This window comes from Phaeobacter sp. JH20_29, from assembly GCF_048056175.1.
GTDB lineage: Bacteria > Pseudomonadota > Alphaproteobacteria > Rhodobacterales > Rhodobacteraceae > Phaeobacter > Phaeobacter bryozoorum.
On the sequence record NZ_JAYMWO010000011.1, the window covers coordinates 167690 to 224978 of the forward strand.

At 60.0% G+C, this 57289-nt stretch carries 52 protein-coding genes and 1 riboswitch (2 of these 53 cut by a window edge); of the genes, 27 read left to right on the forward strand and 25 right to left on the reverse strand.

The window, feature by feature from the left end; all coding sequences use genetic code 11:
- The 4 genes in view from VWZ85_RS08350 to VWZ85_RS08365 are tightly spaced (each overlapping or abutting the next) and all read right to left on the reverse strand, a layout consistent with a single transcriptional unit that may run on beyond the window.
- Window positions 1–132: the 5' portion of a histidine phosphatase family protein gene (locus VWZ85_RS08350; protein WP_416587795.1), read on the reverse strand. 456 nt of this gene lie to the left of the window's left edge; 132 of the gene's 588 nt are visible here — the first part of the coding sequence; the start codon lies at window positions 130–132; the stop codon falls past the left edge of the window.
- The gene (locus VWZ85_RS08355) at window positions 129–1241 is read right to left on the reverse strand and encodes a glycosyltransferase family 4 protein (protein WP_416543324.1); all 1113 of its coding nucleotides are present in this window, start codon (window positions 1239–1241) and stop codon (window positions 129–131) included. Before VWZ85_RS08355 ends, VWZ85_RS08350 begins: the two co-directional genes overlap by 4 nt.
- Entirely contained in the window at window positions 1238–2497 is a 1260-nt protein-coding gene (locus tag VWZ85_RS08360; RefSeq protein WP_416587798.1) for a glycosyltransferase family 4 protein, read from the reverse strand. The genes VWZ85_RS08355 and VWZ85_RS08360 overlap by 4 nt, the downstream gene beginning before the upstream one ends.
- The gene (locus VWZ85_RS08365; protein WP_340544386.1) at window positions 2494–3705 is read right to left on the reverse strand and encodes a glycosyltransferase family protein; all 1212 of its coding nucleotides are present in this window, start codon (window positions 3703–3705) and stop codon (window positions 2494–2496) included. The genes VWZ85_RS08360 and VWZ85_RS08365 overlap by 4 nt, the downstream gene beginning before the upstream one ends.
- A 441-nt stretch (window positions 3706–4146) precedes the next feature.
- Here VWZ85_RS08365 and VWZ85_RS08370 point away from each other — a divergent pair, with 441 nt between their 5' ends.
- On the forward strand, window positions 4147–6492 hold the full coding sequence (locus VWZ85_RS08370; protein ID WP_416536498.1) for a mechanosensitive ion channel domain-containing protein: 2346 nt from the start codon (window positions 4147–4149) through the stop codon (window positions 6490–6492).
- A 4-nt stretch (window positions 6493–6496) separates the two neighbouring features.
- Here VWZ85_RS08370 and VWZ85_RS08375 read toward each other — a convergent pair whose 3' ends face one another.
- From VWZ85_RS08375 to VWZ85_RS08395, 5 genes are read right to left on the reverse strand one after another with little or no spacing between them, the layout of a single operon-like run.
- The gene (locus tag VWZ85_RS08375) at window positions 6497–7873 is read right to left on the reverse strand and encodes a CoA transferase (RefSeq protein ID WP_416587801.1); all 1377 of its coding nucleotides are present in this window, start codon (window positions 7871–7873) and stop codon (window positions 6497–6499) included.
- A gap of 38 nt (window positions 7874–7911) precedes the next feature.
- The gene (locus VWZ85_RS08380; RefSeq protein ID WP_416545498.1) at window positions 7912–9066 is read right to left on the reverse strand and encodes an ABC transporter permease; all 1155 of its coding nucleotides are present in this window, start codon (window positions 9064–9066) and stop codon (window positions 7912–7914) included.
- The gene (locus tag VWZ85_RS08385) at window positions 9063–10091 is read right to left on the reverse strand and encodes an ABC transporter permease (RefSeq protein WP_340544391.1); all 1029 of its coding nucleotides are present in this window, start codon (window positions 10089–10091) and stop codon (window positions 9063–9065) included. Before VWZ85_RS08385 ends, VWZ85_RS08380 begins: the two co-directional genes overlap by 4 nt.
- A 14-nt stretch (window positions 10092–10105) precedes the next feature.
- On the reverse strand, window positions 10106–12049 hold the full coding sequence (locus VWZ85_RS08390; RefSeq protein ID WP_416537230.1) for an ABC transporter substrate-binding protein: 1944 nt from the start codon (window positions 12047–12049) through the stop codon (window positions 10106–10108).
- A complete protein-coding gene (locus VWZ85_RS08395) occupies window positions 12042–13820 on the reverse strand; it encodes an ABC transporter ATP-binding protein (protein ID WP_340544393.1) in 1779 nt (592 codons plus the stop codon). Before VWZ85_RS08395 ends, VWZ85_RS08390 begins: the two co-directional genes overlap by 8 nt.
- Window positions 13821–14096: 276 nt before the next feature.
- Here VWZ85_RS08395 and VWZ85_RS08400 point away from each other — a divergent pair, with 276 nt between their 5' ends.
- The 3 genes from VWZ85_RS08400 to VWZ85_RS08410 all read left to right on the forward strand — a co-directional run bounded on the left by VWZ85_RS08400 (window position 14097) and on the right by VWZ85_RS08410 (window position 16129).
- Window positions 14097–14606 carry a class I SAM-dependent methyltransferase gene (locus VWZ85_RS08400; RefSeq protein ID WP_416537232.1) on the forward strand — a complete coding sequence of 170 codons (510 nt, stop codon included), beginning with the start codon at window positions 14097–14099 and terminating at the stop codon, window positions 14604–14606.
- 107 nt (window positions 14607–14713) lie between these two features.
- Complete coding sequence (locus VWZ85_RS08405; protein WP_416587802.1) at window positions 14714–15343, forward strand: glutathione S-transferase family protein; 630 nt, start codon at window positions 14714–14716, stop codon at window positions 15341–15343.
- 120 nt (window positions 15344–15463) lie between these two features.
- Complete coding sequence (locus tag VWZ85_RS08410; RefSeq protein ID WP_340544397.1) at window positions 15464–16129, forward strand: TetR/AcrR family transcriptional regulator; 666 nt, start codon at window positions 15464–15466, stop codon at window positions 16127–16129.
- 9 nt (window positions 16130–16138) lie between these two features.
- On the opposite strand, the gene VWZ85_RS08415 is transcribed toward VWZ85_RS08410, so the two are convergent.
- A complete protein-coding gene (locus VWZ85_RS08415; protein WP_416587804.1) occupies window positions 16139–19561 on the reverse strand; it encodes an indolepyruvate ferredoxin oxidoreductase family protein in 3423 nt (1140 codons plus the stop codon).
- Between the two features lie 140 nt (window positions 19562–19701).
- On the opposite strand from VWZ85_RS08415, the gene VWZ85_RS08420 reads away from it, so the two are divergent.
- On the forward strand, window positions 19702–20172 hold the full coding sequence (locus VWZ85_RS08420; protein WP_340544400.1) for an Lrp/AsnC family transcriptional regulator: 471 nt from the start codon (window positions 19702–19704) through the stop codon (window positions 20170–20172).
- 45 nt (window positions 20173–20217) lie between these two features.
- On the opposite strand, the gene VWZ85_RS08425 is transcribed toward VWZ85_RS08420, so the two are convergent.
- Window positions 20218–20610: a DUF3307 domain-containing protein gene (locus tag VWZ85_RS08425; protein ID WP_340544401.1), complete on the reverse strand. Its 393-nt coding sequence runs from the start codon at window positions 20608–20610 to the stop codon at window positions 20218–20220.
- 292 nt (window positions 20611–20902) lie between these two features.
- On the opposite strand from VWZ85_RS08425, the gene VWZ85_RS08430 reads away from it, so the two are divergent.
- Window positions 20903–23860: an ABC transporter transmembrane domain-containing protein gene (locus tag VWZ85_RS08430; RefSeq protein ID WP_416587872.1), complete on the forward strand. Its 2958-nt coding sequence runs from the start codon at window positions 20903–20905 to the stop codon at window positions 23858–23860.
- A gap of 100 nt (window positions 23861–23960) precedes the next feature.
- Here the strand turns inward: VWZ85_RS08430 and VWZ85_RS08435 are convergent, their stop codons facing one another.
- The 9 genes from VWZ85_RS08435 to VWZ85_RS08475 form a co-directional block, all read right to left on the reverse strand.
- On the reverse strand, window positions 23961–25193 hold the full coding sequence (locus tag VWZ85_RS08435; protein ID WP_416587805.1) for a mandelate racemase/muconate lactonizing enzyme family protein: 1233 nt from the start codon (window positions 25191–25193) through the stop codon (window positions 23961–23963).
- A gap of 27 nt (window positions 25194–25220) precedes the next feature.
- Window positions 25221–26312 (reverse strand): zinc-binding dehydrogenase, encoded by a 1092-nt coding sequence (locus VWZ85_RS08440; protein WP_416587806.1) that lies wholly within the window; start codon window positions 26310–26312, stop codon window positions 25221–25223.
- A gap of 139 nt (window positions 26313–26451) precedes the next feature.
- Window positions 26452–27801: a class-II fumarase/aspartase family protein gene (locus VWZ85_RS08445; protein WP_416587808.1), complete on the reverse strand. Its 1350-nt coding sequence runs from the start codon at window positions 27799–27801 to the stop codon at window positions 26452–26454.
- Complete coding sequence (locus VWZ85_RS08450; protein WP_416587811.1) at window positions 27801–28523, reverse strand: alpha/beta fold hydrolase; 723 nt, start codon at window positions 28521–28523, stop codon at window positions 27801–27803. The genes VWZ85_RS08445 and VWZ85_RS08450 overlap by 1 nt, the downstream gene beginning before the upstream one ends.
- A complete protein-coding gene (gene pcaD / locus VWZ85_RS08455) occupies window positions 28516–29307 on the reverse strand; it encodes a 3-oxoadipate enol-lactonase (RefSeq protein ID WP_416587813.1) in 792 nt (263 codons plus the stop codon). The genes VWZ85_RS08450 and pcaD overlap by 8 nt, the downstream gene beginning before the upstream one ends.
- A 96-nt stretch (window positions 29308–29403) precedes the next feature.
- Entirely contained in the window at window positions 29404–30606 is a 1203-nt protein-coding gene (locus tag VWZ85_RS08460; protein ID WP_416545481.1) for an endonuclease/exonuclease/phosphatase family protein, read from the reverse strand.
- Window positions 30607–30658: 52 nt separating this feature from the next.
- Complete coding sequence (locus tag VWZ85_RS08465; protein ID WP_416587816.1) at window positions 30659–31633, reverse strand: threonine ammonia-lyase; 975 nt, start codon at window positions 31631–31633, stop codon at window positions 30659–30661.
- Window positions 31630–32502, reverse strand: a complete 873-nt coding sequence (locus VWZ85_RS08470) for an alpha/beta fold hydrolase (RefSeq protein WP_416587876.1) — start codon at window positions 32500–32502, stop codon at window positions 31630–31632. Before VWZ85_RS08470 ends, VWZ85_RS08465 begins: the two co-directional genes overlap by 4 nt.
- 7 nt (window positions 32503–32509) lie before the next feature.
- Entirely contained in the window at window positions 32510–33196 is a 687-nt protein-coding gene (locus tag VWZ85_RS08475; protein WP_416536512.1) for a haloacid dehalogenase type II, read from the reverse strand.
- 198 nt (window positions 33197–33394) lie between these two features.
- Between VWZ85_RS08475 and VWZ85_RS08480 the strand changes: the two genes are divergently transcribed.
- Both VWZ85_RS08480 and VWZ85_RS08485 read left to right on the forward strand, forming a co-directional pair.
- On the forward strand, window positions 33395–33823 hold the full coding sequence (locus tag VWZ85_RS08480; RefSeq protein WP_340544413.1) for an FKBP-type peptidyl-prolyl cis-trans isomerase: 429 nt from the start codon (window positions 33395–33397) through the stop codon (window positions 33821–33823).
- An 83-nt stretch (window positions 33824–33906) separates the two neighbouring features.
- Complete coding sequence (locus VWZ85_RS08485) at window positions 33907–34980, forward strand: NAD(P)H-dependent flavin oxidoreductase (protein ID WP_416536513.1); 1074 nt, start codon at window positions 33907–33909, stop codon at window positions 34978–34980.
- A gap of 75 nt (window positions 34981–35055) precedes the next feature.
- Here VWZ85_RS08485 and VWZ85_RS08490 read toward each other — a convergent pair whose 3' ends face one another.
- Genes VWZ85_RS08490 through fabA form a run of 3 tightly spaced genes read right to left on the reverse strand, consistent with a single transcriptional unit; the run spans window position 35056 to window position 37639 of the window.
- Window positions 35056–35847, reverse strand: a complete 792-nt coding sequence (locus VWZ85_RS08490; protein WP_340544415.1) for an enoyl-ACP reductase FabI — start codon at window positions 35845–35847, stop codon at window positions 35056–35058.
- 6 nt (window positions 35848–35853) lie between these two features.
- Window positions 35854–37083, reverse strand: coding sequence for a beta-ketoacyl-ACP synthase I (gene fabB, locus VWZ85_RS08495; RefSeq protein WP_416536514.1), 1230 nt, complete (start codon window positions 37081–37083; stop codon window positions 35854–35856).
- A gap of 46 nt (window positions 37084–37129) precedes the next feature.
- Window positions 37130–37639: a bifunctional 3-hydroxydecanoyl-ACP dehydratase/trans-2-decenoyl-ACP isomerase gene (gene fabA / locus VWZ85_RS08500; protein ID WP_340544418.1), complete on the reverse strand. Its 510-nt coding sequence runs from the start codon at window positions 37637–37639 to the stop codon at window positions 37130–37132.
- 234 nt (window positions 37640–37873) lie between these two features.
- On the opposite strand from fabA, the gene irrA reads away from it, so the two are divergent.
- The gene (gene irrA, locus VWZ85_RS08505) at window positions 37874–38290 is read left to right on the forward strand and encodes an iron response transcriptional regulator IrrA (protein WP_260099685.1); all 417 of its coding nucleotides are present in this window, start codon (window positions 37874–37876) and stop codon (window positions 38288–38290) included.
- Window positions 38291–38325: 35 nt separating this feature from the next.
- Here irrA and VWZ85_RS08510 read toward each other — a convergent pair whose 3' ends face one another.
- The gene (locus tag VWZ85_RS08510; protein ID WP_416587818.1) at window positions 38326–39225 is read right to left on the reverse strand and encodes a LysR family transcriptional regulator; all 900 of its coding nucleotides are present in this window, start codon (window positions 39223–39225) and stop codon (window positions 38326–38328) included.
- A gap of 125 nt (window positions 39226–39350) precedes the next feature.
- Between VWZ85_RS08510 and VWZ85_RS08515 the strand changes: the two genes are divergently transcribed.
- The gene (locus tag VWZ85_RS08515; RefSeq protein ID WP_340544421.1) at window positions 39351–40148 is read left to right on the forward strand and encodes a phytanoyl-CoA dioxygenase family protein; all 798 of its coding nucleotides are present in this window, start codon (window positions 39351–39353) and stop codon (window positions 40146–40148) included.
- Between the two features lie 36 nt (window positions 40149–40184).
- Here the strand turns inward: VWZ85_RS08515 and VWZ85_RS08520 are convergent, their stop codons facing one another.
- Entirely contained in the window at window positions 40185–41054 is an 870-nt protein-coding gene (locus tag VWZ85_RS08520; RefSeq protein WP_416587819.1) for a glycosyltransferase family 2 protein, read from the reverse strand.
- Between the two features lie 142 nt (window positions 41055–41196).
- Between VWZ85_RS08520 and miaB the strand changes: the two genes are divergently transcribed.
- From miaB to trpB, 17 genes are all read left to right on the forward strand, one after another.
- Window positions 41197–42519, forward strand: coding sequence for a tRNA (N6-isopentenyl adenosine(37)-C2)-methylthiotransferase MiaB (gene miaB / locus VWZ85_RS08525; RefSeq protein ID WP_416587821.1), 1323 nt, complete (start codon window positions 41197–41199; stop codon window positions 42517–42519).
- 205 nt (window positions 42520–42724) lie between these two features.
- The gene (locus tag VWZ85_RS08530; protein WP_340544425.1) at window positions 42725–43276 is read left to right on the forward strand and encodes an OmpA family protein; all 552 of its coding nucleotides are present in this window, start codon (window positions 42725–42727) and stop codon (window positions 43274–43276) included.
- An 11-nt stretch (window positions 43277–43287) separates the two neighbouring features.
- The gene (locus VWZ85_RS08535; protein ID WP_340544426.1) at window positions 43288–43584 is read left to right on the forward strand and encodes a hypothetical protein; all 297 of its coding nucleotides are present in this window, start codon (window positions 43288–43290) and stop codon (window positions 43582–43584) included.
- A 153-nt stretch (window positions 43585–43737) separates the two neighbouring features.
- Entirely contained in the window at window positions 43738–44745 is a 1008-nt protein-coding gene (locus VWZ85_RS08540; protein WP_416587822.1) for a PhoH family protein, read from the forward strand.
- Between the two features lie 127 nt (window positions 44746–44872).
- Window positions 44873–45403: an rRNA maturation RNase YbeY gene (ybeY, locus tag VWZ85_RS08545; protein WP_416537249.1), complete on the forward strand. Its 531-nt coding sequence runs from the start codon at window positions 44873–44875 to the stop codon at window positions 45401–45403.
- A 5-nt stretch (window positions 45404–45408) separates the two neighbouring features.
- Window positions 45409–46308 carry a hemolysin family protein gene (locus tag VWZ85_RS08550; protein ID WP_416536523.1) on the forward strand — a complete coding sequence of 300 codons (900 nt, stop codon included), beginning with the start codon at window positions 45409–45411 and terminating at the stop codon, window positions 46306–46308.
- Window positions 46305–47816: an apolipoprotein N-acyltransferase gene (lnt, locus tag VWZ85_RS08555; protein WP_416587825.1), complete on the forward strand. Its 1512-nt coding sequence runs from the start codon at window positions 46305–46307 to the stop codon at window positions 47814–47816. Before VWZ85_RS08550 ends, lnt begins: the two co-directional genes overlap by 4 nt.
- A 61-nt stretch (window positions 47817–47877) precedes the next feature.
- Window positions 47878–47926, forward strand: a riboswitch (SAM-SAH riboswitch).
- 6 nt (window positions 47927–47932) lie between these two features.
- Window positions 47933–49114 carry a methionine adenosyltransferase gene (gene metK / locus VWZ85_RS08560; RefSeq protein WP_340544431.1) on the forward strand — a complete coding sequence of 394 codons (1182 nt, stop codon included), beginning with the start codon at window positions 47933–47935 and terminating at the stop codon, window positions 49112–49114.
- A gap of 245 nt (window positions 49115–49359) precedes the next feature.
- The gene (locus VWZ85_RS08565) at window positions 49360–50007 is read left to right on the forward strand and encodes an ATP-dependent Clp protease proteolytic subunit (RefSeq protein WP_416587827.1); all 648 of its coding nucleotides are present in this window, start codon (window positions 49360–49362) and stop codon (window positions 50005–50007) included.
- A gap of 105 nt (window positions 50008–50112) precedes the next feature.
- Window positions 50113–50877: a tRNA (guanine(46)-N(7))-methyltransferase TrmB gene (trmB, locus tag VWZ85_RS08570; RefSeq protein ID WP_340544433.1), complete on the forward strand. Its 765-nt coding sequence runs from the start codon at window positions 50113–50115 to the stop codon at window positions 50875–50877.
- Between the two features lie 127 nt (window positions 50878–51004).
- Window positions 51005–52354: a 3-phosphoshikimate 1-carboxyvinyltransferase gene (gene aroA, locus VWZ85_RS08575; protein ID WP_416554332.1), complete on the forward strand. Its 1350-nt coding sequence runs from the start codon at window positions 51005–51007 to the stop codon at window positions 52352–52354.
- The gene (cmk, locus tag VWZ85_RS08580; RefSeq protein WP_340544436.1) at window positions 52351–52956 is read left to right on the forward strand and encodes a (d)CMP kinase; all 606 of its coding nucleotides are present in this window, start codon (window positions 52351–52353) and stop codon (window positions 52954–52956) included. Before aroA ends, cmk begins: the two co-directional genes overlap by 4 nt.
- 392 nt (window positions 52957–53348) lie before the next feature.
- Complete coding sequence (gene rpsA, locus VWZ85_RS08585) at window positions 53349–55028, forward strand: 30S ribosomal protein S1 (RefSeq protein WP_340544437.1); 1680 nt, start codon at window positions 53349–53351, stop codon at window positions 55026–55028.
- 341 nt (window positions 55029–55369) lie between these two features.
- Complete coding sequence (ihfB, locus tag VWZ85_RS08590; protein ID WP_008560927.1) at window positions 55370–55654, forward strand: integration host factor subunit beta; 285 nt, start codon at window positions 55370–55372, stop codon at window positions 55652–55654.
- Window positions 55654–56004, forward strand: coding sequence for a LapA family protein (locus VWZ85_RS08595; RefSeq protein WP_340544448.1), 351 nt, complete (start codon window positions 55654–55656; stop codon window positions 56002–56004). The genes ihfB and VWZ85_RS08595 overlap by 1 nt, the downstream gene beginning before the upstream one ends.
- Window positions 56005–56010: 6 nt before the next feature.
- Window positions 56011–56661, forward strand: coding sequence for a phosphoribosylanthranilate isomerase (locus VWZ85_RS08600; RefSeq protein ID WP_416536528.1), 651 nt, complete (start codon window positions 56011–56013; stop codon window positions 56659–56661).
- Between the two features lie 135 nt (window positions 56662–56796).
- Window positions 56797–57289: the beginning of a tryptophan synthase subunit beta gene (gene trpB / locus VWZ85_RS08605; protein ID WP_416587828.1), read on the forward strand. 761 nt of this gene lie beyond the right edge of the window; only the first 493 of its 1254 coding nucleotides appear in the window; it begins with the start codon at window positions 56797–56799; the stop codon falls past the right edge of the window.

Consider the following 57289-nt stretch of genomic DNA (forward strand, 5'->3'; position numbering starts at 1 on the left):
AGGGGCAGGCAGGGCCTGCACGGCGAGTTCGGCACGTGCCGTGTCGTCCAACGGGATATCGCTGCGACCTTGAATTCGGCCGGCACGGTTCCAGTCGGTGTGGCCGTGGCGCAGGAGGGCAAGCCTGATCATGATGAAATCTCCAGCAAGGGTGAGAGCGTGGCCCACAATTTTTGTGCCGCCACCGGTGCGAGGTGTCGCGTGGCAATCCGGTCGCGGGCGCGTTTGGCCTGCCGGTTCCGCAAGGCTCCATCATCCAGCGCCCGTTCGAGCGCCCGGGCGTAGCCCGCAGCGCCGCTGTCTGTCGTTGGATTAAGGTCTGGTTCCTCCCATTGGGTGACGACATCGCACAGGCCAGGGCGATCCTGCGCCACGACAGGCACACCATGGGCCTGGGCTTCAAGATAGACCATTCCAAACGCTTCGTTGACACCGGGCCAGAGAAAAAGGGAGGCCTGTTGATAGAGCGCCTCCAATGCCTCCCGGTTCAACTCACCAAGAAATCGGACATGCTCGCCGAAGGGGCGCATCAGGGTTTCGACCTCGGGGCGGGCCGGGCCGTCGCCGACGATGTCCAACCGCCAGGGCTGGGATACCCTGGCGAGCGCATCCGCGAGCAGACGATATGAGGCGAGCTTGTCGCCCGGTCGCATCATACCGACGCTCAACAGCGGGCCGGAGTGATCGCTGGCGGTTGGCAGCGTCTTCGCTGTCAAGAACGGGGGCAGGTGGACCAGCCTCTGGTCCGCGTATCTGTCGCGCAGCAAGGTCTCGTGGTCCTGTTCGGTCAGATAGAAGATGACCGCAGCCGCATCGGCCGCCTCATGGGCTGCCCTGGCGAAATCCGACCATGGACCTTCGAGCCTTTTGTTGGCGCGTGTCGATTCTACCTGAACATAGGGGATGCCGAGACGCTCCGCGACGGCAGGGCCGATCAGATCGGGGGCCTTGTAATAGTTGTGGTAGGTAAGCCAGAGCGCAGGCCGGTCGGCCTCGGGAGTGGCGCGAATCTCGGTACAGATGCGGTCGATCTCATGTGCTGCCTTGCCGCGCAGTGTGGCTTGGTGTTCGGTGTCACCGGATCTGTCATACACCCGAAGCTCGCTGGCCAGAGTGACGGTTGCCCCAGTCCCGGCGAGTAATCCCATCAGATTGCGGGCCATCTCTCGATCACCTGAAGGCACCGGGTGGCGCGGTGACTTCATCGGCGCATAAAAGGCAATCTTGTGGCCCCGGCTCATGTCTCGCGTATCATCGTCTTCAGCCGCTCCGACAGGCGGGCGATGCCGGGGTCCATGCCAAAATCATGACGCAGTCGAACGAGTGCCGCTTCTGCCATTCGGGCGGCTTGCTCGGGATTCCGGCTCAGGGTCAGGATGGCCTCTGCCAAGGCTTCGGGGGTATCTTGGCTGAGCACGCCGTGGGTGCCATTTTCGATGAACTCCGGGATCGCAGAGACCGCGGTGGACAGGATCGGCAGGCGCTGCGACGCGGCTTCCATCAGCACGTTAGGTAGCCCGTCCCGATCACCATCGCTGGCGATGCGGCTGGGCAGGACGAATATGTCACATGCGCGCATGGCCGAGATAACCTCTGGCTGATCGCAGGCGCCGCGCCAGGTGATCCGATCGACCACGCCTAGATCCTCTGCCATGCCTCGTAGCAGGTCTTTCAGGTCGCCGCCGCCGATGTGGGTCCAGTGCCAGTCCAGCGACCTGGGCAGGAGGGCGAGCGCGGCGATCAACCGGTCGAAGCCCTTCTTCTCGACCAATCGGCCGACCGACATCAGATGCAGCGGGTCGCCCGGAGCACGCCATCTGCGCTGGGGCGGAGAGGGGAAACGCGAGAGATCCAGACCGTGATAGATCAGGTCAACCCGGTCAGTTCTGTCCGAAAGCGCTTGCAGGTGTTTCGCCCCAAACCCGGTGCAAGTGGCACCAAAGGCAGCGCCATGTGTCGCGGCTGCAAGTTTCTCTTTCAGTTCCCACTCGGGGGATGTCCAGATGTCCTTGGCATGGGCGGAAAAACTCCAGGGCAGACCGCGCATGATGGCGGCATAGCGCGCCACTGAAGACGGCGTGTGCAGGAAATGAGCATAAAGCCCGAGGACCTGCTCCGGCATTTCCGCAGCCAGGACGCAAGCCTGACCAAATCGGCGGATCCGGTTGCGGGAGGGATCGCGGCGCAGGTCCTGCCGCCAGATCCGATAGGCGGTCTGATAGCCGGGCATGGCCTGTGCCTGTTGCCGCGCGCTCCAGACACGATCAGGTTCCTGATAAAGATACTCCGGCAGGTAGTGGACCGCGGCGCTCAGCTTCTCATGTAAGGGGTGACGTTTGATATCCGTGGGATGACGAAGGGACCAGATTTCAAAACTATGGCCTGCGGCCTCCAGCGCGACCAGTTCCTGCGCGATGAACGTTTCGGACAGGCGCGGCCAACCTTTGACGATCACGGCAAGAGGCGGGCGCGACGGCGTGGTCTTGCGAGAGTTCATTCGGCGGCCTTCCCGCTGGTCTTATGCAGAAGTGCATCGACCCGGTCGGTTACATAATCGAGACCGTCCAACAACCCGTCGGGGATCGCCGCCGAGGGCGGTGGTTGGTCGGCGAGCGCACGGATCGCACGGATCATCGCCTCTGGTGTCCAGCCGTCTCGACGCTCATCCAGCATGGCCGTCAGCCCAAGTTCTTCGGCGCGGCTGGCGCGGATCCACTGCTCAAGCCTCGGGGTGGTGCGCGGTACAATGACGGCGGGTTTGTCAAAGGACAAAACCTCGCAGAACGTGTTGTAGCCGCCCATGCAGACAACGCCCTGCGCCCCGGCGAAGAGGGTTTCGATCTCGGATTCGAACCCCACTGCTGTGACGCGGCCGTTCAGAGCGGCAACACGAGTCTCGAACTCGGTTCGGGTTTCGCCCGACAGGAAGGGGCCGTAGACGAGCATGGCACGGGGTGCCAGGTTCGGGTCGCGTTCATAGGCGGTCAGGACAAGGTCGACCATCATCGCGCCATCGCCGCCGCCGCCGGGGGTGATCAGGACATATGGCTGCTCGGGAGGGGTTCCCAGCTCGCCAAGATCGCGGCGCAGATACCCGGTCCAATGCATCCGCGCCTGTGCGTCCGCGCTGAGGGGAAGCCCGGCGGTGGGATCATAGACGGAGCGGATGCCATAGACCCAGATCTCGTCATAGAATTGTTCAGTGGCGGCAACGGCATCCTTGCGGGCCCACTCGGTGGCCAGCACCTCCGGCTCATCCAGAACATCGCGCAACCCGAGGATCAGGCGTGTTTTGCCCTTGCGCTGCAGCTCTTCCAGGGTGGGCAGCAATTCGCCGCGAAACCCGGTTGGTTCCTTGTCGACGATCAGCACATCGGGGGCGTATTCCATCGCGGTAGATCGGATAAGACCTGCCCGCAGCGTGGTGGTCTCTTCAATCGACATTCCCATTGTCCGTGACGCATAGGAGCCGTCCGACCGCTTGATTACACCGGGTAGCCGCACATGGTCGACGCGTGAGGGAAAGGCGAAACGCCCGGCCACGGGAGAGCCGGTCAGGATCAGGGCCGAGGCCGACGGGTCCGCATCGGTAATCGCACCGGCCAGGGCCCTCGACCGTCGCAGATGACCCAGCCCGAAGGTATCGTGGCTGTAGAGCATGACACGGGGGCCGCGAGGGGTGCTGGAGGGTGCGTTGACTGTCATCGCTGGGCCTGCGTCTGGTACAAGGATAGGAGAGATGAAACACCGGGAAACCCAAGTCGGGAGGACGTGCAGAGATGTTCTGGACACGGGTGCCCATCCTCCGCATCAGCGGCTGTGCGTAACAGCTCGGCCAGGGTCCGCCTCAGCATAGTATCGCCTCAGGTTGCTCAGCCTGACACGCTACGGGCCAAGGCACAGATCATCGTTGCGTCAGATCCAGAACGTCGAAGGTGGCATCCTGCGCCCGTCCGCGTGGTCTGCCCTCTTGCGCTCTGTGTGATACGCTGAATTTTCTATAACGTGCAGAGGTATAAGTTGCAATCAAGCGCTTGCGAACCGCACTTTCACCACTGAAACGCCGTGCCAAGGTGCAAAGACTTGATATTTTCACCGTTTTGCGGCCTTGGTGAAGGGATGGTTCCAAAAAATCGGGTTGTTCTCATGTGGCGAATGGTATCGCAGTATCTTGTCTGTTTGACGCTGGCGCTGGTTGTGGCTGCCTTTGGTCCGGCAGCAACATGGGCGCAATCGACGTCACCTCAGGGTGGGGATGATCTAGCCAAGGCGATTGAGCAGGCAGCTGAGAGCGGCGTCGGCGTCATCATCGTTGATGGTCGCGGCCAGCTGGTTTCGCCCTCGGATGCGCAGGGTGGAACGATACCTGTTCCCGCCACGGATCAGATGGAAGGGGCCTCGGCGCTGATGAAAGCGCAATCGGAGGTGGAGCAATTCGGGGATGCCCTGAAAAGTCGTCTGGAGGCGATGCCCTATTCGATCTTTGAGGTGCAGTACATCCTGCGACAGACGAGCCCGGATGGCCGCATTATCACCTACGTGAAGGTGCTCGGCTGGAGCTTGTTTCTGCTGTTCATCGGTCGCTGGGTCTCGGTCGAGATTTACGGCAAGCGTATCGCCAAGAAACATGTGGTGTCGCGGATCAAGGAACAGCCCGAAGGCTATCAGGATAAAATGCCGTTCCTGGTCTTCCGTTTCATTATGGGGGTCGGCGGTACAATTGTAGCCATGGCGTTTGCGTTGCTGACGTCCTATCTCATCTTCGGAACTTCCGGCAATTCATCGGTGAAATTCACCGTCACCGCGATCTACACGGCGTTTTTCTTGTCGCGGACAGTTTCGGACCTGTGGCGCATGGTGCTGTCGCCTTACCTCAGCCAATACCGCATTCCTGTGTTCTCAGACCGGGACGCTCGGCGTCTGTATTTCTGGGCCTCCGGGCTGGCGACCTACGATATCTGTTCGGTGCTTTTTGCGACTTGGGTTGGCGATTTCGGGCTCAATTACAATGTATATGCGCTTGTCTATGGCGTGTTGGCATTGGTTGGCACGTTCGGCAATCTGTTGATGGTTGTGATCAATGCGCGACCCATTTCCAACGCCATACGTGCAGGCCGCGCCCCGGAAACCTGCTCCTGGCTCGTCCGGCTTCTGTCTGTTGCCTGGGCACCTGTTCTGGTGGTCTACATCATATTTGGATGGCTGGAGCTCGCGTTCGATCTGGTGTTGGAGCGCGATATGTCGCTGCCGCTCATGGCGGGCAGCTATTCGGTGCTGACCTCTATTCTGGTTGTCTACGGCCTCATCAACTATGTGATCGAACGCTTCTTCAATCGGTCGCAGCGACGGGTGCTGGTCAACGCTGCCGATGGAAGCGACGAAGACAGTGACGCAGAGACCAACGACGATGCCGAGATGCTTCCGCAACAGCAGCGGCACCCGATAGCCACTTTCGAAGATCTCGCGCGCCGCATCGCCGGTATACTGGCCTTTACCGTCGGCTTTCTCGCCATGGTCACGATCTGGAACCCCGAAGCAGCCTGGATGGAAAACTCCCGTCTGGACCGGATGAGCGATATAATCGTGATCCTGTTCATCGGTTATATTGTCTACCACATCGCCCGGATCTGGATCGACAGCAAGATCGACGAAGAGGTTGGCGACATGCCGGTTGGCGAATTAGGGGACGAGGGCGGCGCGGGCGGTGCCAGCCGGTTGGCAACCCTGTTGCCGCTGTTCCGAGGCGCGATCTTGGCGGTTGTCGTGGTCTCCATCATCCTGATCGTTCTGCTGGAACTGGGGATCAACGTCAGCCCGTTGTTCGCCGGTGCCGGTGTAGTCGGTCTGGCGGTGGGTTTTGGGTCGCAGACCCTGGTCCGGGATATCTTTTCGGGTGCCTTCTTCCTCGTGGACGACGCCTTCCGCAAAGGCGAATACATAGATATCGGCGATGTCAAAGGCACGGTCGAACGTATTTCGGTGCGATCCTTTCAGTTGCGCCATCACCTGGGAGCGTTGCACACCATTCCCTTTGGTGAGATCCGCGTGCTGACCAATTATTCCCGCGACTGGGTCATGATGAAGCTGCCGCTACGGGTGACCTATGACACCGATGTGGAAAAGGTTCGCAAACTCATCAAGAAACTGGGGCAAGAGCTGCTGGATGATCCGGTGATCGGAGACACCTTCATACAGCCGCTGAAGTCGCAGGGTGTGATTGAGATGCAGGATTCTGCAATGATCATTCGGGTCAAATTCATGACCAAGCCTGGCGACCAATGGCTGGTGCGCAAGAAGGTGTTTCAGGAAATCCGCGATCTCTTTGCGCGCGAAGGTATCAAATTTGCCCATCGCGAGGTTACCGTGCGTTTGGCTGGGGATCAGGTCGAGCAAACCCCCAAAGAGAAGCGCGATCTGGCTGTCGGGGCTGTTCAGGCGGCCATCGATGAGGATCTGATGGATGTGAACGATGGCGACGGTGACGATCGCTAGGAGATCAGCGAGGCCAGTCCGGCGCTGCTGTTCCTGATGCCGTCGCAGGCTGGACCCACTGCATCTGCGTCTTACCAACCGCCAGCGGCGCAAGCAGCCGCTGTCCGGGTCCCCAGCTTGTCTGCTCCAGTTCCGGTGAGAAGTCGCGATCGACTGCGCCCGCCAGTTCCTGGCCGGGTGCGCCGTCATCGCCATGACAGTCGGTTAGGGATGTGAGCTCATGCGCGGTGCGGGCCAGCGACAGGCGCGCATCGGCAACAGGCTCGCCTCTGCTTGCCTTGCTCAATGCCTGTAGAACTGCTGCGGCCATCAGATAACCGGTCGCGTGGTCCAGTGCCTGTACAGGGAGCGGAACCGGTTTTGCCGCTGGGTCAGATGTCGATGGAAATCCGGCGACCCATTGGCGCCCACGTTCGGCGATCCCGCTGCTCATCTGCACAAGGCTGTCAAATCCCCTGCGCTGCGCCCACGGGCCGGTCCAGCCATAGGCATTCAGGCGCACATCAATGAGGTTCGGCGCGAGTTCCTGCAGCTTTGCGGTATCATATCCCAGCCCGTCCAGCGCGCCGGGACGAAAGCCATGCACCAGAACATCGGCGTCGGCTAACAAAGTTTCAAAGCGATCACGCCCGCTGGCGGAGCGCAGATCCAATGACGCCATATGTTTGCCCAGCGAGATATCCTGAAGCACGCCGGGTTCGTCCCAGCCCGGCGGATCAATCCTGAGGACAGTAGCGCCGAAGGCGGCCAAGGTCCGGGTCGCTACGGGGCCTGCCAGCACCCGCGTGAGGTCCAGCACCCGCAGTCCCGCCAAAGGCCGAGCCCCTGTTGCCAATGGTTGCTTCCGAAGGTTGATGTGACGGGGCCGCCCCCAGGCGATCAAGGGCTCGGAACCGACTGCCTGCCCCTGTTGATGGGCCTGCCAGTCGGCATGGCTGCGCATCGCTGCCGCGACACCGCCCGCACCAACGATGGCCTGCTCCAACGTATCCGCGGATCTGCTAGCAACAGCGTCGCGTACCGCCTCCGGGGTAGGTTGGCAGCCGAGGGTCGTCAGCGCCGCGTCGCGATGATGGGGAAGGTTGGTATGAAGCCGGATCCATCCGTCGGCTGTGCGATAATCGCCGGCCAAGGGGTCCCAGAGATTGGGCATCTCCCAGCCCATGGGACGGAAGCTGTAGCGAAACCAGAGCGCAGCCCGGCGCTGATCGACGGTAACGGCCAGATCTTCGGTGTCGAGGTTCATCGCGGTCATCAGTTCGGCTAGGGCGACCCCGACCGCAGCCAGCGAGCGGTTGGCCAGTTCCGAAACAGCATAGCAGCTGGGCCAGCGAGCACCTGCGATCACGGAGTAGGTTTCAGGGTCTGGCAGCGCCTGCATTGGGCTCTCCTTTCGCGGGTCAGTTGATCACCGGGGGGCTATTGCTGGTAGGGATCCAGGCTGTCGCGCAATCCGTCCCCGAGGAAATTGAATGCAAGCACAACAATGATGATCGGAAGCATGGGAATGGCGGTCCATGGGTAAATCTCGATCGAAGCAAGATTTTGCGCGTCGTTCAGCATGACGCCCCAACTAACGGCCGGGGCGCGCAAACCGAGGCCAAGGAACGAGAGCGCCGTTTCACCAAGGATCATCGCCGGGATCGACAGGGCAGCAGAGGCGATAAGATGTGACATGAAATTCGGCAGCAGGTGTTTGCGTATCACCCGCCCCGAGGACGCTCCCATCATTTCTGCAGCGCGGACGTATTCTTCTTCGCGCAGGGATAGGAACTTCGCTCTGACGGAGCGCGCCAGTCCGGGCCAGTCAAGAATGCCCAGAATGATTGAGATGACAAAGAACACCGCGACTGGCGACCAGTTGGATGGCACAGCGGCGGAGAGCGCCAGCCACAGCGGCAGTTCAGGCAGCGAGCGCAGGATTTCGATCATCCGGTTGATCATCCAGTCCAGCTTGCCGCCGAAGTATCCCGCGAGGGAGCCAAAGAATATCCCCAGCACAAAGGAGACGGTGATGCCAATCAGACCCACGGTGAGTGACAGCTGGGCGCCATAAAGAATACGGCTGAAGACATCCCGGCCCAGCCGGTCGGATCCCCAGATAAACAGAGTTGCGCCTTCGGGGGGGCAGAACAGATGGGTGTCGGAGGGGAACAGCCCGGCAATCTTGTAGGTTGCACCCTCGCAGAAGTATCGCAGCGGTTGCGGGTTTTCCAGATCTGGCTTGAAGACCCATTGAAAGGTTTCGAGATCCGCCTCCGAGGTCATCGGATAGATAAACGGCGCGCGCAGCTTGCCCTCATGGAACAGGTTTATGGATTGAGGCGGCGAGTAGATATGCTCGCTGTCGCGCTCATTCGGGCCGTAGGGCGCTATGAAGCCGATGACAGGAAGCAGCAGGTAGCAGACCAGCAGGAAGATACCCGAGGTGAGGCCCAGTTTGTGCGTTTTGAACTTGCGCCAGATCAACACCCAATTGGGGGCGTCGAGATCCTTGCGCTCCAGCTCTTGCAGGGCCGTATTGGGATCATAGGGCGCGGTATCGACGTAGCGATTGTCGGGTTGGGTGCTCATCGCTTGCGCTCCTCATAGCGGATGCGGGGATCGAGCATCACCAGCAAGACATCGGAAATCATGGTCCCGATCAGGGTGAGCAGTGCGACGAACATCAAGACGAATCCGCTCAGGAACATATCTTGTGTTTTGAGTGCGGTGAGTAGGGTAGGCCCAATGGTCTGCAGGCCCAGAACAACGGAGACCAGAACCGAGCCGGAGATCATGGCTGGCAGCAGGTTGCCAATGTCCGCAACAAAGGGGTTGAAGGCCACACGCAGCGGATATTTTGTCAACATCCGGGCCGGTGCCATCCCCTTTGCTATCGCGGTTTCCACATAGGGTTTGCCGAGTTCATCCAGCATATTGGCCCGCAGCCGCTGCATCATGGCCGAGGCGCCGGAGGTTCCGATCACGAAGGTTGGCACAATCAGGTGGATCAGAATGGATTTCACCTTTTCCCATGTCATCGGCTCTCCCTCATAGGCGGGATCCATCAGGCCACCGATTGGCAGATCGAAATATTTATGCCCATAATAGAACAGGATAAGCGCCAGCAGAAAGTTCGGCGTTGCGAGCCCGAGGTATCCAACAAAGGCAGAGGTATAGTCGACCCAGGTGCGAGAGCGCGCTGCCGCCAGGACCCCCAGCGGAAGTGCAACGAGGTAGACGAACAGCACTGCTGCTACATTGACCAGAACGGTGAGCCAGAGGCTCTCACCGACGATCTCGGCAACCGGGCGGTCAAATTCGAAAGACCAGCCAAAATTGCCCTGTATCATCCCGGAGAACCCATGCGGGCCCGGCATGAACCCCATCCAGATCATGTACTGCTGCCACAGCGGGCGATCCAGCGCATATTCCTTGCGAAGGAATTCCGCCTTGTCCACGCCGGACGACTGGCCGGAGGCTCGCAGCTCCGCGATCTGGTTGGACAGGTAGTCACCGGGGGGCAGGTTGATGATGACGAAGATCAGCACTGATACCACAAGCAGCGTCAGCAACATGGTTCCAAAGCGATAGATGGCGTAGCGCAGGATCTCCATCTGGTCGTGGTCCCTTAGCCTTTGCCGTCTTCGAAGAAGAACTCATCCGGGCGGTAGATGCCAAAATGGGCGCCCGGATCCCAGGCCCAGGTGCCTTTTTTCGGCACATTGCGCAGACGATTGCTGACAACAACAGGTTGCGGGGCCGCAGCGACCAGACCGATTGCATAGACTTCATCAGCGTGGATCTTCAGCATTTCCTGCCAGACCTTGGTGCGGGTTTCGTCCGTTGTTGCGGCTTCCCAGGCGTGCCAGAGTTCCATCAGTCGCTGGGCGGGTTCGAGGTCCGGTGCCTCCCCAACGTCACCTCCGGTCTGATGGTATTGGCCCCATTTCGGCCAAGACAGAAACACCTGATCGGTCGGTGCCAGATAAGCAGGCGAGGTATAGGTTTGCGGCAGCCCGTTGTCCCAGCCATACCAGACCGAGGCCATTGTGGTGCCGGAAAACACCCGGTTGCGCAGGATGTCTCGATCAAGGGGCCGCATCACCAGTTTGACGCCAACATCGCGCCAGTCATCGGAGATGATCTGTAGCGCGTTTTCTACCTCCTGACGTTCGCCGGCGGTCTCCACGACAAGTTCCATGGGGCGGCCATCGGGCAGTTTACGGATGCCATAGCTGTCACGCTCGCTCAGCCCGGCTTGGTCCAGAAGCTGGTTTGCCAGCTCGGGGTCATATTGAGCCCAGGCCTCGCGCAGGGCGGGATCAAAGAAGGGGCTGGCCTCAAGCACCGTCATCGCCCCCGGCTTTGCCAGTTTGAAATAGAGCGCCTTGTTGATGCCGGCCCGGTTGATCGCGACAGAGAGGGCCCGGCGTACACGCGTGTCGCGCAGCACCTGGCGCCATTGGTCGTCGTTTACGTTGAGATTTGGATAGATGGCGATCTGAGAAGCAGTTCCATTGCCCCAGAGATAGGTCTTGTAGGCGGCGCCATCGCTCTCTCCCTTGCGCAGGATCGGAATATCGCGAAAGCCAAGTCCACGGGCTTGCAGGTCCGCTTCGCCAGCATTGGTCTTGGCGGCGACCAGGCCGCCTGCCACGATTTCCATCTCGACCGTGTCGATATAGGGCAGCTGCACGCCCTTGCTGTCGACACGATGGTAATAAGGATTGCGCACGAAGAGATGCCGGATCTTCTTGCCCGAGGTTGCATTGATCCAAGGCTGCAAAGTCGGCAATTCGTGGTTGTCGAACTTATACATATTGTCGAGCTTGTTGTGCAGGGCGGCCCAGCTCTTGACCCGGGCATAGTCCACTTCCTCAGCGAGTTTTTCGGGGTCGGCGTAATCGGCATGAAACTGTTTCAGATAGGCCGATGGGCGATAGATGAAGGGTGGGCTGGCCTGCGCAAGACTGTGCAGGAAACTGGGATTGGGGGCAGCCCATTCGTAGATGATGGTTGTTTCATCAGGAAAACTGACGGTTGGCAGCGCCCCATCCACCCGCAGATAATCCGGGGCGCCAGTAGGGTTGAGCAGCAGGTTATTGGCGACGTCTTTCCACCAGTATTCAAAATCGGCAGAGGTGAAGGGATCACCATTTGACCAGCGGTGACCCGGACGCAGTTTCAAGGTGAAGCGGCGATTATCCTCAACCTCGAAATCCAGCAGGATGTCTGGCTGTAGCTGATAGGTCTCGTCATAGCCCGCCAGTCGGGCGTAGCCGTACACCACCATCTGCCGGATGTCCTTGGACCGCGTCACCATGGTGTTGAGCGTGCCGCCCTGGACCCCGAACTGACGGCCCTTGGCTTCCAGATCGACGATCAACGGGACCTCGGGCACTCGTTCGGCGACAGGCGGCAGGTCGCCGGACTGCACCTCCTGTTCCCAAAATCCGCTTTCGATCAGTTGTGCGGGCGTGGCGAGGGCCGTCGAGGCCATTGCCAGACTGAGGGCATGGGCCAGAACCGCTCCAGTTGCGAGGGTCTTCAGGGATGAGCGCAGATTAAACATGACAACGTACCTTATGTCCGGGCTCCACTTGTACCAAAGGCGGTGCCGTGATGCCGGAGAATTTGAAACGGTCTGGCCAGCTGTCGGGCGATCCGGCGCCCTGTGCTACCAATTTGAGATTGATCGGGCGCTTGATGCTCGGTTCCGGCTGCGCAGCAATCAGTGCCTTGGTGTATGGATGCTGAGGATTGTAAAACAGCGTTTCAGGCGGCGCCTGTTCTACCACCATACCACGGCGCATTACAGCGACCTCATCGGCGATGCGTGCCACCACAGCCAGGTCGTGGCTGATAAAGAGATAGGACAGTTGCTGCTGATCGCGGATGTCCTCCAGCAGTCGCAGGATCTGTTCCTGGACCGAGACGTCCAGGGCCGATGTCGGCTCATCGCAGACGATCAGCGATGGATCGAGCATCAGCGCGCGGGCGATCGACAGGCGTTGGCGCTGACCGCCCGAGAACGCATGTGGATAGCGAAGCAGCATTTCAGGTTGCAGGCCCACCAGCCGCAACATCTCTTCGGCGCGATCCCGGCGGCTGCTGCGATTGCCCAAACCGTGGATCTCCAGAGGTTCCGTCATGGCATCCTGAACACGCATCCGCGGCGACAGCGATGAATAGGGGTCCTGAAACACCATCTGGGCGGCTCGTTGAAACGCCGTCCGGCTGCTGCGGTCCATGTCATGAACAGAAATCGGTGCGGCATCTGCTGCGGGTCTGAACAAGACTTCCCCGCCGGGGTCGGGGGCTTCGGCGCCAAGCGCAATACGTGCGGCTGTTGTCTTTCCCGAACCGCTTTCGCCGACGATTGCCAGCGTCTTGCCGCGCGGGAGCGCTAGATTCAGCTCTTTGCAGGCATGAATAAGGGTGGGCGCAGACCAGCCTTTGCCAGCCCGCAACGCGTATGTCTTGGAAATGTTGCGCAGTTCAAGGATCAGATCGTCCTGCGGCACAGGGGAGACGGGTTCTGGTGTCTCGGGGATCTGCGGGGCCGCCCTGAACAAAGCCTGAGTGTAGGGATGCGCGGGCGCGCCAAGGACAGCTTCGGCACTGCCGGATTCCATGACGCGGCCTTTGTGCATGACGACGACCTGCTCTGCCATATTGGCGACAACACCCAGATCGTGGGTCACCAGGATCATCGCCATGCCGGTATCGCGCTGGAGGTCTTTCATCAGGCCCAGTACCTGTGCCTGGGTGGTTACGTCCAGCGCCGTCGTCGGTTCGTCCGCGATCAAAAGATCAGGCTTGGCGACCATCGCCATCGCAATCATCGCGCGCTGACGCATCCCGCCGGACAGCTCAAAAGGATAGGATTTATAGGTGCGCTCAGGATCCGGGAAGCCCACCCGTTCAAAACAGGTCAAGACCTCGCGCTTGGCGGCGCTTTCGCTCTTGCCACCATGCAGCCAGAGTACTTCGGCAACCTGATTGCCGATCCTGTGCAGTGGCGAAAGAGAGCGCATCGGCTCCTGAAAGATCATTGCGATTTCATTGCCGCGAACGTCTCGCATCTGCCGCTCGCCCAGCGTGCGCAGATCCCGTTCGCCACCGCCGTTGGCGCCACGCCACAAGATCCGGCCCTGCCTGATCTGCGCGGCCTTCGGCAGGATCCGCAGGACAGCACGACAGGTCACGGTTTTGCCCGAGCCGCTTTCTCCGACAAGCGCAACGGTTTCACCTGCGGAGACGGAAAAATTCACGTCTCTCACAACCGGGTCACCCTGGCCAAATCCGATACTGAGGTTCTCGACAGACAGCAGAGGCGTCATTTAGCCTAAGCCGCCAAGCCGTTGCGGCGCTTGCATAGCGGTTCCATATCCCCTGTTTTTTTCGCCCACTGTCGCGCGCCACTGGGGCAATAGTCAAATCCCATTTCCATACCCTAAAGATTGATGCCAAAAAATTGAGTGCGCGCGAGCAGCCCAGGCTCGTGCAAAAGCGCAGAGACGCATAGCTTCCGGATGCTACACATTCGCGACAATCTCTGTCACAGCTGTCGCAACTTGCGGCCTTAGTGCTGCCACGGTCATCTAAGGGAGAATGTCATGAACGCGCAGAATACCACCACACGGCTTGATCTGTTTATCGACCGGATGGTGTCGCAGCGGGCCTGTCTGGATGCGGCTATTGCGCAGACCGCGGGCCGGACAGAGCCGGTGTTTGAACTGGGGTTAGGCAATGGCCGTACCTTTCACCACATGCGCGAACGCATTCGTGATCGTGACGTCTATGTATTCGAGCGCGCCGTCGCCTCGCATCCCGACAGCACGCCAGCGGAACATCTGACCATCCTTGGTGACGTTCGTGAAACACTGCCCGCAGCCGCAGACCGGTTTTCGGGAGGCGCCAGCCTGATCCACGCCGACCTGGGCGGGCATGACCGCGAAAAGAACGACGCCTTCGCGAGGATGATCTCGCCTCTGGTCGAGCCGCTTCTGGCGGTGGGCGGCCTTATGGTGTCCTCAGACCGGATGTATTTCGACTCGCTGGTGGAACAGCCTTTGCCAGCGGGGGCGGTTCCGGGGCGGTGTTTCATCTATTGCCGTGTGAGCTGATCCGCGCGTGTCAGCTGCGGTTGCGACGTCGGGTTTGACTGGCGCCGTGGCCTTCCGGCGACCTAGGCTGCTTGAGACGTTCCGAAACGCAGATGAGAGGCCGCACTATGATATTTTACGATTGCAGCACCGCCCCCAACCCCAGACGAGCGCGGATGTTCATCGCAGAAAAGAGGCTGGAGATCGAGACGCGCGACATTTCGATTGCAAAGGGCGAACAATTGTCTGAGGCGTTTCGGGCGGTCAATCCGCAGGCGACGCTGCCGGTTCTGGTGACGGATGACGGGCTGACCTTGACTGAGAACCTGGGGATTGCGGCCTATCTGGAGGCGCTCCACCCGGAACCGCCATTGATGGGGCGCACTCCGGCGGAAAAAGGGCAAGTCCTGATGTGGCATGCGATAGTAGAGGCGCAGGGCGGACTGCCGATCGCCGAAGCGCTGCGAAACAGCCACCCGGCCTTTGCCCACCGGGCCATTCCTGGCCCCGAAGATCATGCTCAGATTCCAGAGTTGGCAGAACGAGGTCTTGCCCGAACTGCGCGGTTTTTCGATCTGCTGGAGGCGCGCTTGCAGCAAAGCGTCTTTGTCGCTTTGGACGATCTGACCCTGGCCGACATTGCCGCCTTTGTTTTTGTCGACTTCGCCCGGGTCATTAAGATGCGTATCCCGGCAGACAATACTGCGACCCGCGCGTGGTACGATAGGATCGCCGAGCGCCCAAGCGCCCGATTGTGAGAACACTTGTAGGACCGGATGGACAGCCTGTACAAACAGCGGCAAGTTGTGCGGGCAGATCATTCGTGTCGTCTGCGGCCCGCCCGCCGAGGTTTCAATCCAAGTATTCAGAGGTCAGCCATGGCTGAAAAACCGATCCTGCACCGCGATGATCCCGAAGCCATCCCATTGGTTGGCAACGTCAAGGTCACGCGTGCAGATTGGCTGAATGTGGCGATGGATGTGCTGATTACCGACGGGGTCGAGCAGGTCAAGGTGCTTGCGCTCGCGGAACGCATGGGGGTTTCTCGGTCTTCGTTCTATTGGTATTTCAAGTCACGGCAGGATCTGTTGGACGCGCTGCTGACCAATTGGGAACAGACCAATACGGTTGGCCTGATGGGGCAGGCTGAAGCTGCGGCAGAGACCATTACCGCCGCTGTCCTGAATGTGTTTCGCTGTACGGCGAACCCGCAGTTGTTCAACACGGCTCTTGATTTCGCGATACGGGACTGGGCGCGCAGATCCGGCCATGTGCGCAATATTCTGGACATGTCGGATGCCCGCAGGATCGATGCGTTGACCTCGATGTTTCGGCGCTATGATTACCCTGAACGCGATGCAGAAACGCGGGCCAAAGTGCTCTATTACATGCAGCTGGGCTACGACATGGCGGGCCTTAATGAGCCGTACGAGCAGCGGCTCAGCATGACGGGGGCTTATCTGGAGGTCTTTACCGGCCAGTCAGCCAGCCCCGCAGAGCTGGCCGAATTTGCGGAATACGCCAAACAGTACTGGCGCCCCTGAGACGCGGTCTCACATCGCAGTGAGCAGCTTGTCGACGTCGGCCCTGGTCTTTTCGGCGGCGGCCATGCGCACCGGTCCGTATCCACGGATATCCATCGGTGCAGTCAGCACGGACAGCCATTTGTCGTGATCCTCTGCTGTATAGTGTACGGCGGCCTGCTGGAGGATGCCCTGATACCAGCTGAGCAGATCACGGTGCAGACGTGCCTCTTCGTGATGACCGAAGGGGTTCCAGCGATGGGCTCTCAGGCGGCGTCCCTTCGCCAGAAGGCGGAGTGCCGGACGCATCCAGCCGCCGAACTGGATTTTGCGGGGGCGGCCCCGCGCATCGGTTTTGCGGCTGAGGAGAGGCGGGGCAAGGTGATAGTTCACCTGAAAGTCGCCCTCAAATTCGGTTTCGAGCTGATGCGTAAAACGATCGTCGCTCAGAAGGCGGGCCACTTCGAATTCGTCCTTGTAGGCCATCAGTTTGAACAGCGATCTTGCGGCCGCCTTGACCAGCTCTTCAGACCGATCCGCAGGAAGGGCATCGCGCAGGGTTTCCAGCTGGGCAGTATAAGATTGTGCATAGGCAACATCCTGATAGCCGGTCAGAAACGTGGCACGGCGGTCAATCAGCTCGGCCAGGGTTTCTGTGCGCGCCTCCTCTTCGGAGTAGAGATCTGACAGGCGCGCCGGATCATGGGCGAAGGCCCGCCCGATGGCCAGGGCCAGGCGGTTCTTCTCGATCGCAACACCGTTCAAGACAATAGCCTGATCAAGGGCGACGAGGCTGACCGGAACCAGTCCCTTTTGCCAGGCAAAGCCCAGCATCATGACATTGGCCAGAACGGCATCGCCAAGCAGGGTTTCTGCCGCTTCATTCGCGTTGAAGCCCGACAGGTTGTCGGCACCGATGACGTCGGCGATGGATTTTTCGCGCAGAGCGGCCATCAAGTCGGCATCACGGCGCAGGACCAGATCGCCTGTGGGCATTTCGGCGCGGTTCAGCACCATTTTCGTGCCCTCGCGATAGTGCGCTGACGCTTTCGGAGCGGAACTGACCACCACGTCGCAACCGATTACCGCATCTGCCGCACTTTGGTCGATACGCACCTGATGCAGCGCGTCCGGTGCATTTGAAAGGCGGATGTAGCCGAGTACGGTGCCGAACTTCTGTGCGAAGCCGGTAAAGTCCAGGACGCTGGCGCCTTTCCCTTCCAGATGCGCGGCCATAGTGATCAGAGCACCTACCGTGACGACGCCCGTACCGCCGACGCCGGTCACCAGAAGATCGAACGGATCCTCCAGCGATGGCAAAGCAGGCATAGGTAGGCCAGCGGTCAGCGTACCAATGTCCAAAGCGGCAATTTCTTTCTTGCGCCGCGTTGCACCTTCCACGGTTACGAAGCTTGGGCAGAAACCATTCAGGCAGGAGAAATCCTTGTTGCAGCTTGAAAGGTTGATCTTGCGTTTTCGGCCAAAGGGGGTCTCTTTCGGCTCGACACTCAGGCAGTTGGATTCCACCGAACAATCGCCGCAGCCCTCACAAACCAGATCATTGATAAAGGCAAACCGCTTTGGATCCTCCATTGTGCCACGCTTGCGGCGGCGGCGTTTTTCGGTGGCGCAGGTCTGTTCGTAAATCAAGGCGGTAACGCCGGGGATCTCCCGCAGCTCGCGTTGGACGGTGTCCATTTCGGCACGGTCGTGAAAACTGGTGCCCGCAGGGAAATCGGAGGAGGAGAACTTGCCGATCTCATCGGACACCAGCGCAATCCGGTCGACGCCTTCTGCGCGGCAGGTCTGGGCGATGCCTGAGACACTGACCGGTCCATCCACCGGCTGGCCGCCGGTCATCGCGACCGCATCATTATAGAGGATTTTATAAGTGATATTTGTGCCCGCAGCGACCGCCTGACGGATCGCCAGAGAGCCGGAGTGATACCAGGTGCCCTCGCCAAGGTTCTGGAACACATGCTTGCCGCCGTTGAATTTCGAGGCAACTGTCCAGGGCACCCCTTCGCCTCCCATCTGGGCATAACCGGCGGTGTCGCGGTCCATCCAGCTGGCCATGACATGGCAGCCAATTCCCGAGTTGGCATTGCTGCCTTCAGGCAGTTTAGTGGAGGTGTTATGAGGGCAGCCCGAGCAGAAATAGGGGGTGCGGGTGGCACCGGGGATATTCAGCAGCTGAGGGGGCTTGGCGGTCAGAATATCTGCCCGCTCCAACAGGTTTTCCTCTGGGAAGAACCGGTTCAGGCGTTCCGCCACGATCGGCACCAGCTGCAAAGGCGACAGCTCACCTGTCCAGGGGATCAGCGGGTTGCCCTGACTGTCATGTTTGCCGACCATCCGTTCCGGTTTGTCGCCTGGCCAGTCGTAGAAATATTCCTTGAACTGGCTCTCGATGATGCCGCGTTTTTCCTCGACTACCAGAACTTCCTGTTTGCCTTTTACAAAACGCAGCGCCTCGGTGCGGGCTAGGGGCCAAACCATCCCAACCTTGTAGATATCAATACCGAGACGTTTGCAGGCGGCCGCATCAAGTCCGAGCAGGCGCAGCGCCTCCATCAGGTCCAGATGTCCCTTGCCCGTGGTGACAAAGCCGAATTTTGCCTCCGGCAGATCGTAGATCCGCGTATCAATCGGATTTGCCTCGGCGAAGGCACGCACCGCACGCAGCTTGGCGTGGATCCGGGTCTCAATCTCCGGCGAGGGCAGGTCTGATCTGCGGATGTGCAGCCCGCCTGGATAATCGGGCAGTTCGGGGTAGGAGAAAGCGCGGTCCGGGCGCAGGTCCACGGAGCGTGCGCTTTCCACGGTTTCCGAGACGGCTTTGAACCCTACCCAAGTGCCCGAATAGCGCGATAGCGCAAAGCCGTATTCGCCAAACTGCAGGAATTCCCCGACATCGGCCGGGTTCAGGACCGGCATGAACCAGGACATGAAGGCCACGTCGGACTGATGTGGCATTGAGGAGCTGACGCAACCATGGTCATCGCCTGCAACGACCAGAACGCCGCCCTTCTCGGATGAGCCATAGGCGTTGCCGTGCTTCAGCGCATCGCCGGACCTGTCGACCCCCGGTCCCTTGCCATACCACATGGAGAACACGCCCTCGACCTCGCAGTGGGGGTCAAGAATGGCCTGCTGCGCGCCCAAGACGGCGGTTGCGCCCAGATCTTCGTTCACGGCGGGCATGAAGGTGATGTTATTGGCGTCCATGCGTGTGCGGCTGCGCCAGAATTCCAGATCAACGCCGCCCAGCGGAGAGCCGCGATAGCCGGATACAAAGCCTGCGGTATTCAATCCGGCCGATCTATCGCGCCGTGACTGATCCAGCATCACGCGCGCCAGCGCCTGGGTGCCGGTCAGGAAGACGCGGCCCGTCGTCATCTCATACCGGTCATCCAGCTGGTAACTGCGAAAATCGTGGCTGAGCTGGGTCATTGGAGTATCCCTTGCAATGATACGATCATATGCGCGAAATGATAATCCACATTGTCTGGATATTCTTGCCAGATTACCTCTGTTTTACTCCAGTCATGAATGATATTTCCATGTGGTGTAAGAATTTGGATGATTTTACCATGGATGATGATCTCACCCTTGATGATCGGGACCGTCGGATCCTGACGCTGCTGCAACAGGATGCGCGGATGTCGAATGCGGATCTGGCAGAGGCGGTGGGGATGTCAGCTTCGGCGTTGTGGCGGCGGGTGCGCGCACTGGAGGAGGCGGGTGTCATTGAGCGCTATGGCGCGGTGGTGAACGCGGCGGCTATGGGGCTGGGATTTCACGCGATTGTCCATGTGCAGCTGACCCGTCACGACCGCGAAAAGCTGGCGGACTTCATCAAGGCGGTTGAGACCAGCCGTCTGGTTCAGGAATGCTATGCCACCACGGGGCAGTCGGATTACCACCTGCGGGTATTGGCGCCTGATCTTGACGCCTACAATCGGTTTCTTGAGGAGTTTCTGTTCCGCCTGCCTGCGGTTGCCAGTGCGCAAACAAACGTGGTGCTGCGGACCATCAAGCGCGACGAACCTGTCACGCGCTGAGCTTTGTCCCGGGCGCCGACAGCTTAGGTCGCGCTGCTTCGGCTTTCAGCCGAAACTGACATGCGCCCAGGCAGCTGCCATCGCAAGATAGGTGAGTTGGTGTAAGGCCTGGTCGGTGCCCATCGCGCGCCAGTAGACAGCCATATTCGGTGCCAGTTCCTTGCGTTTGGAATAGCAGGCCTTGCAATAGTCGATGTTGAAATGTGCCACCCATTCCAGCGCGCAGATGATCAAGATGAAGCCAACCGGAGCGCCCATGATAACAAAGGCTATAATGGATCCCATCACATGCACGCCCGCATGTTGTGCCCGTCCGGCATGCAGATATTCACCACGACCCGAGAGCATCTTGGGTGTTTGCAGGTAGAAATCCGCAAACATGTGTTTGATCTGAAGCAGGCAAAGCAATCCCAAAAGGGATGCGAGGTGGTCTGTCAAAGCAATGGCCCCGTTTTGTGTCGCGCGCTGAAAGCTTACGTATTTTTTCGAAACAGGCAAATGGCCTGTGGCACTAATCGCCACGACGCTCCGTCATCTGGATAGGCTTTGGGCAAGGTCAGCTGGATTGAGCCGGACGACACGGCGTGTGACGTCCGTCTTGCCATTGCCTGCAACTGGCAATCCGGGCTAGGCATATCGGGATCAGTTTCCGTAACATTTTCCATTTCGGAGCCGTCCCATAGAACGCACTCTTTTTCGGTTTATCTGGAACTACTCAAAGCGCGACCAACTGGTTCTGTTGGTGGTCACGGCCTGCCTGTTTCCACTTCTCTATCTTACTCTGGAACTGCCAAAACGCATCATCAACGATGCTATCGGGGCGCAGAGCTCCACGATTGACCTGCTTGGGTACGAGCTGAACCAGCTGCATTATCTCTGGCTTCTCTGCGGTGGATTTCTTCTGGCGGTTCTCGCGCATGGTCTGCTGAAAATGCGCATCAACACGATGAAGGGGGTTCTGGCCGAGCGGATGCTGCGGCGGTTTCGCTATCGGTTGATCTCGCGTGTTGTGCGATTCCCACAGCCGTATTTCGAGCGGGTAAGCCAGGGCGAACTGGTGTCTATGATCACCTCGGAAAGTGAGCCGATGGGGGGGTTGATGGGGGATGCGGTCAGCCAGCCGGTGCTACAGGCCGGTCAGATGCTGACGATCCTCTATTTTCTGTTCATGCAGAGTGTCTGGTTCGGTCTGGCGGCGGTTGCGCTAATTCCCTTGCAGGGCTGGTTGATCCCGATGTTGCAGCGGCAAATCAACCTGTTGAACAAGAAGCGTATTCATCAGATCCGCGCTTTGGCCTCCGAGATCGGCGAAAGCGCTGCTGGCGCATCTACCCTACGTCTGAACGGCGGTTGGCGTTACCGGATGGCTGTCATCACGGATCGGCTCGGATGGCTCTATGACATCCGGTTTGCGATCTATCAGAAAAAATTCTTCATGAAGTTTCTCAACAACTTCATTACCCAGCTGACACCGTTTCTGTTCTATGCAGTTGGCGGCTATCTGGTGCTTGAAGGCAAGGTCTCGCTCGGTGCACTGGTTGCAGCCCTTGCCGCCTACAAGGACTTGGCATCGCCCTGGAAGGAACTGCTGGCCTATTACAACCAGACGCAGGATATGGCGTTGCGCTGGGATGTGATCCTGGAGCGATTTGACCCGCCCGGCATGGTCGATGAGGCCTTGATGACGGGCGCTCCCGAGGATCTGAAACGGCTTCGGGGCGATATCGTCGTGGAGGGGGTCAACGTCCGCGATGCGGATGGCAATCTTGTTCTGGAAGATCTCAATGCCCGCTTCCCGGCAGGCAAGGTGATCGGGGTTGCCGCGCCCTCGGAGGAGGATCGCCGTGCGTTGGCGGGATTGTTGACCCGCGAATTGCTGCCTTCGGCGGGCAAGGTCTGTATCGATGACCAGAACATGCGTGACATTCATCAGGCGGTGATCGCCGCCCGCATCGGTCATGCCACGTCCCGCCCGGTGCTGTTTCAAGGCTCTTTTGGCGACAATGTGATGATGCCGATCAGGCAGCGGCCGCTTGGTACCGCGCAGGACCTGCGGCGCTATGATGTGGCCCAGCGTGCGGGTAACAGCCCAGATCCACTGGACGCCTCCTGGCTGGACCCGAGCCTGGCCGGGTTCTCCAGCGAGGCGGAGCTGCGCGACTGGTGGCTGCGGTTGGTGTCGGGGATCGGGTCCGATACCGCCCTGTTCCGTCGTGGCGTCGAACAGCGTTTTGATGCCAAGAGTCATTCAGAATTGGCGCTTCAGCTGGTCGAACTGCGGCCAAAGGTGCAGCAGGCGGTTACCAAGGCGGGCCTGGAACAATACGTGCACTTTCTGGCGGCAGATCGGTACAATCCGGCGCTGCCGGTGGCGGAGAACCTTCTCTATGCAACTACGCAAGCGCGGATCACCGAAGACGTCCTGAGGCAACAGAGTGATTTTCTGGATCAACTCAGGGCACTCGATCTTGACGTCGATCTCGTCGCGCTCAGCCGTGACGTGGTGGAAATGCTGCGGCAGATCTTTGGCATTGACGGTACCGATCATCCGCTCTTCCGCAAGCTTGGGCTGGAGGCTTCGGCCTATGAGGGGGCGCTGGCTCTGGTCGACAAGACCCGGAACGATGGCGTCTCTACGCTGAGCCATGAAGAACTTGCGCGGTTACTTATCGTGCCTTTCAGCATCTCTGCCGAGCAAATCGGTGCTGCGTTCAGCGATGAGATAGAAGAGCGCATTCTTGCGTTCCGCCAAAGCCACTCCAAGCAATTGATGGCGACGCTGGGTGATATTTTCGAGCCGCTTGATGAGGCGGCCTTTGCTCCGGGTCTGACGGTGCTCGAGAATGCCCTGTTCGGCAAGATTTCCGATAGCGCCGGCGGGCGAGCCGAGGAAGTGCAGAAGTTGGTCTCAGAGGTTCTTGTCGAGAACGGCGTGCGTGATCGGGTTGTTGAGCTGATTTTTGATCTGCCGATTGCGATAGGCGGGCAGGGGCTTGCAGCCAGCTTTGCCGAGCCGCTTGCCTTCTCGCGCGCTTCGATCAAGCGCCCGGATATCCTGATCCTAGACGCTGCAATGGCGAGCTACGATCTGGATACACGCATCGCCATTCACAAGAACCTGCGCCATCTATTGCCAGAGACGACGCTGATCTATCTGGGCAGCAGCTTTGAAAGCCCGGATGTCTTCGACAGTTATTATGAGCTTCGCCAGGGCCGGTTGGTGAGTGACACCCCCGCTGCGGATGCGGTCAGTGATGGTGCGGGCAGTGCTGATCTTGCACGGAAACTACGGGCGCTTGAGCAAACTGAGCTGTTCTCCGAGCTCAACCGTCGCCAGCTCCGGCTTCTTGCCTTTGGGGCGCGCTGGTATACCGCCAAGGCTGGTGACACGGTGTTTCTCAAGGACGATGAAGCGAGTGACGGCGCTTATATGATTCTGGAGGGTGAAGCGGGCCTATATCTGCCGCAGGAAGGTGATGACAGCCGTCTCGTAGCCAAGGTCGGTGCCGGTCGTCTGGTTGGCGAACTGGGATTGATCCGGAAGGAACCCAGGGCGCTGAGCATGATTGCCGAAAGCGAGCTGACGTGTTTGCGGATCGGTGAGGAGGAGTTCCTCGCAGTTGTCGAAAACGATGCCGCCACGGCTTTCAAACTGTTGCAGGTGGTTGCTGGCTACGTGTCGAGCTAGCGCGGCCGAGACTTGTGGTAGGGCAAGCGCAGCCCGGATGGTCAGACAGGCGGCGCGCATGCGCGACAGGGTCGAAATCCTACTGCGACGGGTAGTTCTGTTATTTGGTTTTGGGCGGCGCGCCGCCGACAAAACTGTTACCATCGGCGTAGTTGCAGGGGGCATCCTGCATATTGAGGTGCAAATCGTCTCCCTCGAATGGATGGGCGCGGGCGAGATCTTCGTCTACCTCGATACCAAGGCCGGGGGCGTCCGAGGGGATGACGAACCCAGCTTCGATCGTGATGCTCTGCTTGATCAACGACATGTGGAACGGCGTTTCAATGGTCTCGATCATCAGAAGGTTGGGGATCGACGCCGCCAACTGGATATTGGCAGCCCACTCCACCGGACCGGCGTAGAGATGCGGTGCCATTTGGGCACCAAAAACCTCGGCGATGGCCGCAATCTTCTTGACCTCCCAGATGCCACCTGCCCGCCCCAATGCGGGTTGCAGGATTTCGGCCGCGCCAGCGCGCAGCACAGCGGCAAACTCCGCCTTGGTGGTCAGCCGTTCTCCGGTGGCAACGGGAATGCGCACCCGTTCAGCGACACGGGCCATATCCGCGACCAAATCGGGGGGTGTCGGCTCCTCGAACCACAAGGGACTATAGGGTTCAAGAGCCTGCCCCAACCGAATGGCGCCGGCGGGCGTGAACTGGCCATGGGTTCCGAACAGTAGGTCGGCACGATCTCCCACAGCCTCACGGATCGCTCGGCAGAAGGCGACGGATTTCGTGATGTCAGATTGTGCCGGCATATGCCCGCCGCGCATCGTATAGGGACCGGCGGGGTCGAATTTGATCGCTGTATATCCGTTCTCCACAGCTGCAATGGCGGATTCAGCTGCCAGCTCGGGGCTGTTCCAGAACGCATCCATGTCGTGATGGGGTTGCGGATAGAGATAAGTATAGGCGCGCAGCCGCTCGTTCATTCGCCCGCCGATAAGTGCGTGAACCGGACGATTGCGATCCTTTCCGAGAATGTCCCAACAGGCGATTTCCAGTCCTGAGAATGCGCCCATGACGCTGAGGTCGGGCCGCTGGGTGAAACCTGACGAGTACGCCCGTCGGAACATCCATTCGATGTTTTCTGGCGATTGTCCCAGCATGTGGCGGTCAAATACATCACGGATCACGTGGCTCATCGCGTCTGGGCCGATCGAGGCCGCGTAGCATTCGCCCCAGCCGATGATGCCGGTATCGGTGGTCAGTTTGACGAGGATCCAATAGCGCCCTCCCCAGCCGGGCGCGGGTGGGGCTGTGACGATGATGTCGAGGTCTTGCAGTTTCATGTCATTTCCCCGTGGCTACTGAACGGTTTATTGGTCGAAAACGATGATGTTGCGGCGCGCCGAGCCCGTCTTGGTGTCTGCGATCGCTGCATTGATCTCTTCAAGCCGCCACCGGCCGGAGATCAGCTCGTCCAGCTTCAAACGTCCTTGTTTGTAGAGGTCTACCATCCATGGAATATCGCGCTGGATAACGACGTCGCCCATTTTCGACCCGATCATGCCCTGACCGATAGCCGCCATGATCACGGGTTCGTAGCTGGCTTTCGCGCCGGAATGGGGCATGCCGATCATCACCATGCGCCCACCGACACCGAGATACCTTGTGGCCTGATCGTAGGCGGGGATCGCACCAACGGTGACCAGGACGACATCTGCACCGCGACCGCCAAGCGCTTTGTAGGCGGCCTTCCAAGGGGCATCCAGACTGCCGAGAACCGTATGGGTGGCCCCGAACTCTTCGGCAATGGCCAGCTTGTCCTCGCTGAGGTCGACAGCGACGATGCGGCGGGCGCCGGCGATACGGGCGCCCTGAATCGCATTGAGGCCGACACCGCCTGCACCAATCACCACAACATCCTGGCCTGCGCGCAGCTGGGCGGCGTTCACCGCAGCGCCGACACCGGTGATCACGCCGCAGGACAGAAGTGCGGCAACGTCTTTACCCAGATCTACCGGAATTTTCACAATCTGGCGTTGGTCAACCACCACCCGTTCTGCAAATGCACCGCAGGCCATGGCCTGCATCAGGGGGGAACCTGCAAGGGTTTTCAGCGGGCCATTGATAGCATCATAGGGGGTCTCGCACAGCGTTGGAGCGCCCCCTGCACAGCTGGGACAGCTGCCGCAGGAGCGGATCAGGGTCACGACCACGCTATCGCCTTCGGCGAAGCCATGAACATGCTCGCCAACGGCGCTGATCACGCCGGCAGCCTCGTGACCATAGACAGCGGGCAGGAAACCGCCCCAGGCACCCTCCGCATAGGAGATATCACTGTGGCAGATCGCGACGGCATCCAGTGTGACCTCCACTTCACCGCTACGCGGCGCGGCAAGCTGGACATCCTCTATCACAAGCGGGCTGCCGAACTGATGGCATACGGCTGCTTTAACGATAGGCATGTCGCGTCTCTCCCCTTTTAGTGGTCACGGTGGACCGGGGGAAGCGAGCCCGCAAGCCCGAAACCGTCTGTGACGCGTCGTATCTTGAAGACGAATTGGCGCAGGGGGCAGGGAAACGGTTGCGCCGATCACCGCCGGGTCAGGAGGGATTTCGTCTGGCTTGCACGGCGGTGACGCTTTTCGCAAATTGCTGTGCCTCTTCCGGGGCAGAGCCAAGTTGCCGTGCTGCGTCAAAGATCGCGGTGTGATCAAGCTCTGGATAATGCGCGACCGTGATCTCCTGCAACGACTTTCCGTCTTGGGCGGCCTTGGCACAGAGCTCCTTGACCATCGCCTGCGCCTCACCGCGCCGCATATGCTCAGCCAGAGCAAAGCTCAACGCTTCGGCATGAATGGTACCGTTGGCAGCGTTCAGATTGTGCCGCATGCGGTCGACATCCGGTGTCAGCCCCCGGGTGATGGAATTGGCAATCCGCACGGCACTGGCGGCGCAGAAAACGGTCTGCGGCAGGCTTAACCATTCGCCGAACCAGCTTGTGCCGTCCCTTTGGTGCTGATGACCAGCAGAATGATGCAGGGCCGAGAGCTGGGCGTTTGCCTGCGACGTCAGCGCAACCAATGCGGAGGCGCCTACCGGGTTTTGCTTCTGTGGCATTGTGGATGAGGCGCCGCGACTGCTGATCGCAATCTCATCAATACCACTCTGACGGAGGGCGAGGCAGTCAGTACCCAGTTTGCCCAATGCAACGCAGACCCGGGTAAACCAATCGGCAATACGTAAGACCGGCGTGCGGTCGGTATGCCAGCTGCGACCCGGATCGGCGAGCGACAGACCGGCGGCCAGTTCTGCGCGCAGCTCCGCAACCCGTGGGCCAAGCGCGCCAGAGGTGCCCGCGGCGCCTGAAAGTGACACCAGCAGACAGCTGTCGCGCAACCTTGGCAATTCGTCCAACAGCCCAAGCAGGGGCTGTCCCCAGGCGGCCACGACAGCGCCAAAACTTGTTGGCGTGGCCAGCTGGCCGTAGGTGCGTGCGGCCATCGGCAGGCTGGCATGGGCTTCAGCCAAATCGGAGAGCTGGGCCAGCAGCGCCATCAGATCTCCTTCCACCGCCGCAAGCGCCTGTCGCAGGCGTAGCATCAGCGCGCTGTCCATGATGTCCTGCGAGGTTGCGCCCCAATGAACATACTGTGCATGTTCCGGCGCGCTCATCTCGCTCCGCAGCGCTGCGACCAGACCTGGAACCGGCACGCCGTTCTGCCCAGCCGCGGCAGCCAGTGCCCCAGGATCAAGAGCGACCTCCATCACGGCGCGTCCGATCGCGGCGGCGCTGTCTTCGGGGATAATGCCGACTTTGCCCTGCGCCTTCGCTAGCGCACCTTCGACCAGCAGCATGGCACGGATTTCAGCACTGTCTGAAAACAGCCGGGAGACATCTCCGGCAGGAAAAAGCGCGGCATAGAGCTGACTGTCAAAAAGAGAAGCGGCCATCAGAGATCTTTCACTATGGTTGCCATCACCGTTGCCAGTTGATCGGGCGCGGCAAAGAACGGCGAATGTGACGTGTCGAGATTTTTTATCCGATCAGTGGGCCAATCCGCCACCATTTCTGCCTGATATTCTGGCGGGATGACGCGATCTCGGGTGCATCGAATATAGGCTTTTGGTGTCGCGGCCCATTGTGGACCCAGTTTCACGGGCGTGTCTTGCGGCCTGATCGGCTGCGGTGCCAGTCGCGACAGCGCATAGTCCACCACTGACCTCGGGCAATCGTGGTATAGCAGATCCGGTGCGGCTTCGGGGTCGAAACAGTAGCTTTGCCCGTCCGCGGTTTTCATAACCTTGCCGATGAGCGGTTGGCTTGGGCCGCGTTTGCGCATGTCGATCATCGACAGGCCATTCCGGGGGACATAGGCGCAAAGGTAAATCAATCCACGCAGCGGTGGGCCGATATCGGCTGCGGCTGACATCGGGTAGCCGGCCCAGGAATGGCCCACAACGATAGTCTCTGATCGCGCGGCGTCGCGGACAGCGGCTACGGTTTCCTCCAAAGTGACAGCGACTGGATCGCACCCCCGCGCGTTGCCGCCTATACGAGGGCCGGGAAGGTCGATGGTTCGCGCGTTGATCCCGCGTGCTTCCAGTTGAGGCAGGACGTCGCGCCAGCACCACGAACCGTGGCAGGAGCCGTGGACCAGCAGCAGATCAGTCAATATGCCCGAGCTCCCTCAGGAAGGTCACCAAACGGTCGGCAAAGATATCGGGCTGTTCGACACAGGGAAGATGTCCGGCGCGGCGGATCAGCTCGAACCTTGATCCGGGGATTAAATCCACCGTTTCGCGAACCAGATCTGCCGGCGTTGCACCATCATCCGATCCCGCGATGCCCAAGGTTGGCAGGCGCAGGCCGCTGGTTGGGGTGTAAAAATCAGTTCCGGCGATGGCCGCGCAGCAGCCGATATAGCCTTCGACCGATTGCCCAAGCAGCTGGGCGCGCCAATGGGCCAGCTCCGGGGACCTGTAGAAGGCTGGAGCAAACCAGTTCTGCATGATCGTGTCGGCGACCGAATCAAGCCCATCCTGCTTGATCGCATCAATGCGCTGTTGCCATTTGGCGGCGGTGCCAATCTTGGCCGCCGTATTCGAGAGCACCAGTCCGCGTATCAGATCCAGCCGCTTGACGGCCAGCCCCTGCGCGATCATCCCGCCGATCGACAAACCAACAAAAATACAGTCCCGCACCCCCAGATGATCCAGCAGGCGCTCGGCATCGCGTACCAGAGCGCCCATCGAATAGGGAGCGGGCGTGGCCGACGTGCCGCCATGGCCGCGCAGGTCATAGCGAATGATGCGCAGCGACGGCGGCAAGCGCGTCACCACGTCGTCCCAGACATGCAGATCGGTGCCGAGTGAATTGGCGAACACCAGCGTCGGGCCGTCAGGCGTTCCATCCAATTGATAGTTCACCCGGATGTCACCCACATCTGCAAGCGGCATGGAACTCCTCCTGAGCTTATTCGATGCGCTTCCCTAGCCTGCGTGTTTCAGGACGTAAACCCGATCCGAGCACCGCCATGCGGCTGGATCGCGGCTCTATTCGGCAGTCTCGAGCCGCATATGGGCCATGATTTGCCCATGGTCGGAGGCCAGCTTATTATAGGGCGCTTCGGGGTGGCTGCCATCAGTAAGGTGGTCGTTGAAGACGCTGAAATATTGCATTTCGCCGATGGCCCCTGTCCATTCGGGATCAAAATGGCGGGACATATAGATCTGATCGATGCTCTGGTGCACGCCTCCGAATGTGGTGGTGTATACCACGTCACGGAGAGATTTCTTGAGAAACAGCTTTTCCGCCGAACGCAGGCGAACCCGGTCGATCATCTCCCGGATCTGACGGTCTTCGTCTGGATTGTAGCGATCTCCCGAGTGGCGAGCGTCATGCCGCAGCATCCAGGAGTAGTTGCGAAACGGTGTCTCGCCGCTGATGATTTCAGAGCTGACGGCATCCTCGCCATCATTGAAGTCTCCCAGGACCATGACCGGCCGGTCCTGTTCCAGCTCGTCCAGGATGGCGCGGCGCAGAACCCAGGCCTCGGCCATACGCCGCAGAGCTGCCCGCAACGCGCCCATGGCCCGCCCACTGGCATCATAAGCCGTGAGCACGGTTTCGGGCGCATAAGGCGCCCCAAGTGGTGTTATGAACTCGCCCAGTTTCGATTTCAGGTGGCAGTTGAATACGCTGATGATCTGGTTCGCGACGGGAATGCGGGCCTTCATGATCGGTCGAGACAGCCGTCGCAGCGTGTAGTAGCCCGCGTCATCCTCGCCGCCCAGGCAGGCCATCGGGATATCCAGCGGCAGCGGCAGGTCCTGAATAATCTCGACCGGTTCCACAAAACCCGTACGTGACAGAATCGCGAGACCGGGGCGACGCTTGCCCGGAGTGTCGTGGTCATTCGTATTGGCAGCATAGGCCAGCTTGGCATCGGTATAGGGCGTGTAGACGAGTTTGCGGAATATGGCCTTGCGGTGATAGCGTTTGGAGCGATCGGGCAGGGTCGCGGCGTTTACCTGTTTGCCACGCCGATCGGTTTCGGCGACCACCTCGCGCAGCGTCGCCTCATCGAAGATTTCCTGAAACCCCACGATATCGGCATCGAGCGTCAGCAGCTGATCGGCCAACCAATCGGATTTCCAAGCATATTCCTCGGGCGTGTAGCTTTGAAACCTGTAGTATTCTTGATCGGGACCGATCAGGTTCTTCACATTGAAGGAGGCGATAGTGAACTCGGTCATAGGGGCACTCCAGGGGCGAAGGGCACCGGATCGACCGGTGCGAGTGTGAAGCCTATCCGAACTTTTGTAGCGCTTCGGCAAAAATGGCGGGGTCGACATTACCACCGGTCGCAATGGCAATCGCGCTCGATCCGTTGAGGTGGTCTGCGTGAAACAATGCTGCCGCCAGCGAGACAGCACCGCCAGGCTCCAGCACGATTTTGAGCCTCGAATAGGCCAGCGCCATGGCGTGCATGGCCTCGTCTTCGCTGACAGCAATTCCGGAACCGCAGAGCCGTGCCAGGATCGGGAAGGTGATTTCGCCGGGTGCAGGCGTGAGAATAGCGTCACAGAGTGAGCCGGCCGTGGTCTCATTGCGACAGATCCGCCCGGCGGCCAGTGACCTGGAAACGTCATCGAACCCCTGCGGTTCACAGGGGCGAACCCGCATTTTTGGCGCAGCGTGTTCCAGCGCCAGGGCAACACCCGAAGTCAAACCACCACCGCCGCAGCAGACCAGAACATCCGCCTCGGTCACGTCTTGTTCAGCAGCCTGTCGGGCGATTTCCAGACCAACCGTGCCCTGACCGGCGATGACGTCGTCGTCGTCGTAGGGCTTGATCAGGGTGAGGCCGCGAGTCTCTGCCAGCTCTGCCCCAATGGCATCACGATTATCGGTGGCGCGGTTGAACAGCACCACCTCTGCGCCGAGCGCACGGGTGTTGGCGATCTTAATTCTTGGGGCGTCCTGCGGCATCAGGATCACGGCGGGTGTGCCATGGGCGGCCGCCGCTGCGGCCACACCCTGCGCATGATTGCCACTTGAATAAGCAAGCACGCCTTTCTTGCGCTGATCCTGGCTGAGCGCAGACAGCGCGGCCCAGCCCCCCCGGAACTTGAACGATCCGGTATGTTGCAGGCACTCGGCCTTGATCAGTACCCGGCGACCCGCGATGTCGTCCAGAAAGGGGGAGGAGAGCAACGGCGTTTCGCGGGCGTGGCCCCGTAGGCGCTCCGCAGCGGCACTGATTGCGGCAAAGGATGTCATTGGGCGACCTCGAGAATTCGGTGGATAAGGGCAAGCGCCTTGGGTTCGTCCAGAAACGGGACATGGCCGCGATCCGGCACTTCAATGGCGATCAGGTCCGGTAGACGGCGCTGCATGTTCTCGTAGGTCTCAGCCGTCAGAATGTCGGAGTTCGCGCCGCGGATCACGCCGCAGGGCAGACCTTCAAGTGATTGAAACAATGGCCAGAGATCCGGCGCTGGCCCCGCTGCAGCCTGCGCCAAGAGAGCTTCACGCAACCGGGCGTCATAGCGCAGCGCCAAACCCGTCCGGGTCTGCGTGTAAAAAACCTCGGCTTCTTCGCGCCAGCGTGTCATCGGCACATCGGGAAACGCTGGCGCCATATGGGTCGCAAGCGCGGAGGCGGCTTCTTCGTGGGTTTTGGCTGCCGGACGATATCCGACATAGGCCATAATCCGGGTGATCCCATCTGCCGGAATTTCTGGCCCGACATCGTTCAGGATCACACCGGCCAATCGCTCCTTGTGTAGAGCGGCCAGTGCCATCGCCACCAACCCGCCGCGCGAGGTGCCGAGTAGCGTCACGCGATCAATGCCCAGATGGTCCATCAGCTCGATCACATCCTGCGCCTCGCGCGGGACCGAATAGCTGTGGATATCGTCTGCATATTGAGACCGGCCCCGACCCCGGGCGTCCAGGGTGATCAGGCGATGGCCATGAATATGCGGCCGCAGGTAGCGAAAGTCCTGCCCGTCGCGTGTGAGCCCTGCCAGGCACAATAGGGGTGGGCGGGAAATGGCTGTTGTCTGGGGGGCGAAGTCTGGATCGTCATAGGCCAGCTCCAGCCCGTCAGAGCTGGTAAAATATGAGAGTGCGCGTGGCGTGTTCAGCACGGGTTTATCCCCCCGCCAGGTCAGGGATACTGGCCAGATTCCTCAGCACGTGATGCGGCCTCCACGGCAGGCGATCCATAGGTTCACCACTTCGGTTCACCCAAGCCGTGGTAAACCCGTATCCCGCCGCACCGGCAGCGTCCCAGCCGTTGGAGGACACGAAAAGCACTTCATCGCGCTGGCAGCCAAAGCGTTTGCCGACAAGGTCATAGACCTGCGGGTCCGGTTTAAAGACACCAACGCTTTCGACAGAGAGCACATCGTCCAGCAGGTCGCCGACCCCTGCGGATTGAACGGCTCCGTCCAGCATCTCGGGTGATCCGTTGGAGAGGATTGCGGTCTGCAGGCCCGCAGTCTTGAGGGCGCGCAGCATCTGCGGAACCTCATCATAGGCCTGAAGCTGCCAGTAGAGATCCAGCAGGCGCTTTCGCAGCTGCGGGTCACCGCTCAGGCCGGTGGCCTCCATGGCCCAATCCAACCCGTCCTGGGTGACCTGCCAGAAATCGGCATGTGAGTTTGTGATTACACGCAGCCAAGTGTATTGTAGCTGCTTCAGCCGCCAGTGGTTGGCCAGCTCTGCCCAATGGTCGATCAGATGCGGAAACTCCGGCTCACCTGCAGCTTGCCGTGCGGCCGCTGTCACATCGAACAATGTGCCATAGGCATCAAAGATACAGGTGCTGATTGCCATGGGGCCTCCGGTTCGATGTCCTGCGGTTGTCCCAGCCTAGGCGCAAACGGGGCGCAAATTCCAGCCACAATCATTTCCCGCCGCTCTGCGGACGCCCGGGAACGGTGCGACCGGGGCTGCTTCGGATCATCGGGTTTACATCACGGTGGTGTCCTATACTGTGCGCGCCTTTGTAACGTGAAAGCAACTGGAGGTCCCATGACCGAGGTAAAAAGCGGCGATACCGTACGCATCCACTACACAGGCAAGCTGACAGACGGCAGTGTCTTTGACAGCTCTGAAGGGCGCGAGCCGCTTGAGTTCACCGTCGGCTCTGGTCAGGTTATCGAGGGTATGGACGCCGGTCTGCTCGGCATGGCCGCAGGCGAGACGAAAACGCTCAACATTCCCGCGGATCAGGCCTATGGCCCCAGCCACGACGAGGCGCGGCAGAGCATTCCGCGTGAAGGGATCCCTGATGACATCCCGCTTGAGGTTGGAACACAATTGCAGATGCAGGCTCCGACGGGCGAAGTGCTGCCGGTGACCGTGGTTGAGGTGAGCGAGGCGACTGTGACCCTTGACGCCAATCATCCCCTGGCAGGCAAAGACCTGATCTTTGATATCGAGCTGGTCTCGATCAACTGATCGCATCTGAGGCGGTGCCTCTTGCGCCGCCTCGTCAAACCGGCTCTTTTGCAGCGGGATATGCCGTGGTGAAAGAGGACGGAATGACTGATATTTCTACGTCAGCCGCATTGATGGAACTTCTGGGTATATCCGTGCCGATTCTCCAGTCTCCCATGGCCGGCGTCAGCACGCCCCAGATGGCGGCGGCTGTCAGCAATGCCGGTGGGCTGGGCGCCCTGGGTATCGGAGCGGCAAGCATCGACCAGGCTGAGGAGATGCTGCGTCAAACGGTGGCACTGACTGGCCGACCCTTTAACGTCAATGTGTTCTGCCACCGGCCAGCGCTTGAGGATTCCTCCCGCGAGGCGGCCTGGCTCAGCGCCTTGGCACCGGTGTTTCACAGCTACAATACGGCGCCGCCGGAGGCGCTGCGCGAAATCTACACCAGCTTCTGCGTTGATACCGATATGCAGGAGATGCTGATTGCGCAGCGCCCGGCAGTTGTCAGCTTCCACTTCGGTTTGCCGCCGCAGGGGGTGATCTCGGCTCTGAAGTCAGCCGGCATCATCTTGCTGGCCACAGCAACCTCACTTGCCGAGGCTGCTGTGTTGGCGAGCGCCGGGATCGACGCCATTGTTGCACAGGGGTGGGAGGCCGGAGGCCATAGGGGTATCTTTGATCCGCGCGGCGCGGATCCCAGGCTTGGAACTCTTGAACTGGTCCGTGAACTGGTTACCAACCTGAACCTGCCGGTGATCGCCGCAGGCGGGTTGATGACCGGTGCCGATATTGCAAAGGCGCTGGTAGCAGGTGCCGCTGCTGCGCAGTTGGGCACCGCGTTCATCGCCTGTCCCGAGAGCAGTGCCGATGCGGGCTATCGGGCCGCCTTGCTGGCCGCGGATCCGAAAACAGAGATGACGACGGTAATTTCAGGTCGCCCGGCCCGCTGTCTGAGAAACCGTTTCACCGACCTTGCGCAGAAGCTCGATCCGACGATCATTCCGGATTACCCCATTGCCTATGATGCCGGGAAAGCCCTGAACACTGCGGCGAAGCAGGCTGGCGAGCCCGGATATGGCGCGCAATGGGCCGGACAGGGCGCTGCCGGAGTTCGTGCTATGCCTGCGGCTGATCTCATGCAGCAGCTTCTTTCAGAACTGGCTGCGGAACAGTGATGTCAAGCGGAGACAGCAACAAGAAAGGGCACCCGCTGGGTGCCCTTGGTTCTTGTGACAGGGATTGGCAGCAGGTCAGAGATTGTCCTGCTGCGGCATGCCAAGGACATGAAAACCACCGTCGACGCGGATGATCTCGCCCGTCGTGCAGGCCCCTGCGTCGGAGGCGAGATAGACGGCTGTACCACCAACCGCTTCCAACGTGGCGTTATCGCGCAATGGGGCGTTCTGCGCCGTATGTTTAAACGTCTTGCGGGCACCACCGATGGCGGCCCCTGCCAGGGTTTTCATCGGGCCAGGGGAGATGGCGTTCACACGGATGCCTTCGGGGCCGAGATCATTGGCCAGGTAACGCGTGGCGCTTTCCAATGCCGCCTTTGCGACACCCATCACGTTGTAGTTGGGCACCACTCGGTTCGATCCCTGGTAGGTCAGGGTCAGCAACGTGCCGCCATTGGCCTTCATCAGCGGGTAGGCGCGGCGCGCCACCTCGACAAAGGAATAGGCGGAGATATCCATCGAGTTCTTGAAGTTCTCGCGGCTGGTGTCGAGGAAACGTCCGGTCAGCTCGGTCTTGTCCGAATAGGCGATGGCGTGCACCACGAAGTCGACGCTGTCCCAGCGTGCCGCCAATTGCTCGAACGCGGTGTCGAGCGACGCATCATCGGTGACGTCCACATCGACCATAAAGTCGCTGCCAACGCTCTGGGCCAGCGGTTCCAACCGTTTACCAAAGGCTTCACCCTGATAGGTGAATGCCAGTTCGGCCCCCGCATCGGCCATGGCCTTAGCGATGCCCCAAGCGATCGAACGGTCGTTTGCGACCCCCATGATCAGGCCACGTTTGCCCGTCAATACTCCTGACATCCGCCGTTATCCTTTGTATTTGCTCAATACCATTGAGCCATTGGTGCCGCCAAAGCCGAAGCTGTTGGTCATTACGCTGTCAAGGCCCGCGTTTTCCACCAGCTGGGTTGCAACCTCTCCCGGCTCGATGCCCTCGGCCAGCGTGTCGACGTTGATCGACGGCGTGATGAAGTCATTGTCCAGCATCAGAAGGCAGAAGATCGCCTCCAGTGCGCCCGCCGCGCCCTGCGCATGACCGGTCATTGATTTGGTCGAAGAAATCGGCGGCACGTTGCCCGCGCCGAAAACCCGGCGGGCCGCTTCGATCTCGCCGACGTCGCCGACCGGGGTCGAGGTGCCGTGGGCGTTGATATAGTCCACCTTGCGGCCGTCCGGCAGGGATTGCAGGGCCAGACGCATGGCGCGCTCGCCGCCTTCGCCGGAGGGGGCGACCATATCGTGGCCATCGGAGGTGGCGGCAAAGCCGGTCACTTCGGCGTAGATCTTGGCACCGCGCGCCAGGGCGTGATCCAGATCCTCCAGCACGACGATACCGCCGCCACCAGAGATCACGAAACCGTCACGGTCCTGATCAAACGCGCGGGAGGCTTTCTCCGGCGTGTCGTTGTATTTGGACGACATCGCGCCCATCGCATCGAACAGGCACGACAGGGTCCAGTCCAGTTCCTCGCCACCACCGGCGAACATCACATCCTGCTTACCCATCATGATCTGCTCAGCCGCATTGCCGATACAGTGCAGCGAGGTCGAGCAGGCCGAGGTGATCGAGTAGTTGATACCTTTGATTTTGAAGGCTGTGGCCAGATTTGCCGAGATCGTGGAAGACATGCACTTGGGAACGGCAAACGGCCCGATCCGCTTCGTGGCCCCGGTTTTCAGCACGGTCTGATGGGCTGCCAGCATGGCCGATGTGGACGGCCCGCCCGAACCGGCCACCAGACCGGTCCGCTCATTCACCACTTGCTCTTCGGAGAGGCCGGCATCGGCAATTGCCTGGCTCATCGCGATATGGGCATAGGCCGCGCCAGCCCCCATAAAACGCAGGGTACGCTTGTCGACATGGTCAGCAACATTCAGCTTGAGCGTTCCCGCAATTTGGCTGCGAAAGCCATGCTCGACCATTTCGGGGCTGGCCTCGATGCCAGATTTTCCTGCTTTGAGAGAGGCAAGAACCTCTTCGGCATTGTTCCCGATGGACGAGACGATGCCCAGACCGGTGACGACGACGCGACGCATGATGCGTACTCCTATTTCTTGTTCAAGGGGCGGGGAGAGCTGCGGATCAGCTCTCGGAGAGGGCCACCTTCATGTCCTTGACCTGGTAGATAACTTCACCATCGGCTTCCACGATGCCGTCGGCAACCCCCATGGTCAGGCGACGGGTCTGGATAGCTTTGGTGAAATCGATCTTATAGGTCAGCATCTTGCGGTCGGGTCGCACCATTCCAGTCAGTTTCACCTCGCCTACACCCAGCGCATAGCCGCGACCCTGCCAGCCACGCCAGCCCAGGTTGAAGCCGGTGAGCTGCCAGAGGCCGTCAAGACCCAGACATCCGGGCATGATCGGGTTGCCGGGGAAATGACAGTCAAAGAACCACAGGTCAGGCGTGATATCGAACTCGGCCGTAATGTGACCCTTGCCGTGGGCGCCGCCATCGGCCGACACATCGGTGATGCGATCCATCATCAACATGGGAGGGGCGGGCAGCTGTGCGTTGCCAGGGCCGAACAGCTCGCCTCTGGCGCATTTCAGCAAATCGTCTTTGTCAAAGCTGCTGGGGTAATCGGCCATGCTGGCGCTTCTCCTGCCTATGTTATGATCGTGTATCTGGCTCCCTGTAGCACCCGTTTCGACTCTCCTGCAAGGGTTCCGGGTGCCGAGGGCACACCAGCATTCAGCCTGTGGCCTTCAGGTTTTTCAACTGTGACAGTCTACAGATACAGATCGGAGCTACGCAAATTGAATTGAATGCAAGGACCCTTTCGGCCTATAAATGCGGCCAGCAACGCTATGCAGGACCGCTACATGACGCCAACACCAGCAGATATCGCTACCAACTGGCTGGAAACAGCCGGATTGCGCCCGACCCGTCAGCGGGTGGCGCTGGCAGAGTTGTTGGTGGGCGACGGCAAGCATCGCCATGTGACCGCCGAGAGCCTGTTTGACGCGGCAAAGGACAAGGGTGCAGCTGTTTCACTGGCGACGGTCTACAACACGTTGCGCGCCTTTTGCGATGCTGGCGTCTTGCAGGAAATCACAGTCGATGGGTCCAAAAGCTATTTTGACACCAATACGCACGACCACCCCCATTTTTACTGGGAAGACGAGGGGCGTCTGTCGGATGCGCCATCCGATCAGCTGGTGATCAAGAGCCTGCCCGCGGCGCCGCAGGGCGTTGAAATCGCGTCCGTCGACGTTGTGATCCGACTGCGCAAGGTCTGATCGTAGGAACGCCGGGCGCTGCGCTCATGTGCGTGCTAGAGTATTTCCGTAACCGTTTTCGCCAGAATCTGCTGCGCGGTCTCTATCACGCTGCCTTTTGACGGCGGGCTGTGGCTGATCAGGACCAAGGGCTCCTCTGCCGATGTGTCGCTGATGGGTATCGCGACCAGTGGCTTGCCATCGTAGGAGCGTAAATCGGGGGGCCTGCTGTAGGTGATGCCGATCCCTTCGCCATGGGCGGCCAGGCTGCGCAGCAGCTCGACCGATGCCGCCCGGTGGGCAATTCGGGGCAGCGCGCCAATGGATTTGAACAGGCCAAGCATGTGGCGCACGGATAATCCTTCTTCCGACAGAATCAGGGGCTGTTCGGCCAGATCGGCCAAGGACAGGCGGTCACGATCTGACAGTGGGTGACCATTGGGCATCAGCACTACGGGGCCGCGCCGCAACACCTCCTGCCGGACGAAGCTTGCATCCACGCCCAGGTCATAGCTGATCGCCAAGTCGATATTCCCGGCGGTCATCGAGGCCAGCAGCGGTTTAAAGTGATCCGTCCTGTAGCGGATGGCCACACCGGGCAAGCCGATCCGAAGGCGCTGCAGCGCTGGGGCCAACAGAAAGGGAGCCAGATCGGTAAAACATCCCAAGGTCAGCTGCTGGCCGTCGGTTTGATCTGCGCCCCGACGTTCCAGCCGCGCGGCCTGATCCAGGAGCGCTTGCGCACGGTCTGCGAACCTGCGGCCTTGTGGGGTCAGGATCATGCCGGCCCCGCGACGCCTCAGGAACAGGGGCTCTCCCAGCTGCGCCTCAATCCGGGCAAGCGCTGTGGACAACGCGGGCTGGCTGACATGCACGGCGGCAGCCGCCGCCGACAGGCTGCCGTGCTGAGCGATCGCGCAGACATATTCGTAGTGGCGTAGAGTTAGGTATAACATCAGTTTATTTTCTGCATACTAAGATATTATTTGAGCACGCCGCCCCGCCGGGTGCAACATCGGCCCGAAACGGGTGACTGCAACCAGATGCTGTCACCCGTACTCCCGATACCAAGGATTGATCGATGCCCCATCCCCTCATCACCCGAGACCATATTGACGATTTCCAACGCGATGGCGTTGTGTTGATCCGCGGTCTCTTCGTCGATCAGGTCGATATTCTGCGCGACGGCGTCGAGGCGAATATGGCGCAGCCCGGTCCCTATGCTTCCAACAATGAAAAACCCGGGCAGACCGGGCGGTTCTTTGATGACTATTGCAATTGGACCCGGATCCCTCAGTTTCAGCAGGCAATCGAACAATCGCCCGTGGCGGAGGTGGCCGCAGATCTGATGCAGTCGAAACGGGTGCAGATGTTCCACGACCACGTGCTGGTGAAAGAGCCGGGCACCTCCATGGCGACCCCCTGGCATCAGGATGGGCCTTATTATTTCGTCGAAGGGCAGCAGACCATCAGCTTCTGGTCGCCGCTCGATCCTGTCACGAACGCCTCGCTGCGATGCGTTGCAGGCTCGCACCGCTGGGAGAAGGAGGTGTTGCCAACGCGCTGGGTCTCCGAGGAGGGCTTCTTTGCCGATGAGGGGCAGTACATGCCGGTGCCGGATCCCGATGCCGAAGGGATGACAATCCTGGAGTGGGAGATGCAGCCAGGTGACGCCGTCGCCTTTAATTACCGGACGCTGCACGGCGCCCGCGCCAATACCAGCGAAACCCGTCGCCGCGCCTTTTCGTTGCGTCTGGTCGGGGAGGACGCACGCTATATTGAACGCCCCGGCCCAACCTCGCCGCCCTATCCGGGTCATGACATGGTGTCGGGTCAGACCCTCCGCGAGGATTGGTTTCCCGTTCTATTGCAGCGCTAAGCTATGACAGGGTCGCGCTGCATTGGCGCTCGGAGCCTAGAACCACTGTCCCGGCTCCATCAGGCCCAGATCAAGCAGCTGACGAGAATGCCAGTCAAAGGGTGCCGAGTTGTGCCATCGAAAACTGTCGATCTCAAAGGAGGATCCCGGGTTGCGTTTCAACGCCTTTGCGGTGCGAAAAGAGCAAATCGCGGCGGTCAGATTGTGGTGCCAGGGGCAGGCGTAGGTGTTGTACTCCGGTTCGTTGAACCGGTGATCCTCAAACAGCCGTAGTTCCGGTTTTGCACGGAACAGCGAAATCCGGTCGATCTTTCGGCTTGCTGCGGGGATATGTTCTTCATAGCGCCAGCGTATGCCGCCGTAGAAATCCAGCTGGCGATCAAGCGGATGGCCGGTCTGTGGATCGTTGCGAGCCTGTGCATAGTAGCCGGATTTATCCAGATGCGCGGTTTCCAGCGATACGCCGTTTGGTGCTGCGTCCAGATCGGCGGCATAAAGATCAATGACATAGGTCAGCATGGCCGAGCGCCGCTCTTCGCCATGAAACCCCAAGAGTTCGACAACATTGCGGCTCTCACAGAAGGGGTAGAACAGGTACTCTGCATTGTAGCAGTAATAGAGCCAGCAACCCGGTGCGGCTCTCGCGATCACCTTGTTGATGGCCTCGATCACCGCTTCACGCGCGCTACAGTCAAAGGGCACACGGTGGATGCGCGTCTCCAGATCGTAGGGGATGTCAAAAGCGTCCGGCATAAAGGCCACAACGGTTGTAAAGCCGAGATCAAGATGGTGGCGCAGGGTGGTCGCAATCTCCACCTTATCCTCGACAAAGATCAGAGCGACGGGCCCTGTTGTCAGGATCTTGTCCCCGGCGCCAAGAAACCCTTCGAGTGATGAATGCATCATATCTGATTGCCTGCTGTTCTCTGCCGACTTCCCTGTCTGGCGATTGCTGCTAAAGTCGGGTAATCCGCGCGCCATTGCAAGCAGAGCCGTTTCCGGCTATGCCACGCCGCTGTTGCGACCCTCCGGTGAAAAGGTTGTCCCCATGAGCGCCCCGAAGAAGCTGTTTATCAAGACCTATGGCTGTCAGATGAATGTCTATGACAGTGAACGCATGGCCGAGGCGCTGGGCGGCGAAGGTTACGTTGAAACCAAATCGCCGGATGACGCCGACATGATCCTGCTGAACACCTGCCACATCCGGGAAAAGGCGGCGGAGAAGGTCTATTCCGAACTGGGGCGCTTCAAGGGGCTTAAAGCGCAGAAGCCGGACCTGAAGATTGGCGTCGCGGGCTGCGTCGCCCAGGCCGAGGGCCAGGAGATCATGCGCCGTCAGCCGCTGGTCGATCTGGTGGTCGGCCCGCAGAGTTATCACCGGCTGCCGGAGATGGAAGCGAAGGCCCGCAAGGGGGAGAAGGTGCTGGACACCGATTTCCCCGAGGAAGACAAATTCGAGAAGCTGAAGAACCGCCCCAAAGCCAAGCGCGGCCCGACGGCGTTTCTGACCGTGCAGGAGGGCTGCGACAAGTTCTGCGCCTTCTGCGTGGTGCCCTACACCCGCGGCGCCGAAGTGTCGCGCCCGGCGGACCGTATCCTGCGCGAGGCTCAGGAATTGGTGGAGCGTGGCGTGCGCGAAATCACGCTCCTCGGCCAGAACGTGAACGCTTATCACGGTGCTGGCGCCAACGGCGACCTGACCCTGGCCCAGCTTATCTGGGAGCTGGACAAGATCGACGGGCTGGAGCGCATTCGCTTCACCACCTCGCACCCCAATGACATGCAGGACGACCTGATCGAGGCGCATGGCACCTGTGCCAAGCTGATGCCCTATCTGCACCTGCCGGTACAGGCGGGTTCCGACAAGATCCTCAAGCGGATGAACCGCGCACATACCGCCGAGAGCTATATCCGCCTGATCGAGCGGATCCGCGCCGCGCGCCCAGACATCCTGATCTCAGGCGACTTCATTGTTGGCTTCCCGGAAGAAACCGAGGAAGATTTCCAGGCCACCATGGACCTGGTGGAAGAGGTGAAGTACGGCACCGCCTATTCCTTCAAATACTCCACTCGGCCTGGCACCCCGGCGGCAGAGCGTCCTCAGGTTGACCCGGCTGCGGCTGACGACCGGCTTCAGCGCCTGCAGGCCCTGCTGACCAAGCAACAGCGCGAGGTTCAGGACAGCATGGTTGGCCGCGAGGTTGGTGTTCTGTTTGAAAAGGCGGGCCGCTTCGCGGGCCAGATGGTTGGCAAATCCGATTACCTGCATGCGGTGCATGTAGCGGATTGTGATCGTGCCATCGGTGATCTTGCCCGCGTGCGGATCCTGTCCTCTGGGGCCAACTCACTGGCGGGCGCTCTGATCGATTGATCATGGGCGGGGGCGGTCGCGCAGCCGATTGCGCCCCTAGCGCGACATGGCGTCGTGAAACTTCTGATTTCCTTAAGCAAATGATTGCAATTTGCGTTCTATACCTGCGAATATCACGGTAACGGCCTGCGCAAAGCCCGCGTGGCCGCAAGAATGACGCCTGCGAATGACTGGTGTAAGGGGGATATTGGGTGTGTTGAAACCAATGAGGAAACAACTCTGCGGACTCGTGGCCACCGTTGTCGCGACTGTCGGCTTGAATGTGGGCGCTTTGCTGGCGCAGGACGCCGGTGTGATCGGTCAAAGCTATATTCCAACCATCTGGGTTGATCCCGACGGTTGCGAGCATTGGGTGATGGACGATGGCGCCGAAGGCTTTATGACACCCCATGTCACGCGAGACGGGAAACCGGTTTGCCGTCGGGGCAATATCTGCGGCGTGATGCCCAGCGATCAGTTTTTTGCCACCAACAGGCATCACATCAGCGCCGCCGGGCAACAGCGCCTGCGCGAGTTTTTCCAATCCGCCAATGCCCGATCCTTCATCATCACGGGCCATACCGACAGTCGCGCATCAGATGAATATAACATGCGGCTGTCTCAGCGCCGTGCCGATGCGGTCGCAAAAGTCGGCCAATCGGTTGGCGCCCGCATCCTTGAGGCGCGGGGCTATGGCGAGCGTGATCCGCGCGTGCCGAACGACTCGGCCGTGAATATGGCGCAGAACCGTCGCGTCGAAATTATCTGCCTGCGCTGAGGAGCATCGTTATGTCATTCACCAGAACAGCGCTTCTTGCGTCCTTGGCGATCGGTCTGTCTGCCTGTGGCGACAAGGTCGACAAAACCGTGGATCGTGGTTTTGACAGCAAGGATCTGTCTCAGCTGAAGGCGGGGATTTGGGTTGATCCGACCGGCTGCGATCATTGGATCATTGACGACGGGGTCGAAGGTTACCTGTCGCAACGGCTGGCGCCGGATGGCCGCCCGGTCTGTTCCGGCGTCGCCCCTCCGAATACGGCGGTTGGTCCGTTCAAATCCGGGTCCAGCATCGAGGACCCGATTTGACGGGATTTCGTTACCACTGCAAACAACTGCCTATTGGCCGTCCTTTTCGGGCGGCCATTTTGTTTCAATCGCGTGAAATTGCCGACGCGTAGCTTGCGCCGGGGCGACCGGAGAGGCACACTGAAAGAGCAACGTCAAAGACAGGAGACCGGATTGGCCATTGGCACTTTGACCCCATCGCATGAGCAGGATTCCTCACATGAGGCGCTGCTCGAATTTCCTGATAACCGACTGCTGATTGATCTGTGCGGTGAATACGACCGCAATCTCGCGACGCTCGAGCAGACGCTTGGTGTTCAGATTGTCCGGCGCGGCAATCAACTCTCAGTGCTGGGAGAAGAAGCCGCCCGCGATCAGGCCGCGGCGGTTCTGGCAGCGCTATATGACCGGTTGGAAACCGGCCGCAGTGTTGAGGCCGGCGATATTGATCGTGAATTGCGGATGGGACAGGAGCAGGTGGAAAATCCCGGCAGCCAGCTGGAGATGTTTCGGGGCGGCAAGGTCGAGATCAAGACGCGTAAGAAACTCGTCGAGCCACGTACCGACGCTCAGAAAGCCTATGTCCAGTCGCTGTTCGAACATGAGCTTGCCTTTGGGATCGGTCCGGCTGGCACCGGCAAAACCTATCTTGCTGTTGCTGTTGGCGTGAGCATGTTCATTACCGGGCATGTCGACAAGATCATCCTCAGCCGCCCTGCGGTCGAGGCGGGCGAGAAGCTCGGCTATCTGCCCGGCGACATGAAAGATAAGGTCGATCCTTATATGCAGCCGCTCTATGACGCGCTGAATGATTTCCTACCCGGCAAACAGTTGGCGAAGCTGCTGGAAGAAAAACAGATCGAGATCGCGCCGCTGGCCTTTATGCGGGGGCGTACGCTATCCAATGCTTTTGTTGTTCTGGATGAGGCGCAGAATGCCACCACCATGCAGATGAAGATGTTCCTGACACGTTTGGGTGAGGGATCGCGCATGGTCATCACCGGCGACCGCAGCCAAGTTGACCTGCCGCGCGGCGTGGCGTCGGGGCTGGCGGATGCGGAACGTCTGCTGAGCAAAATCCCCAAGGTGAGCTTTAACTACTTCACATCACGTGACGTGGTGCGACATCCGCTTGTGGCGGCCATCATCGAGGCCTATGAGGCGGATGAGAAATCCGCCTGAACCAGCCTTCGGTTGCTGAACGAGGGGGATGCAAATTCATATTGGGTTGGGGCCTTCATGGAAAACCACCCAAGAAACGCCCTCCCGGACCTGTCGGAACGGGCTGCCTTGGCATTGAGACTGGACTATGACTCTCGACATCTCCATTGAAGACGCTCGCTGGCAGGACATCGGCTTGTCAGCGCATGCCGAGCAGGCCGTTGATGCGGCGCTGTCGCATTTCAATCTCGATCCGGACGACTGCGAACTATCCCTGCTGGCCTGCAATGATGCGCGGATCATGGAATTGAACACTGAGTTCCGTCAGAAGGCCAAGCCGACAAATGTGCTCAGCTGGCCAGCCGAGGAACTTGCCGCCGAGGAACCGGGGGGTGACCCGCTGCGACCCGAGGCGGATTTTACCGGCGAAATACCGCTCGGCGACATTGCGATTGCCTATGAGACCTGCGCAGGCGAGGCCGAGGCCGCTGGCAAGCCATTGGCCGACCATTTGCGTCATCTGATCGTTCACGGAGTGTTGCATCTTTTGGGTTACGATCACATTCGTGACCCGGACGCCACTTTGATGGAAGGTCTTGAGGTGGAGATACTTGGCAAAATGGGTATCGATGACCCATATACATTGGATGACAGCCCCAATCACGGGCGTATCGGATAGGAACGATGGACGATATAGACGGAAGTTCTAACGCAGCGCAGGGCGCGCTGGAGAACAAGGACAGCGCTGGCGACACCGCAGCGGCTGCACAATCGACGGGGTTTCTGGGGCGTATTTTCAGCTCCTTTACTCCGACCGAAAGCGAGGAAGACGTGGATTCCGGACCGGAAACACGCCTGGCGAACCAGCCGCATGGGATGATCAATCTGCGGCGTTTGCGGGTCGAGGACGTTGCCATTCCCGCAGCGGAAATCGTGGCAATCCCAGCCTCGACTCCGAAAGACGAACTTGTTCAGGTCTTCCGCGAAAGCGGTTTTACCCGTATCCCCGTCTACGAGGGCACGCTGGATACACCCATCGGCTTTGTCCACCTCAAGGACTTTGCCCTGATGCACGGTTTCAACGGCACCGATGCCGATTTCGCGCTGGACGCTATGGTGCGTCCTTTGCTGTTTGTCCCGCCGTCCATGACGATTGGCGTTCTGCTGACAAAAATGCAGGCAGAGCGCCGCCACATGGCGTTGGTGATTGATGAATATGGCGGCGTTGATGGTTTGCTGACCATCGAAGACCTGATCGAGCAGGTTGTTGGCGAAATTGAGGACGAGCATGACGCGGGCGAAGATCAGACCTGGTTCCGTGAGAAACAGGGCTGTTATGTCGCGCAGGCACGTACCCCGCTGGATGAGTTCGAGAATGAAATCGGTCGGTCGCTGACCAGTCACGATGACGTCGACGGCGAGGAGATCGATTCCCTTGGCGGTCTGGTCTTCATGCTGTCAGGACGCGTCCCTGCACGGGGTGAGGTCATCCAGCATCCCGACGGGCCTGAGTTCGAGGTTATGGACGCCGACCCGCGCCGGATCAAACGCCTGCGGGTGCGGTTGCCCGATTGTTCGGGATGATTGCTGCGGTCCGGCGGTATGTCGGGCTGCGGCCGGTCATTCTACCATTGGTCACGGCGGTTGCTGCGGGTGGTCTTCTGGCCTTCGCGCTTGCACCGTTCCATATGCTCTGGCTGGCTCCGTTCTGCCTGGGCGCAGTGGGATATCAACTGCTTCAGCTTTCGACCTCCCGGCAGGGCGCACTTTTCGGCTGGCTTCTGGGGACGGCCTATTTTTCCGTCGGCATGATCTGGATCTACGAGCCGTTTCAAATTGATGCAGAACGCTACGCCTGGATGGCGCCCTTTGCCGTCGTCGGTCTTGCCGCCGGATTGGCGCTGTTTTGGGCGCTGGCGTTCGGTCTGGCTGTTCGGCTCAGGCGCGGTGGCAACCGGATCGTCCTGCTGATTGCCGCGCTGTCGCTTGCCGAGTTTGCGCGGGCCTATGTCCTCACCGGGCTGCCCTGGGCAGCGTTCGGGCAATTCTGGATTGATACGCCTGCCGCAGGGCTGCTGCCTTGGATCGGGCCACATGGTCTAGCCTTCTTCACCCTCGTTGCGACTGTACCGCTAGGGCTGATATCGCGTCGTCCGGTCGTTGCGCTGCTGCCCATGCTGCTTGTCGGTGGGGCTATCCTGCTGATGCCGCAGCAGCCCTCTGCCATGCTGACGGGTAAGATTATTCGTCTCGTTCAGCCCAATGCGCCCCAGGACGAGAAATGGCACCCGGATCTGCGCTGGTCGTTTGTTGATCGCCAGCTGGACTATTCGCGCGCGCCAGCTCGCAGCGGACAGCCCGTCGATCTGATTGTCTGGCCTGAAACAGCCGTTCCGTTGATGCTGAATTATGCGGATGACGTGTTGAGCGAGATTGCGGATGCGGCTGGAACTACCCCAGTTCTGCTGGGCATTCAGCGCCGGGAAGAGGGCCGCTATTACAATTCAGCAATCGTACTGGATGGCGCTGGTAACGTTGGCCAGATCTACGACAAGGCGCATCTGGTTCCCTTTGGTGAGTATATTCCAGCTGGCAATCTGATGGCGCGTATTGGCGTCCATGGGTTCGCCTCTCAGGCCGGGGCAGGTTACGCATCGGGGCCGGGACCGCGGCTGTTGGATCTGCCGGTCGGCAAAGCGCTGCCACTGATCTGCTACGAAGCGGTTTTCCCACAGGATGTGAACGGGGCACCGGACCGGGCTGATCTGCTGATTCAGATCACCAATGATGCCTGGTTTGGCACCTATTCCGGTCCGTATCAGCATCTGGTCCAGGCGCGGATGCGTGCTATTGAGCAAGGGCTGCCCATGGTGCGGGTTGCCAATACCGGCATCTCGGCAATGATTGATCCACATGGCCGCGTCCTGGATGCGCTGCCTTTGGGGGAGGCCGGCTATCTGGACGCAGCCCTGCCTGCGCCGCTGCCGCCTACGCTCTATTCGCGGACCGGTGACCTGCCAGTGTTTCTCGGCTGCATCCTCCTCGGCGGGTTGGCGCTGCGACGCAGAACCACAGTTGCGCGCGGGTCATAGCTGCTTAACCTCTCGGCTTTATAGATTGACGACACACGTCTCCCCGCGTACTGCGGATCGATTACTGCCACAACGGCTTCCTGGCGTGGCAGGCTAAACCCAACGGAGCACCTTTCATGACCCGCACGAACTATACCTTCACCTCGGAATCGGTTTCCGAGGGCCATCCGGATAAGGTCTGTGACCGTATCTCGGACGCTGTTCTTGACGCCTTTCTGAGCGAAGAGCCTGAGGCCCGCGTTGCGGCCGAAACCTTTGCTACCACCAATCGCGTGGTGATCGGGGGGGAAGTGGGTTTGTCGGATCAGGACAAACTGCACGACTACATGGGCCGGATCGACGAAATCGCCCGCGCCTGTATCAAAGACATCGGCTACGAGCAGGACAAGTTTCACCACGAAACCGTCGAAATCACCAATCTGCTGCACGAGCAGTCTGCCCATATCGCACAGGGTGTTGATGCGGCCGCCGACAAGGAAGAGGGTGCCGGCGATCAAGGCATCATGTTTGGCTTTGCCACGAATGAGACCCCAGCGCTGATGCCGGCCCCGATTCAGTACAGCCATGCGATCCTGCGCCGACTTGCGGAAGTGCGCAAGAATGGCTCCGAGCCGACGCTTGGCCCAGACGCAAAATCGCAGCTGTCGGTGGTCTATGAAAACGGCAAACCCACACGCGTCAGCTCATTGGTTCTGTCGACACAGCATCTCGATGAAACGCTGACCTCCAACGATATCCGTGCCATCGTCGAGCCTTATATCCGCGAAACCCTGCCGGATGGCTGGCTGACGGATGAGACGGTATGGCACGTCAACCCGACGGGAAAATTCGTCATCGGCGGACCGGATGGGGATGCGGGGCTGACCGGTCGCAAGATTATCGTGGATACCTACGGTGGTGCGGCGCCTCATGGCGGCGGCGCGTTTTCCGGCAAGGATCCGACCAAGGTCGACCGTTCGGCCGCCTATGCCGCGCGCTATCTGGCCAAGAACGTCGTCGCTGCGGGCCTCGCCGATAAATGTACAATCCAGTTGTCCTATGCGATCGGCGTGGCCAAGCCGCTGTCGATCTATGCGGATACCCACGGCACCGGCGATGTTGATGCGGCCCGGATCGAGGCGGCCATTGATCAGATCATGGACCTCACGCCTCGTGGCATTCGTCATCATCTCGGCTTGAACAAACCGATCTACGAGCGAACAGCGGCTTATGGGCATTTTGGCCGTGAGCCTGACACAGATGGCGGGTTCAGCTGGGAGCGCACCGATCTGGTCGACGCGCTGACAAAAGCGATCTGACGCCATTAGGCGATAAGACAAGAACGACAAAGGCGGGGAAGTCCCCGCCTTTATTTCATCCGGCCGTAGCCGCTCATAACGGCCTTGGCAAAAGACGTGGAAGATCGGGCGCTTTGCTGGCAATATAGCTGTGAACCCGGATCTACATGGAATTGCGTTTGCCCTGTCTTCGTCATGTTCTGTTATTTTCTCAACGCGCCCCTGTCAGGGCTGCGCGATGCGGCTTGCTTGGACTTGTCGCTCTGATGTCTGTTGGCCTCACCGGGCTTGGCCCTGCCATGGCCCGCGAGACGCTGCCCGCGAAATTCAAGATAGACGGCAATACGCTGATCTATGACACCGACGCCCAGTTTGCTGACAACGGGGATGGCACATCTCAGGAGACAGCCGGTGAGATTACGGATGATGATATCGAACCCTTCCGTGAAATCCTTGATGCGAACCCGGCCATAACACGGCTGCAGCTCAATAGCGGCGGCGGCAGCGTCTACGCAGGTGAAACGATTGCCGACATTGTTCAGGGCCACGCGCTTGATACCTGGGTGGTCGGCGAATGTATCAGCGCCTGCGTCGATATCTTTCTGGCCGGTGATCGTCGCCAGATGACGCTGGGATCAAAGATCGGCTTTCATCAGCGTGATTGGGCGCCCAAAGCGGTGCAGAGCTATTATCGCCTGTGGCGCAAGGATGAGAACTGGGCGACGCCCTTTGAGTTCGGCACCTGGATCTATCGCGACACGCAGTCGGAGGTCTTTCGGCATCTGAAGTATATGGTGCAGCGCGGTGTTGATCCGGCCTTTGCGATCGAAACGTTGAAGACCGAGCCCGAGGACGTCTGGTACCCGACCCGGTTGCGGCTGATGGCGGCCGGGGTGCTGCGCGAGAAGCCTTGATAGGGCCTGCCCCGAACAGCATCTATTGCCGGCTGACTTGACCCAGACGCAAGCATGGGGCAGAGGGGCGGCCAGGTTTTGAACGCGCGATAGGAAAGTCTCCCGATGTCTGATGACAGCAAACCCACCCAGGCGCCTACTGGCGACAGCCGGCCCAATGCGGTTGACAAACATCAGAGCGGTGCGCCCTGGCGGAACTTTTACGGGCGGCTCAAAGGCAAGCAGCTGAAAGACAGCCAGCAGCGCTACATCGACGAAGATCTCGCCTCACTCAGCCCGGGCGCTGTTGGCTGGGACGTGAACCCCGATCGCTCCGATCTTGATCTGGCGGCGATGTTCGGAGGGCGCGATGTCTGGCTGGAAGTTGGTTTCGGCGGCGGCGAACATCTGGTGCATCAGGCGAAGTCGAACCCGGATGTCGGGATCATCGGCGCAGAACCCTATATCAACGGTGTCGCTATGCTCTTGGGCAAGATCCGCCGCGCGGGGGTGGACAATATAAAGGTCCATCACGGCGATGCACGCGACCTGATGGATGTTCTGCCGGAACAGTCGATCTCCCGTGCCTTTTTGCTCTACCCCGACCCCTGGCCTAAGGCCCGCCATCACCGTCGCCGTTTCGTGACCCAAGAGCATCTCGAGCCGCTGGCAAAATGCCTGAAACCGGGCGCGATCTTCCGGGTGGCAACCGATATCCCCGATTATGTCCGCCAAACCATGGAAGAGGTGCCGCAGGCCGGATTCGAGTGGCTGGCAGAGGGGCCGGATGACTGGCGCGTGGCCTGGGATGACTGGATCTCGACCCGCTATGAGCAAAAGGCCCTGCGCGAAGGCCGTACGCCCCACTATATGACCTTTCGTCGCCTCTGATCTCATTCGGCCCGCTCGACGAACACGATATTCTGCCGGGAATGGCGGCAGCGGGAAAACACGCTGGACCGAAACCGAGCGATTGGGTAGGTCCAATTGTGAACGCTAGCATTTCGAAAGGTTCCTCATGTCCGGACACGGTACGCCCATCCCGATGACCTCGCACCGCGCCGATCCGCTGACCGGCATCGCTGAGGTTCCAGGCGACAAGTCGATTTCGCATCGCTCGCTGATCCTTGGGGCGCTGGCCGTTGGCGAGACCAAGATTTCGGGCTTGCTGGAAGGTGAGGATGTCCTGGATACAGCCAAGGCGATGCAGGCGATGGGGGCGGAGGTCATCAACCATGGTGGCGGAAACTGGTCGGTGCACGGCGTCGGCGTCGGTGGTCTGGCTGAGCCGGATCAGGTGATCGACTGCGGCAACTCCGGTACGGGCGTACGCCTGATCATGGGGGTTATGGCGACCTCTCCCATCACAGTAACATTTACCGGCGATGCCAGCCTCAACAAGCGGCCTATGGCGCGGGTGACCGATCCGCTGGCCCTGTTTGGTGCGCAGTCTGTTGGCCGCTCGGGCGGACGTCTGCCGATGACGATTGTCGGTTCCGCGGATCCAACCCCCGTGCGCTACACCGTTCCAGTGCCCTCGGCGCAGGTGAAATCCGCAGTCTTGCTGGCTGGTCTGAACGCACCCGGAAAGACGGTGGTGATCGAGAAAGAGGCGACCCGCGACCACTCTGAGCGCATGCTGGCAGGCTTCGGCGCCGAAATCACTGTCGAGGATACCGATGAGGGGCGCGTTATCACGCTGACAGGACAGCCCGAATTGAAGCCGCAGGTCATTGCGGTGCCGCGTGATCCTTCCAGCGCGGCCTTCCCGGTATGTGCTGCGTTGATCACTCCCGGATCTGATGTGCTGGTCCCCGGTATCGGCCTGAACCCGACGCGGGCAGGGCTGTTCTACACGCTTCAGGATATGGGCGCGGATCTCACCTTTGAAAACATGCGCGAAGAGGGTGGGGAGCCGGTGGCCGACCTGCGCGCACGCTATTCGCCCGAAATGAAGGGGATTGATGTCCCGCCAGAACGCGCCGCCTCGATGATCGACGAATATCCGGTTCTGTCTGTGGTGGCGTCTTTTGCCACCGGCAAAACGATGATGACCGGTGTGAAGGAGCTGCGTGTCAAGGAAAGCGACAGGATCGACGCGATGGCCCGTGGCCTGCGGGCCAACGGCGTGATGGTCGAGGAGGGTGACGACTGGTGGGCGGTCTCTGGTCTCGGTCCGGAAGGTGTGCCCGGTGGCGGCACCTGCGAGAGTTTTCTCGATCACCGCATTGCAATGTCCTTCATGGTCATGGGCATGGGCGCGCAGAAACCGGTGACGGTTGACGATGGCACGCCAATTGCCACCTCCTTTCCGATTTTCACGTCCCTGATGACCGGTTTGGGGGCACGGCTAGAGACACCGTCATGAGCTTCACGGTCGCAGTTGATGGCCCCGCTGCTGCGGGTAAGGGCACGATATCGCGGGCGGTTGCGGCTCATTTCGGCTTTGGTCACCTGGACACCGGGCTGCTCTATCGTGCCGTTGGCGCGCGGATGCTCGCAGGTGATAAGCCGATTGAGGCCGCCCTTGCGCTGCTGCCTGAGGATCTTGAGCGCCCTGAACTGCGTACAGCACAGGTGGCCCAGGCCGCCTCAAAGGTTGCTGTGATCCCTGAAGTGCGCGCGGCCTTGGTCGATTTTCAACGCGCCTTTGCCCGTCGGGCTGGCGGCGCGGTGCTGGACGGGCGAGACATCGGCACCGTGATCTGCCCGCGTGCGCAGGCAAAGCTTTTCGTGACGGCAAGCGCCGAAGTGCGCGCGCAGCGACGTTTGCAGGAGCTGATGGCTGCTGGAAACCCCACCAGCTTTGCCGAGGTGCTGGAAGATGTGAAGGCCCGCGATGCACGCGACACAAACCGTTCCGAGTCGCCTCTGAAACCTGCCAGCGATGCGGTGATCCTAGACACCAGCGCGTTGAGCATCGAGGAAGCTGTGGCGATGGCCATTGCAGCCATTGAGGCACGCCGCTAGCGGCCGTTGGCAATCCCTAGTCCGCAGTTTGCAGGGCAGATCAGATAGCCATGTCACGGCGATAAGCCGCTGTTGCGTCCCACGGTAGAGCGAAACCTCGCGTGTTTTTGCTCGTTCCAGCGGTTAGTGTCGGTGTGCCGGCCCGTCCTTTGCGGAGATTTATGACGGTTTCCCTTGCGCCGAAGGGGGAATCCGCATACTAAGCGCGCTGTCACTATAGAGGCGGTTAACGCACGGGCGGCATTCTGAGCAGGGTCGGGGCATACCTCGGCCCTTTGTGTTTGTCTGATCAGACCGGCATGTGCTGCGCCTCATACGGACCAATCTTCAAGACCGGCGGAGACAACCGCCCGGCCAGATAAAACCGATTTGTAAAGGAAACCTGAGACCACATGGCTCAAGACACATCGATGGAGGAATTCGAAGCCCTCCTGAACGAAAGCTTCGAAATGGACACACCCGAAGAAGGGTCTGTCGTAAAAGGCAAGGTCATCGCAATCGAAGCGGGCCAGGCCATCATCGACGTCGGCTACAAAATGGAAGGCCGCGTTGAGCTCAAAGAATTCGCAAACCCTGGCGAAGCTCCCGAAATCTCTGTTGGCGACGAAGTCGAAGTCTTCCTGCGCGCCGCTGAGAACGCCCGTGGCGAAGCCGTTATCTCCCGCGAGATGGCCCGCCGCGAAGAAGCATGGGATCGCCTGGAAAAAGCATACGCAGACGACCAGCGCGTCGAAGGTGCGATCTTCGGTCGTGTCAAAGGCGGCTTCACCGTCGATCTGGGCGGCGCAGTTGCCTTCCTGCCCGGCTCGCAGGTTGACGTGCGCCCCGTGCGCGACGCTGGCCCGCTGATGGGTCTGAAGCAGCCGTTCCAGATCCTGAAGATGGACCGTCGTCGTGGCAACATCGTTGTGTCCCGTCGTGCGATCCTCGAAGAGTCCCGCGCCGAGCAGCGCGCCGAAGTTATCGGCAACCTGTCCGAAGGCCAGGCAGTGGACGGTGTCGTCAAGAACATCACCGAATACGGTGCGTTTGTTGACCTGGGCGGCGTTGACGGCCTGCTGCACGTCACCGACATGGCATGGCGCCGTGTGAACCACCCCTCCGAGATCCTGTCAATCGGCGAAACCGTCAAGGTTCAGGTCATCAAGATCAACAAAGACACCCACCGCATCAGCCTCGGCATGAAGCAGCTGCAGGAAGATCCGTGGGATCTGGTTGGCGCCAAATACCCGCTGTCCTCCGTGCACAAGGGTCGCGTCACCAACATCACCGATTACGGTGCATTTGTTGAGCTGGAGCCGGGCGTCGAAGGTCTGGTTCACGTCTCCGAGATGTCCTGGACCAAGAAGAACGTCCACCCGGGCAAAATCGTCTCCACTTCTCAGGAAGTCGACGTCATGGTTCTGGAAATCGACGGTGCCAAGCGCCGCGTGTCTCTGGGCCTCAAGCAGACCATGCGCAACCCATGGGAAGTCTTTGCTGAGACTCACCCCGAGGGCACCCAGGTCGAAGGCGAAGTCAAGAACATCACCGAATTCGGTCTGTTCATTGGCCTCGACGGCGACATCGACGGCATGGTTCACCTCTCCGACCTCAGCTGGGACGAGCGCGGCGAAGACGCGATTCAGAACTACCGCAAAGGCGACATGGTTTCGGCCGTTGTTTCCGAAGTGGATGTCGAGAAAGAGCGTATCTCGCTGTCGATCAAAGCCCTGGGCGGCGACAAGTTCGCAGAAGCCGTGGGCGGCGTGAAGCGCGGCTCCATCGTGACCGTGAACGTCACCGCCATCGAAGAAGGCGGCATCGAAGTGGAATACGAAGGCATGAAGTCCTTCATCCGCCGCTCCGATCTGTCGCGTGACCGTGCCGAACAGCGCCCCGAGCGCTTCTCGGTTGGTGACAAGGTTGATGTGCGCGTGACCAACGTGGACAGCAAGACCCGCCGTCTGGGCCTGTCGATCAAAGCACGCGAAATCGCGGAAGAAAAAGAAGCTGTCGAACAGTACGGCTCCTCGGATTCCGGCGCATCGCTGGGCGATATCCTCGGCGCAGCGCTGAAAACAGGCGACTGATTTCAGCAGCCAGCCTAGGCTGACGAGTATGAACGGTCCTGCCCTGTTGGGTGGGGCCGTTTCTTTTTGTCGCAGGCCAATCCTCTCTGCCGTGGCGGCAGGCGGGGGGAAAACACTGCAGGGCCTGACTGCGAATCACAAAATCTGTCCCGACCCTTGCAGATGAATCCGGCGTGCCCCATCTCTGCTTTGTGGGTGAAAGCCGCCTGAACGAGCCTAATGATAGGCAAACGCTGACTTATTTGCGGGGCAGGCCCGTATCCACTGTTCCCGGTTTGAGGTTTTGTACCTATAGTCGGTGGATAGAAACTGTGCCTAGCTTGGCTTGGGAGGGCCGAGAGATGATCCGCTCGGAATTGATCCAGAAGATTGCAGACGAAAACCCGCACCTGTATCAGCGTGATGTGGAGCGGATCGTGAATACCGTGTTCGAAGAGGTGACCGACGCAATGGCGCGCGGTGATCGTGTGGAGCTGCGGGGCTTTGGCGCCTTTTCGGTGAAACAGCGGGATGCGCGGGTTGGTCGCAATCCCCGTACCGGCGAAACGGTCCATGTTGAGGAAAAACACGTGCCGTTCTTCAAGACAGGTAAACTCTTGAGGGATCGCCTGAACGGAAAAGCCTGATGCGCTATATTCGCTATGCCTATCTTGGGGTGATTGCTATCGCCCTTATCTCTGTTTCTTTGGCGAATCGGGGGCTGGTTGAACTCAAACTGATGCCCACGGCTTTTGCCGAACTTCTGGGATATAATTTTCAGATCACGTTGCCGCTGTTTGTGGTGGTTCTGGGTGGCATTGCGGTTGGTTTGATCATCGGCTTCATCATCGAATGGCTGCGTGAACACAAACATCGCCGCGAAGCAGATCTGAAGGCTCGCGAGGCGAAGAAGCTCTCGCGCGAGGTCAATCGCCTGAAGAAGCAGAAACACGAGGGCAAGGACGAGGTCCTCGCTATTCTCGACGAAGCGAGCTGACGCCCCATGGACATTCGGGTCAAGATCTGTGGGCTGAAAACGCCGGGCGACATCGCGGCTGCGGCTGAGGCGGGCGCCGCCTATATTGGTTTCAACTTCTTTCCGAAATCCCCCCGGTCTGTTACCCCGCAGGAGGCTGCGGTACTTGCTGTTGAGGCGCCGATGGGCTTGTGCAAGGTCGCGTTGGTGGTCAATCCAGATGACGCCCTGCTGGATGAAATCACCAGTGTTGTACCATTGGACATGATTCAGTTGCACGGGCAGGAAACGCCGGAGCGGGTTGCGCAGGTCAAAGCACGCTACGGCCTGCCGGTGATGAAGGTTCTAGGAGTCTCGAATGCTGAGGATATCCAGGGGATCGAAGCCTACGAATCCGTTGCGGACCAGATTCTCGTCGATGCCAAGGCGCCGAAGGGGGCCGTTCTTCCCGGCGGCAATGGGGTCATCTTTGACTGGGGTCTGCTGGCGCGCAAGAAATACTGGCGGCGGCCCTGGATGCTGGCAGGCGGCTTGACGCCTGAGAATGTCGCCGAGGCGATCCGGGTCACCGGCGCGCGTCAGGTCGATGTGGCCTCCGGTGCAGAGAGCACGGTTGGCGTGAAGGATCCGGCCCGCATTCGTGCATTCTGTGAAGCCGCCGGTGCGCCACGCCGCTGAGCGGCACCTTGGCTCCGGCGATCCAACACCAGCGCCGCGACATTGCGCATCAGCCTCGATAATCCGCTGCACCTCTCTTTACCCGGGGCAGGCTGCGCTATACTCATATCGAGCGCCGCGAAGAAGGAAAGAACCATGGCCGAAGATCTATTCAACAGCTTCATGAACGGTCCCGACGAACAGGGACGGTTTGGTATTTTCGGGGGACGGTTTGTCAGCGAGACCCTGATGCCGCTGATCCTCAGCCTGGAAGAGGAGTATGATCGCGCCAAGGATGATCCAAGTTTCTGGGCGGAGATGGATGACCTTTGGAAGAACTATGTGGGTCGCCCCAGCCCGCTCTATTTCGCCGAGCGGCTGACGGACCATCTCGGCGGTGCCAAGGTTTATCTGAAGCGTGATGAGCTGAACCACACCGGCGCGCATAAGATCAACAATGTTCTGGGGCAGATCCTGCTCGCCCGCCGCATGGGCAAGAACCGGATCATCGCCGAGACGGGCGCCGGGCAGCATGGTGTTGCAACAGCAACGGTCTGCGCCAAGTTCGGCCTGAAATGCGTGGTCTATATGGGCGCTCATGATGTGCAGCGTCAGGCGCCCAATGTCTTCCGTATGCGGCTTCTGGGTG

Excerpts from the sequence above, each read along its gene's own strand:
- VWZ85_RS08355 (WP_416543324.1), bottom strand. The coding sequence starts at position 1,241 with ATGAGCCGGGGCCACAAGATTGCCTTTTATGCGCCGATGAAGTCACCG.
- VWZ85_RS08360 (WP_416587798.1), bottom strand. The coding sequence starts at position 2,497 with ATGAACTCTCGCAAGACCACGCCGTCGCGCCCGCCTCTTGCCGTGATC.
- VWZ85_RS08365 (WP_340544386.1), bottom strand. The coding sequence starts at position 3,705 with ATGACAGTCAACGCACCCTCCAGCACCCCTCGCGGCCCCCGTGTCATG.
- VWZ85_RS08370 (WP_416536498.1), top strand. The coding sequence starts at position 4,147 with ATGTGGCGAATGGTATCGCAGTATCTTGTCTGTTTGACGCTGGCGCTG.
- VWZ85_RS08375 (WP_416587801.1), bottom strand. The coding sequence starts at position 7,873 with ATGCAGGCGCTGCCAGACCCTGAAACCTACTCCGTGATCGCAGGTGCT.
- VWZ85_RS08380 (WP_416545498.1), bottom strand. The coding sequence starts at position 9,066 with ATGAGCACCCAACCCGACAATCGCTACGTCGATACCGCGCCCTATGAT.
- VWZ85_RS08385 (WP_340544391.1), bottom strand. The coding sequence starts at position 10,091 with ATGGAGATCCTGCGCTACGCCATCTATCGCTTTGGAACCATGTTGCTG.
- VWZ85_RS08390 (WP_416537230.1), bottom strand. The coding sequence starts at position 12,049 with ATGTTTAATCTGCGCTCATCCCTGAAGACCCTCGCAACTGGAGCGGTT.
- VWZ85_RS08395 (WP_340544393.1), bottom strand. The coding sequence starts at position 13,820 with ATGACGCCTCTGCTGTCTGTCGAGAACCTCAGTATCGGATTTGGCCAG.
- VWZ85_RS08400 (WP_416537232.1), top strand. The coding sequence starts at position 14,097 with ATGAACGCGCAGAATACCACCACACGGCTTGATCTGTTTATCGACCGG.
- VWZ85_RS08405 (WP_416587802.1), top strand. The coding sequence starts at position 14,714 with ATGATATTTTACGATTGCAGCACCGCCCCCAACCCCAGACGAGCGCGG.
- VWZ85_RS08410 (WP_340544397.1), top strand. The coding sequence starts at position 15,464 with ATGGCTGAAAAACCGATCCTGCACCGCGATGATCCCGAAGCCATCCCA.
- VWZ85_RS08415 (WP_416587804.1), bottom strand. The coding sequence starts at position 19,561 with ATGACCCAGCTCAGCCACGATTTTCGCAGTTACCAGCTGGATGACCGG.
- VWZ85_RS08420 (WP_340544400.1), top strand. The coding sequence starts at position 19,702 with ATGGATGATGATCTCACCCTTGATGATCGGGACCGTCGGATCCTGACG.
- VWZ85_RS08435 (WP_416587805.1), bottom strand. The coding sequence starts at position 25,193 with ATGAAACTGCAAGACCTCGACATCATCGTCACAGCCCCACCCGCGCCC.
- VWZ85_RS08440 (WP_416587806.1), bottom strand. The coding sequence starts at position 26,312 with ATGCCTATCGTTAAAGCAGCCGTATGCCATCAGTTCGGCAGCCCGCTT.
- VWZ85_RS08445 (WP_416587808.1), bottom strand. The coding sequence starts at position 27,801 with ATGGCCGCTTCTCTTTTTGACAGTCAGCTCTATGCCGCGCTTTTTCCT.
- pcaD (WP_416587813.1), bottom strand. The coding sequence starts at position 29,307 with ATGCCGCTTGCAGATGTGGGTGACATCCGGGTGAACTATCAATTGGAT.
- VWZ85_RS08460 (WP_416545481.1), bottom strand. The coding sequence starts at position 30,606 with ATGACCGAGTTCACTATCGCCTCCTTCAATGTGAAGAACCTGATCGGT.
- VWZ85_RS08465 (WP_416587816.1), bottom strand. The coding sequence starts at position 31,633 with ATGACATCCTTTGCCGCAATCAGTGCCGCTGCGGAGCGCCTACGGGGC.
- VWZ85_RS08475 (WP_416536512.1), bottom strand. The coding sequence starts at position 33,196 with ATGGCAATCAGCACCTGTATCTTTGATGCCTATGGCACATTGTTCGAT.
- VWZ85_RS08480 (WP_340544413.1), top strand. The coding sequence starts at position 33,395 with ATGACCGAGGTAAAAAGCGGCGATACCGTACGCATCCACTACACAGGC.
- VWZ85_RS08485 (WP_416536513.1), top strand. The coding sequence starts at position 33,907 with ATGACTGATATTTCTACGTCAGCCGCATTGATGGAACTTCTGGGTATA.
- VWZ85_RS08490 (WP_340544415.1), bottom strand. The coding sequence starts at position 35,847 with ATGTCAGGAGTATTGACGGGCAAACGTGGCCTGATCATGGGGGTCGCA.
- fabB (WP_416536514.1), bottom strand. The coding sequence starts at position 37,083 with ATGCGTCGCGTCGTCGTCACCGGTCTGGGCATCGTCTCGTCCATCGGG.
- fabA (WP_340544418.1), bottom strand. The coding sequence starts at position 37,639 with ATGGCCGATTACCCCAGCAGCTTTGACAAAGACGATTTGCTGAAATGC.
- irrA (WP_260099685.1), top strand. The coding sequence starts at position 37,874 with ATGACGCCAACACCAGCAGATATCGCTACCAACTGGCTGGAAACAGCC.
- VWZ85_RS08510 (WP_416587818.1), bottom strand. The coding sequence starts at position 39,225 with ATGTTATACCTAACTCTACGCCACTACGAATATGTCTGCGCGATCGCT.
- VWZ85_RS08515 (WP_340544421.1), top strand. The coding sequence starts at position 39,351 with ATGCCCCATCCCCTCATCACCCGAGACCATATTGACGATTTCCAACGC.
- VWZ85_RS08520 (WP_416587819.1), bottom strand. The coding sequence starts at position 41,054 with ATGATGCATTCATCACTCGAAGGGTTTCTTGGCGCCGGGGACAAGATC.
- miaB (WP_416587821.1), top strand. The coding sequence starts at position 41,197 with ATGAGCGCCCCGAAGAAGCTGTTTATCAAGACCTATGGCTGTCAGATG.
- VWZ85_RS08530 (WP_340544425.1), top strand. The coding sequence starts at position 42,725 with ATGAGGAAACAACTCTGCGGACTCGTGGCCACCGTTGTCGCGACTGTC.
- VWZ85_RS08535 (WP_340544426.1), top strand. The coding sequence starts at position 43,288 with ATGTCATTCACCAGAACAGCGCTTCTTGCGTCCTTGGCGATCGGTCTG.
- ybeY (WP_416537249.1), top strand. The coding sequence starts at position 44,873 with ATGACTCTCGACATCTCCATTGAAGACGCTCGCTGGCAGGACATCGGC.
- VWZ85_RS08550 (WP_416536523.1), top strand. The coding sequence starts at position 45,409 with ATGGACGATATAGACGGAAGTTCTAACGCAGCGCAGGGCGCGCTGGAG.
- lnt (WP_416587825.1), top strand. The coding sequence starts at position 46,305 with ATGATTGCTGCGGTCCGGCGGTATGTCGGGCTGCGGCCGGTCATTCTA.
- metK (WP_340544431.1), top strand. The coding sequence starts at position 47,933 with ATGACCCGCACGAACTATACCTTCACCTCGGAATCGGTTTCCGAGGGC.
- VWZ85_RS08565 (WP_416587827.1), top strand. The coding sequence starts at position 49,360 with ATGTCTGTTGGCCTCACCGGGCTTGGCCCTGCCATGGCCCGCGAGACG.
- trmB (WP_340544433.1), top strand. The coding sequence starts at position 50,113 with ATGTCTGATGACAGCAAACCCACCCAGGCGCCTACTGGCGACAGCCGG.
- aroA (WP_416554332.1), top strand. The coding sequence starts at position 51,005 with ATGTCCGGACACGGTACGCCCATCCCGATGACCTCGCACCGCGCCGAT.
- cmk (WP_340544436.1), top strand. The coding sequence starts at position 52,351 with ATGAGCTTCACGGTCGCAGTTGATGGCCCCGCTGCTGCGGGTAAGGGC.
- rpsA (WP_340544437.1), top strand. The coding sequence starts at position 53,349 with ATGGCTCAAGACACATCGATGGAGGAATTCGAAGCCCTCCTGAACGAA.
- ihfB (WP_008560927.1), top strand. The coding sequence starts at position 55,370 with ATGATCCGCTCGGAATTGATCCAGAAGATTGCAGACGAAAACCCGCAC.
- VWZ85_RS08595 (WP_340544448.1), top strand. The coding sequence starts at position 55,654 with ATGCGCTATATTCGCTATGCCTATCTTGGGGTGATTGCTATCGCCCTT.
- VWZ85_RS08600 (WP_416536528.1), top strand. The coding sequence starts at position 56,011 with ATGGACATTCGGGTCAAGATCTGTGGGCTGAAAACGCCGGGCGACATC.